At 74.2% G+C, this 55,999-nt stretch carries 56 protein-coding genes and 1 pseudogene (2 of these 57 only partly in view); 35 read left to right on the top strand and 22 right to left on the bottom strand.

The window, feature by feature from the left end:
- From ACGF7U_RS19640 to ACGF7U_RS19630, 3 genes are all read left to right on the top strand, one after another.
- A protein-coding gene (locus ACGF7U_RS19640) for a SigE family RNA polymerase sigma factor (RefSeq protein WP_393108487.1) crosses the window boundary here: on the top strand, positions 1-297 show its 3' portion. The gene continues 258 nt to the left of window position 1, outside the view; the window shows 297 of its 555 coding nt (coding positions 259-555); its start codon lies off the left edge, out of view; the stop codon is at positions 295-297.
- On the top strand, positions 290-1,525 hold the full coding sequence (locus tag ACGF7U_RS19635; protein WP_393108485.1) for a hypothetical protein: 1,236 nt from the start codon (positions 290-292) through the stop codon (positions 1,523-1,525). The genes ACGF7U_RS19640 and ACGF7U_RS19635 overlap by 8 nt, the downstream gene beginning before the upstream one ends.
- 67 nt (positions 1,526-1,592) lie before the next feature.
- A complete protein-coding gene (locus tag ACGF7U_RS19630) occupies positions 1,593-2,090 on the top strand; it encodes an SRPBCC family protein (protein ID WP_393108483.1) in 498 nt (165 codons plus the stop codon).
- Between the two features lie 25 nt (positions 2,091-2,115).
- Here ACGF7U_RS19630 and ACGF7U_RS19625 read toward each other — a convergent pair whose 3' ends face one another.
- Complete coding sequence (locus tag ACGF7U_RS19625) at positions 2,116-2,313, bottom strand: DUF397 domain-containing protein (RefSeq protein WP_393108481.1); 198 nt, start codon at positions 2,311-2,313, stop codon at positions 2,116-2,118.
- Positions 2,310-3,095, bottom strand: coding sequence for a Scr1 family TA system antitoxin-like transcriptional regulator (locus ACGF7U_RS19620; protein WP_393108479.1), 786 nt, complete (start codon positions 3,093-3,095; stop codon positions 2,310-2,312). Before ACGF7U_RS19620 ends, ACGF7U_RS19625 begins: the two co-directional genes overlap by 4 nt.
- A 445-nt stretch (positions 3,096-3,540) precedes the next feature.
- Here ACGF7U_RS19620 and ACGF7U_RS19615 point away from each other — a divergent pair, with 445 nt between their 5' ends.
- From ACGF7U_RS19615 to ACGF7U_RS19560, 12 genes are all read left to right on the top strand, one after another.
- Positions 3,541-4,365: a flavin reductase family protein gene (locus ACGF7U_RS19615; protein WP_393108658.1), complete on the top strand. Its 825-nt coding sequence runs from the start codon at positions 3,541-3,543 to the stop codon at positions 4,363-4,365.
- A 197-nt stretch (positions 4,366-4,562) separates the two neighbouring features.
- Positions 4,563-4,934 carry a DUF485 domain-containing protein gene (locus ACGF7U_RS19610; protein ID WP_393108477.1) on the top strand — a complete coding sequence of 124 codons (372 nt, stop codon included), beginning with the start codon at positions 4,563-4,565 and terminating at the stop codon, positions 4,932-4,934.
- Positions 4,912-6,585, top strand: coding sequence for a cation acetate symporter (locus ACGF7U_RS19605; RefSeq protein ID WP_393108475.1), 1,674 nt, complete (start codon positions 4,912-4,914; stop codon positions 6,583-6,585). The genes ACGF7U_RS19610 and ACGF7U_RS19605 overlap by 23 nt, the downstream gene beginning before the upstream one ends.
- 88 nt (positions 6,586-6,673) lie before the next feature.
- On the top strand, positions 6,674-7,651 hold the full coding sequence (locus ACGF7U_RS19600; RefSeq protein ID WP_393108473.1) for a UDP-glucuronic acid decarboxylase family protein: 978 nt from the start codon (positions 6,674-6,676) through the stop codon (positions 7,649-7,651).
- A 78-nt stretch (positions 7,652-7,729) separates the two neighbouring features.
- The gene (locus ACGF7U_RS19595) at positions 7,730-8,968 is read left to right on the top strand and encodes an LCP family protein (RefSeq protein ID WP_393108471.1); all 1,239 of its coding nucleotides are present in this window, start codon (positions 7,730-7,732) and stop codon (positions 8,966-8,968) included.
- A gap of 234 nt (positions 8,969-9,202) precedes the next feature.
- Positions 9,203-10,417: an LCP family protein gene (locus ACGF7U_RS19590; protein WP_393108469.1), complete on the top strand. Its 1,215-nt coding sequence runs from the start codon at positions 9,203-9,205 to the stop codon at positions 10,415-10,417.
- 222 nt (positions 10,418-10,639) lie between these two features.
- Complete coding sequence (locus tag ACGF7U_RS19585; protein WP_393108656.1) at positions 10,640-11,578, top strand: LCP family protein; 939 nt, start codon at positions 10,640-10,642, stop codon at positions 11,576-11,578.
- 52 nt (positions 11,579-11,630) lie between these two features.
- Positions 11,631-11,966: a rhodanese-like domain-containing protein gene (locus ACGF7U_RS19580; RefSeq protein WP_393108467.1), complete on the top strand. Its 336-nt coding sequence runs from the start codon at positions 11,631-11,633 to the stop codon at positions 11,964-11,966.
- Positions 11,967-11,976: 10 nt separating this feature from the next.
- Entirely contained in the window at positions 11,977-12,768 is a 792-nt protein-coding gene (locus ACGF7U_RS19575; protein WP_393108465.1) for a glycerophosphodiester phosphodiesterase, read from the top strand.
- A gap of 49 nt (positions 12,769-12,817) precedes the next feature.
- On the top strand, positions 12,818-14,275 hold the full coding sequence (locus tag ACGF7U_RS19570; protein ID WP_393108463.1) for an ATP-binding protein: 1,458 nt from the start codon (positions 12,818-12,820) through the stop codon (positions 14,273-14,275).
- Positions 14,276-14,309: 34 nt separating this feature from the next.
- A complete protein-coding gene (locus ACGF7U_RS19565) occupies positions 14,310-14,759 on the top strand; it encodes an ATP-binding protein (protein ID WP_393108461.1) in 450 nt (149 codons plus the stop codon).
- A 61-nt stretch (positions 14,760-14,820) separates the two neighbouring features.
- Positions 14,821-15,705, top strand: a complete 885-nt coding sequence (locus ACGF7U_RS19560; protein WP_393108459.1) for a DUF5926 family protein — start codon at positions 14,821-14,823, stop codon at positions 15,703-15,705.
- Positions 15,706-15,821: 116 nt separating this feature from the next.
- On the opposite strand, the gene ACGF7U_RS19555 is transcribed toward ACGF7U_RS19560, so the two are convergent.
- Positions 15,822-17,054, bottom strand: coding sequence for an arginine deiminase (locus tag ACGF7U_RS19555; protein ID WP_393108457.1), 1,233 nt, complete (start codon positions 17,052-17,054; stop codon positions 15,822-15,824).
- Positions 17,055-17,214: 160 nt separating this feature from the next.
- On the opposite strand from ACGF7U_RS19555, the gene ACGF7U_RS19550 reads away from it, so the two are divergent.
- From ACGF7U_RS19550 to pheA, 5 genes are all read left to right on the top strand, one after another.
- Positions 17,215-17,955, top strand: coding sequence for a hypothetical protein (locus tag ACGF7U_RS19550; protein ID WP_393108455.1), 741 nt, complete (start codon positions 17,215-17,217; stop codon positions 17,953-17,955).
- 177 nt (positions 17,956-18,132) lie between these two features.
- Positions 18,133-18,591 carry a hypothetical protein gene (locus tag ACGF7U_RS19545; RefSeq protein ID WP_393108453.1) on the top strand — a complete coding sequence of 153 codons (459 nt, stop codon included), beginning with the start codon at positions 18,133-18,135 and terminating at the stop codon, positions 18,589-18,591.
- Between the two features lie 75 nt (positions 18,592-18,666).
- Entirely contained in the window at positions 18,667-19,056 is a 390-nt protein-coding gene (locus tag ACGF7U_RS19540; protein WP_393108451.1) for an ACT domain-containing protein, read from the top strand.
- Between the two features lie 165 nt (positions 19,057-19,221).
- Positions 19,222-19,722 carry a hypothetical protein gene (locus ACGF7U_RS19535; protein ID WP_393108654.1) on the top strand — a complete coding sequence of 167 codons (501 nt, stop codon included), beginning with the start codon at positions 19,222-19,224 and terminating at the stop codon, positions 19,720-19,722.
- A gap of 9 nt (positions 19,723-19,731) precedes the next feature.
- Complete coding sequence (pheA, locus tag ACGF7U_RS19530) at positions 19,732-20,688, top strand: prephenate dehydratase (protein ID WP_393108449.1); 957 nt, start codon at positions 19,732-19,734, stop codon at positions 20,686-20,688.
- A 73-nt stretch (positions 20,689-20,761) separates the two neighbouring features.
- Here the strand turns inward: pheA and ACGF7U_RS19525 are convergent, their stop codons facing one another.
- From ACGF7U_RS19525 to ACGF7U_RS19515, 3 genes are all read right to left on the bottom strand, one after another.
- Positions 20,762-21,484, bottom strand: coding sequence for an AIM24 family protein (locus tag ACGF7U_RS19525; protein WP_393108447.1), 723 nt, complete (start codon positions 21,482-21,484; stop codon positions 20,762-20,764).
- Between the two features lie 143 nt (positions 21,485-21,627).
- Entirely contained in the window at positions 21,628-21,972 is a 345-nt protein-coding gene (locus tag ACGF7U_RS19520) for a metallopeptidase family protein (RefSeq protein ID WP_393108652.1), read from the bottom strand.
- A 105-nt stretch (positions 21,973-22,077) separates the two neighbouring features.
- Positions 22,078-22,509 carry an OsmC family protein gene (locus ACGF7U_RS19515; protein WP_393108445.1) on the bottom strand — a complete coding sequence of 144 codons (432 nt, stop codon included), beginning with the start codon at positions 22,507-22,509 and terminating at the stop codon, positions 22,078-22,080.
- A gap of 111 nt (positions 22,510-22,620) precedes the next feature.
- On the opposite strand from ACGF7U_RS19515, the gene ACGF7U_RS19510 reads away from it, so the two are divergent.
- A complete protein-coding gene (locus ACGF7U_RS19510) occupies positions 22,621-23,382 on the top strand; it encodes a hypothetical protein (protein WP_393108443.1) in 762 nt (253 codons plus the stop codon).
- Between the two features lie 966 nt (positions 23,383-24,348).
- Here ACGF7U_RS19510 and ACGF7U_RS19505 read toward each other — a convergent pair.
- Positions 24,349-24,870, bottom strand: coding sequence for a GNAT family N-acetyltransferase (locus ACGF7U_RS19505; protein WP_393108441.1), 522 nt, complete (start codon positions 24,868-24,870; stop codon positions 24,349-24,351).
- Positions 24,871-25,064: 194 nt separating this feature from the next.
- Between ACGF7U_RS19505 and ACGF7U_RS19500 the strand changes: the two genes are divergently transcribed.
- Complete coding sequence (locus ACGF7U_RS19500) at positions 25,065-25,886, top strand: HAD family hydrolase (protein WP_393108439.1); 822 nt, start codon at positions 25,065-25,067, stop codon at positions 25,884-25,886.
- Positions 25,886-26,698, top strand: coding sequence for an HAD family hydrolase (locus tag ACGF7U_RS19495; RefSeq protein ID WP_393108437.1), 813 nt, complete (start codon positions 25,886-25,888; stop codon positions 26,696-26,698). Before ACGF7U_RS19500 ends, ACGF7U_RS19495 begins: the two co-directional genes overlap by 1 nt.
- A 31-nt stretch (positions 26,699-26,729) precedes the next feature.
- Here the strand turns inward: ACGF7U_RS19495 and ACGF7U_RS19490 are convergent, their stop codons facing one another.
- Positions 26,730-27,332 carry a bacterial proteasome activator family protein gene (locus tag ACGF7U_RS19490; protein WP_393108435.1) on the bottom strand — a complete coding sequence of 201 codons (603 nt, stop codon included), beginning with the start codon at positions 27,330-27,332 and terminating at the stop codon, positions 26,730-26,732.
- An 82-nt stretch (positions 27,333-27,414) separates the two neighbouring features.
- On the opposite strand from ACGF7U_RS19490, the gene ACGF7U_RS19485 reads away from it, so the two are divergent.
- Complete coding sequence (locus ACGF7U_RS19485) at positions 27,415-28,209, top strand: alpha/beta hydrolase family protein (protein ID WP_393108433.1); 795 nt, start codon at positions 27,415-27,417, stop codon at positions 28,207-28,209.
- 79 nt (positions 28,210-28,288) lie between these two features.
- Positions 28,289-29,485, top strand: coding sequence for an ABC transporter substrate-binding protein (locus ACGF7U_RS19480; RefSeq protein WP_393108431.1), 1,197 nt, complete (start codon positions 28,289-28,291; stop codon positions 29,483-29,485).
- A gap of 113 nt (positions 29,486-29,598) precedes the next feature.
- Here the strand turns inward: ACGF7U_RS19480 and ddaH are convergent, their stop codons facing one another.
- The gene (gene ddaH, locus ACGF7U_RS19475; RefSeq protein ID WP_393108429.1) at positions 29,599-30,432 is read right to left on the bottom strand and encodes a dimethylargininase; all 834 of its coding nucleotides are present in this window, start codon (positions 30,430-30,432) and stop codon (positions 29,599-29,601) included.
- A gap of 59 nt (positions 30,433-30,491) precedes the next feature.
- Here ddaH and ACGF7U_RS19470 point away from each other — a divergent pair, with 59 nt between their 5' ends.
- Positions 30,492-30,950 carry an Lrp/AsnC family transcriptional regulator gene (locus tag ACGF7U_RS19470; protein WP_393108427.1) on the top strand — a complete coding sequence of 153 codons (459 nt, stop codon included), beginning with the start codon at positions 30,492-30,494 and terminating at the stop codon, positions 30,948-30,950.
- Between the two features lie 120 nt (positions 30,951-31,070).
- A complete protein-coding gene (locus tag ACGF7U_RS19465) occupies positions 31,071-32,942 on the top strand; it encodes a beta-propeller domain-containing protein (RefSeq protein ID WP_393108425.1) in 1,872 nt (623 codons plus the stop codon).
- Between the two features lie 79 nt (positions 32,943-33,021).
- Here the strand turns inward: ACGF7U_RS19465 and ACGF7U_RS19460 are convergent, their stop codons facing one another.
- The 3 genes from ACGF7U_RS19460 to ACGF7U_RS19450 form a co-directional block, all read right to left on the bottom strand.
- The gene (locus ACGF7U_RS19460; RefSeq protein ID WP_393108423.1) at positions 33,022-34,128 is read right to left on the bottom strand and encodes a hypothetical protein; all 1,107 of its coding nucleotides are present in this window, start codon (positions 34,126-34,128) and stop codon (positions 33,022-33,024) included.
- An 80-nt stretch (positions 34,129-34,208) separates the two neighbouring features.
- Positions 34,209-34,475: a DUF6457 domain-containing protein gene (locus ACGF7U_RS19455; RefSeq protein WP_393108421.1), complete on the bottom strand. Its 267-nt coding sequence runs from the start codon at positions 34,473-34,475 to the stop codon at positions 34,209-34,211.
- Entirely contained in the window at positions 34,472-35,095 is a 624-nt protein-coding gene (locus ACGF7U_RS19450) for an NTP transferase domain-containing protein (protein WP_393108650.1), read from the bottom strand. The genes ACGF7U_RS19455 and ACGF7U_RS19450 overlap by 4 nt, the downstream gene beginning before the upstream one ends.
- Before the next feature lie 99 nt (positions 35,096-35,194).
- On the opposite strand from ACGF7U_RS19450, the gene fdhD reads away from it, so the two are divergent.
- Complete coding sequence (fdhD, locus tag ACGF7U_RS19445) at positions 35,195-36,046, top strand: formate dehydrogenase accessory sulfurtransferase FdhD (RefSeq protein WP_393108419.1); 852 nt, start codon at positions 35,195-35,197, stop codon at positions 36,044-36,046.
- Positions 36,047-36,206: 160 nt separating this feature from the next.
- Here fdhD and ACGF7U_RS19440 read toward each other — a convergent pair whose 3' ends face one another.
- The 4 genes and pseudogenes from ACGF7U_RS19440 to ACGF7U_RS19425 form a co-directional block, all read right to left on the bottom strand.
- Positions 36,207-37,073, bottom strand: coding sequence for an aldo/keto reductase (locus ACGF7U_RS19440; protein ID WP_393108417.1), 867 nt, complete (start codon positions 37,071-37,073; stop codon positions 36,207-36,209).
- A gap of 161 nt (positions 37,074-37,234) precedes the next feature.
- Complete coding sequence (locus tag ACGF7U_RS19435; RefSeq protein ID WP_393108415.1) at positions 37,235-37,930, bottom strand: GAP family protein; 696 nt, start codon at positions 37,928-37,930, stop codon at positions 37,235-37,237.
- Positions 37,931-38,171: 241 nt separating this feature from the next.
- Complete coding sequence (locus tag ACGF7U_RS19430; RefSeq protein WP_393108413.1) at positions 38,172-39,680, bottom strand: carboxylesterase/lipase family protein; 1,509 nt, start codon at positions 39,678-39,680, stop codon at positions 38,172-38,174.
- A gap of 145 nt (positions 39,681-39,825) precedes the next feature.
- A pseudogene (locus ACGF7U_RS19425) lies at positions 39,826-40,308 on the bottom strand (DUF4192 family protein); the annotation flags it as partial.
- A gap of 168 nt (positions 40,309-40,476) precedes the next feature.
- Between ACGF7U_RS19425 and ACGF7U_RS19420 the strand changes: the two are divergent.
- Entirely contained in the window at positions 40,477-41,421 is a 945-nt protein-coding gene (locus tag ACGF7U_RS19420; protein WP_393108411.1) for an alpha/beta hydrolase family protein, read from the top strand.
- On the opposite strand, the gene ACGF7U_RS19415 is transcribed toward ACGF7U_RS19420, so the two are convergent.
- The 5 genes from ACGF7U_RS19415 to ACGF7U_RS19395 all read right to left on the bottom strand — a co-directional run bounded on the left by ACGF7U_RS19415 (position 41,348) and on the right by ACGF7U_RS19395 (position 47,459).
- Positions 41,348-42,304, bottom strand: coding sequence for an acyltransferase domain-containing protein (locus ACGF7U_RS19415; RefSeq protein WP_393108409.1), 957 nt, complete (start codon positions 42,302-42,304; stop codon positions 41,348-41,350). The two genes, ACGF7U_RS19420 and ACGF7U_RS19415, sit on opposite strands and share 74 nt — an antisense overlap.
- Before the next feature lie 109 nt (positions 42,305-42,413).
- On the bottom strand, positions 42,414-43,454 hold the full coding sequence (locus ACGF7U_RS19410) for a DUF4192 domain-containing protein (RefSeq protein ID WP_393108407.1): 1,041 nt from the start codon (positions 43,452-43,454) through the stop codon (positions 42,414-42,416).
- Between the two features lie 98 nt (positions 43,455-43,552).
- The gene (locus ACGF7U_RS19405) at positions 43,553-46,243 is read right to left on the bottom strand and encodes an AAA family ATPase (protein WP_393108405.1); all 2,691 of its coding nucleotides are present in this window, start codon (positions 46,241-46,243) and stop codon (positions 43,553-43,555) included.
- Between the two features lie 9 nt (positions 46,244-46,252).
- Positions 46,253-46,849: a DsbA family protein gene (locus ACGF7U_RS19400; RefSeq protein ID WP_393108403.1), complete on the bottom strand. Its 597-nt coding sequence runs from the start codon at positions 46,847-46,849 to the stop codon at positions 46,253-46,255.
- Between the two features lie 28 nt (positions 46,850-46,877).
- Positions 46,878-47,459, bottom strand: coding sequence for an NADPH-dependent FMN reductase (locus tag ACGF7U_RS19395; protein ID WP_393108401.1), 582 nt, complete (start codon positions 47,457-47,459; stop codon positions 46,878-46,880).
- A gap of 165 nt (positions 47,460-47,624) precedes the next feature.
- On the opposite strand from ACGF7U_RS19395, the gene ACGF7U_RS19390 reads away from it, so the two are divergent.
- From ACGF7U_RS19390 to ACGF7U_RS19365, 6 genes are all read left to right on the top strand, one after another.
- The gene (locus ACGF7U_RS19390) at positions 47,625-49,016 is read left to right on the top strand and encodes an MFS transporter (protein ID WP_393108399.1); all 1,392 of its coding nucleotides are present in this window, start codon (positions 47,625-47,627) and stop codon (positions 49,014-49,016) included.
- 17 nt (positions 49,017-49,033) lie between these two features.
- Complete coding sequence (locus tag ACGF7U_RS19385) at positions 49,034-49,948, top strand: fructosamine kinase family protein (RefSeq protein ID WP_393108397.1); 915 nt, start codon at positions 49,034-49,036, stop codon at positions 49,946-49,948.
- Positions 49,945-50,958 (top strand): GTP 3',8-cyclase MoaA, encoded by a 1,014-nt coding sequence (moaA, locus tag ACGF7U_RS19380; RefSeq protein ID WP_393108395.1) that lies wholly within the window; start codon positions 49,945-49,947, stop codon positions 50,956-50,958. Before ACGF7U_RS19385 ends, moaA begins: the two co-directional genes overlap by 4 nt.
- 110 nt (positions 50,959-51,068) lie before the next feature.
- Complete coding sequence (locus ACGF7U_RS19375) at positions 51,069-51,302, top strand: MoaD/ThiS family protein (protein ID WP_393108648.1); 234 nt, start codon at positions 51,069-51,071, stop codon at positions 51,300-51,302.
- A 13-nt stretch (positions 51,303-51,315) separates the two neighbouring features.
- Positions 51,316-52,560, top strand: a complete 1,245-nt coding sequence (locus ACGF7U_RS19370; protein ID WP_393108393.1) for a metallophosphoesterase — start codon at positions 51,316-51,318, stop codon at positions 52,558-52,560.
- A gap of 138 nt (positions 52,561-52,698) precedes the next feature.
- Positions 52,699-55,893, top strand: a complete 3,195-nt coding sequence (locus tag ACGF7U_RS19365) for a UvrD-helicase domain-containing protein (RefSeq protein WP_393108391.1) — start codon at positions 52,699-52,701, stop codon at positions 55,891-55,893.
- Between the two features lie 9 nt (positions 55,894-55,902).
- On the opposite strand, the gene ACGF7U_RS19360 is transcribed toward ACGF7U_RS19365, so the two are convergent.
- A protein-coding gene (locus ACGF7U_RS19360) for a prepilin peptidase (protein WP_393108389.1) crosses the window boundary here: on the bottom strand, positions 55,903-55,999 show its 3' portion. It continues 551 nt past the right edge of the window; 97 of the gene's 648 nt are visible here — the last part of the coding sequence; its start codon lies beyond the right edge, outside the window — the gene reads right to left on this strand; the stop codon is at positions 55,903-55,905.

Here is a 55,999-nt window from a genome sequence, read left to right as displayed (position 1 = left end):
GTGGTGCGCAACCGCTGGCGTCGGCTCCGGGCCGCCCGCACCCATGCGCGGTACCACCAGGACCAGACGGTCGAGGGGCCCGGGCCGGACCGCGTCGCGCTGGCCCGCGCCCTGGCCAGCCTGCCCGAGACCCAGCGCCGGGCGGTCGTGCTGTTCCACGTGGCGGACCTCAGCATCGCTGACATCGCCGAACAGGAGGGCGTCGCTCCGGGGACCGTGAAGTCCTGGCTGCACCGGGGCCGAGCCGCGCTCGCCGCCGAACTCTCCGAGCCGAGGACGGAGGATCCCCATGTCTGACCACGAGAGCACGCCCGAACTGGACGACGTCTTCACCGCCTTCCGGGCCGGCGGGCCGCTGGTGGCGCCGCCCGGCGCCGGAGCCGCCCGCGCGGTCGCTCGACGCCGCCGTATGCACCGGGTGGTGGCGACCGGCGTGATCGCCGCCGTGCTGGCGGCCACGCCGGTGCTGGCCAACACGTGGGCCGCCCCGGACACGCCGACGCCGCCGGCGCAGACCGGCTCCCCGGAGCCCACCCCGCCCCCGACGACCACCCCCTCCTCGCCGGCACCGTCGACGGCGTCGGCCTCCGCCGCGCCGCCGGACGGCCGGATCGGCGCGAAGGAACTCGGGAACGCCACCCTCGACCTGCCGGCCTGGCCCGCGTACCTGGCGGACAAGTGCCCGTCGGGTCGCGTCAGGTTCACCGACGGCCGCGCCCGGCGGTCGCCGGACGCGACACTCGACGTCCGCATCCTCCAGGTCGTCCACGCCGACCTCGACCGCGACGGCGCGCGCGAGACGGCGGCGCTGTTCAACTGCAGCGGCCAGGAGATGAGTGAGGCACGGGTGCTGGCCTTCGACCGGGACAGGTCGGGGGCGATCGACACGATGGGCCTGGTCGTCGCGCAGACCGGCGACCCCTGGCCGCCCGCGCCGGACACCATCGCCGGCATCCGCCGGATCCGCGCGGCCGGCTCGGCGGTCGAGGCGGAGGTGGCCGACCTGGGGCAGGAGGGCGTTCCCGCGAGCCTCGCCCAGCACCAGTGGCGGGCGTACTCCTGGTCGGGTCGCGGCTTCGTCCAGTCGGGAGGGCCCACCGCCTTCCCCGCCAACCCCCGGATCACCGATCTGTGGGTGCGCGGCGGAGACCTGCTGCTCACGCCGGCGGACGCGGACCGGGCGACGGGCACCCTGCGCCTGACGGTCGGCAACCGGGGACCGCAGCGGGCGGCCGACCCGCAGGTCAGGGTGATCCTGCCGGCGGGATTCACCGTCACCTCGCTGCCCTCGGGCTGCACGAGCTCGGGCACCATGCACACCTGCCGACTCAAGGCGCTGGCGGTACGTGAATCCGTGACCGTCGAGCTGTCCGTCTCGGTCCGACGGTCCGAGATCGGCGTGGGCAGGGTCGGCGAGTACTCGGCGACGGTGGCCTGGACCGACGGCGACGGGGCGGCCTATCCGGAGCCGCCAGGTGGGCACAAGGACAGCTCGATCAGGCACGGGGTGGTGGTGCGCGAGTAGCCCCGGCGCGACCGACCGCCCGGCGACCCGTGCCGTACGGGTTGCCGGGCGGCGGCACAATGGCGTGATGCCCGTCGTCGAGGCGGTGGTGACCGTCCCCGTGCCACCCGAGCTGGCCTTCGCGGTCTCCCAGACCACCGCGCCGGTGCGCTACCGCTGGGATCCGTTCGTCCGGGAGCAGCACTTCACCGACGGGGCGACCCGGCCCGGCAAGGGGGTGCGCACCTTCACCCGGTCGCGGCACGGGCTGGTCATGGTGAGCGAGTACGTCTCGTGGGCGCCGCCGAGCCACGTCGGCATGAAGATGGTGCGCGGGCCGTGGTTCTTCGAGATGTTCGCGGGCGGCTGGCGGTTCGCGCCCGCCCCGGAACCCGGCTCCACAGTCGCCACCTGGCGATACAGCTTCCGCTGCCGGCCGGCGTTCCTCCGCCCGGTGGCGGAGCGGATCGGCGGGTGGCTGCTGGGCCGCGACATCCGCCGCCGCATCGCCGGCTACGCCGCCGGCTGCGCGGACCCGGAGGTGCTGGCCGCCGCCCGCCGGTCACTGGCCGCGGACGACGACTGAGTGCGGACGAAACGCCCCGAGGCGTTCAGCCGGCTCGGGTCGACCGGAACGCCCCCACGAACGACCGCCAGGCGTCGGGGCGGAACGCGAGGGTCGGGCCGGAGCGGTCCTTGCTGTCGCGCACCAGCACGGCACCGGGAAGGTTGTCGGCCACCTCGACGCAGTTGCCGCCGGTGTCGCCGGAGCGGGTCGACGTGCGCCAGTGGGGCTCGGCAGCGGTCATGGCGTCACCTTCAGCTTTCGGATCAGATCCAGCGAGGCGGTCGTGGACAGCGCCTCGCCGAGCACGCTATCCCACTTCCGGTCGATGAGGCCGAGCGTCTCGGGGTCGTTCACGACGTGTCCCCGGGCGGCGTTCTCCAGGTAGACCGCCCGCTCGCCGTCCGCCAACTCGGCCAGCACGAAGCCGCCGGTGAGGCCGACGTGCTCGCCGACGCCGAGCGGCACGACGTGCAGCCGGACGTGCGGCAGCTCGGCGGCCGCCAGGAGCCGCCCGAGCTGCGCGTCGAGCACGGCCGGGCCGCCGACCGGGCGGCGCACCGCCGTCTCGTCCAGCAGGAAGACGGTCTGCGGTGGAGTCGCCTGGCGCAGCAGTTCCTGGCGTTCCAGCCGGATCGCGACCAGCTCGTCCACGGTCGCGGGGGGATGCAGGCCGCCGGCCGAGATGACCGCCCGCGCGTACTCCTCGGTCTGGAGCAGCCCCGGCACCAGGCATGGCTCGAAGGCCCGCAGCCGGGTCGCCTCCTGCTCGTAGCCCCGCCAGGGCGCGAACCAGGAGGGGCCGCGTTCGCGGTCGGCCTCCTTGAGCAGCTCGGCGAGGAGGCCGCCGGTGTGCAGCGCCTCGTCGGCGGCGACGGCGAACTCCATCGAGGGCCGGCGGCGGCCGGTCTCGATGGCGGCGATCAGCGACGGGCTCCACTTGACCAGCGCGGCCAGGCCCTCCTGGGAGACGTCGGCACCGGCCCGGGCCGCCTTGAGCGCCTTGATCCACATGTCGAAGTTCATCGCCCACCCACTCGGTAAGTACGCGAACGCGGTCCGTAGTAACCGCTGGCATCCTCCCGTGTCCGGGCCGGCGAGTCCACGGTGGAGGGCACGCGGCCCGGCTGGTGGAGGCGACGTCCCGGCGGCCGGTCCTGCGTCGGGCCGCCCCGGTCAATCCCGCGGCCGGGGCGGCCCCCGCCTCGGCCGGACACCCGGGCCGGGCGGCCCCCGCCTCGGCCGGACACCCGGGCGGGGCGGCCCCCGACATGGAGGAGGGCAGCATGCTCGACGTGTTCCGGAAGCGGACGGCAGCGCACGTTTCCGCCCGCGCCGCCACCCGCGCTCACGGCCGAGACCTTGGGAGGAAAGGACCCCTGGCGGGGCCGGGAACGCCCAAGATCTCAAGCGGCGGTCCCGCCCGGCGCGGAGGGAGGCGTCGGTGAGCCGGTTCGTTCCGCACGTACCCATGCGACCGCTCTGGCGGTGCCGAGCCTGCGGCGCGCTCTGGCCGTGCCAGCCGGCCCGGCTCGCGCTGCTGGCGCAGTACCGGTCGGACCGCCCGGCGCTGATGATCTACCTCGGCACGCTACTGACCGAGGCGGCCGACCAGCTCGCCCAGCTCAACGGGCACACCCGACCGGCCGACCTGCACGACCGCTTCCTCGGCTGGGCGCGTGCCCGGGTGCCCGGGGACGGTCGGGCCGGGAAGGCCACCCGCCACGACGCGGTCCAGGCCCGCCCGAACGGGGTGGGCGGCACAATGTTTCACGTGAATCATGAGCCGGGCGCCGAGATCCACCACACCGATCCGTTCGCCGTGCCAGCCGGGCAGCGCTCCCCCATACGCCGGCTGCGGGGCCGGCTGGCGTCGCCGGTGACGCTCTGGACGGCGCCCGGGCCGGCGGGCCTGACGGTGTCGTCGACGCTGGTCGCGGAGGGGGAGCCGGACCGGCTGCTCGGCCTGGTCGACCCGGAGTCGGACCTGTGGGCGGCGGTGGAGTCCGCCGGCCGCTTCGCGGTGGCCCCGCTGAACCCGTCGCACCGGCAGCTCGCCGACCGGTTCGCCGGCCTCTTCCCGTCGCCCGGCGGCCTCTTCGCCACCGGCGCGTGGACCGACACGCCCTACGGTCCGGTGCCGGCCGACGCGGGCGGCTGGGCGGGGTGCCGGCTCGACGCCGCCCGCGAGTACGGCTGGGGCCTGCTGGTGGAGGCCACCATCGAGGCCGTCGAGCTGGCGGAGGAGACGGACCCGCTGCTGCACTACCGGGGCCGCTACCGCGAGCTGACCTGACTGTGAGGCTGGCCGGGCCAGCCGACCAGCCACCGCGCCCGGCGGACCGTTAAACGGAGTGAGCTGCGTCACTCGGCGCAGCCACCGTGCCGTTCGGCGCAGCCGCCGACCGCCGCCGATCTCGCCCTTCCGTGGCGGGGAGCGCGCTTTCTACCGTGCGCGAAACTCCCCACGCCTGTGAAGGTGGTGATCCACAAATGTCCACGGACACACCCGCGTCCGCGCCCTCCGCCTCGGCGGCGGACCGGTACCTGGCCGTACAGCGGTCGGACGAGTTCGCCGGGTTGCGTCGCGCGCTGCGCGGCTTCGTCTTCCCGATGACCGTCGCGTTCTTCCTGTGGTACGCGCTCTACGTGATCCTGTCCGCGTACGCGCGGGACTTCATGGGCACGAAGCTCTTCGGCAGCAACATCAACGTCGCCCTCGTCTTCGGCCTGCTCCAGTTCGTCTCCACCTTCGTCATCGCCTGGCTCTACTCCCGGTACGCCGACCGGAAGATCGACCCGATCGCCGACCGGATCCGCGCCGAGATCGGGGAGGTGACGCATGAACACGGTCCTCGCGGCTGAGGCGGGCGGCAGCACCGCCCGCAACCTCACCATCACGCTGTTCCTGGTCTTCGTGGCGGTGACCCTGGCCATCACCATCTGGGCCAGCCGGCAGACCAAGACCGCCACCGACTTCTACGCCGGCGGCCGGTCCTTCTCCGGCTTCCAGAACGGCATGGCGATCGGCGGCGACTACATGTCGGCCGCCTCGTTCCTCGGCATCGCCGGCATCATCGCCCTCTACGGCTACGACGGCTTCCTCTACTCGATCGGCTTCCTGGTCGCCTGGCTGGTGGCCCTGCTGCTGGTCGCGGAGCTGCTGCGGAACTCCGGCCGCTACACGATGGCCGATGTGCTGGCCTTCCGGATGCGCCAGCGCCCGGTCCGCACCGCCGCGGCGGTCTCCACCATCACCGTGTCGATCTTCTACCTGCTGGCCCAGATGGTGGGCGCCGGCGCGCTGGTCGCGCTGCTGCTCGGCATCAAGCCGGGCACCACCTTCCTCGGCATGGACGCGGACACCGCCAAGGTCGCCACCATCATCATGGTCGGCGCCCTGATGATCGTCTACGTCACGGTGGGCGGCATGAAGGGCACCACGTACGTGCAGATCGTCAAGGCGTTCCTGCTGATGGGCGGCGCGCTGGTGATGACCCTGCTGGTGCTGGCGAAGTACAAGTTCAACCTGTCGTCGCTGCTCGGCGACGCCGCCTCCGCGTCCGGCAAGGGCAGCGCGTTCCTGGAACCCGGGCTGCGGTACGGCGTCGACACACCCGGCGACGCGCTGAAGACCTTCTACAGCAAGATGGACCTGCTCTCGCTCGGCATCGCCCTGGTGCTCGGCACGGCCGGCCTGCCGCACATCCTGATCCGGTTCTACACCGTCCCGACCGCGAAGGCGGCCCGCAAGAGCGTGCTCTGGGCGATCGGCATCATCGGCACGTTCTACCTGCTCACCCTGGCCCTCGGCTTCGGCGCCGCGGCGCTGGTGGGCGGCGAGGCCATCACCGCGCAGGACAAGGCCGGCAACACGGCCGCACCGCAGCTCGCCGAGGCGCTCGGCATCGACTTCCTCGGCGGCGACCTGGGCGGGGCCACCCTCCTGGCGATCATCGCGGCGGTCGCCTTCGCCACCATCCTCGCCGTGGTGGCCGGCCTGACCCTGGCCTCCTCGTCCAGCCTGGCGCACGACTTCTATGCCAACGTGATCAAGAACGGGACGGCGTCGGAACGGCAGGAGGTCCGGGTCGCCCGGGTCTCCGCCCTGGTGATCGGCGCGATCTCGATCGTGCTGTCCATCTTCGCGCAGAACCTGAACGTCGCCTTCCTGGTGGCGCTCGCCTTCGCGGTGGCCGCCTCGGGCAACCTGCCGGCGATCCTCTACAGCCTGTTCTGGAGGCGGTTCAACACCTCGGGCGCGGTCTGGGCCATCTACGGCGGCCTGCTCTCCGCCGTCCTGCTGGTGTTCTTCTCGCCGGTGGTCTCGGGTGCGCCCACCTCGATGTTCCCGGAGCAGGACTGGCAGTGGTTCCCGCTGTCCAACCCCGGCATCCTCTCCATCCCGTTCGGCTTCCTCTGCGGCTGGCTCGGGACCGTGCTCTCGAAGGAGCACGACGAGGAGAAGTACGCCGAGTTGGAGGTGCGCGCGCTCACCGGCGCCGGCGCCCACTGAGCCCGGCGCACCGGAGGGGTCCCCGCGGAGCCGGGGGCCCCTCCGGCCACGCCGGTGCGCGACCGTGGCGATGGGTAGGCTGACCGGCATGAACGTTGCTGCGCGCTTCGGCCCCGGTCACCGCATCCTCGTCACGGGCGGTGCCGGTTTCGTACCGTCACACCTGGTGGATGCGCTGATCGCCCGCGGCTGCACGGTGATCGCCCTGGACAACTTCGTCACCGGGTCCAAGGAGAACGTCGCCCACCTGGCGGACGAGCCGAGGTTCACGCTGGTCGAGGCCGACATCTCCGACGGGCTGCCGACCCACCACCCGGCCCTGGCCGAGCGGTTCGACGCCATCCTGCACATGGCCTCCCCGGCGAGCCCGACGGACTTCGAGAAGCTGCCGGTCGAGATCCTCCGGGTCGGTTCGGTGGGCACCCTGCACCTGCTGGACCGCGCGGTCGCCGACGGCGCCCGGTTCCTGATGGCCTCCACCTCGGAGGCGTACGGGGATCCGAAGGAGCACCCGCAGCGCGAGACGTACTGGGGCAACGTCAACCCGATCGGCGTCCGCAGCGTCTACGACGAGGCGAAGCGCTTCTCCGAGGCGGCGACGATGGCCTACCACCGCAGCCGGGGGCTGGACGCCGCGATCGTCCGGATCTTCAACACGTACGGCCCGCGGATGCGGCCCGACGACGGCCGCGCCATCCCGACGTTCATCTCCCAGGCGCTGCGCGGCGAGCCGATCACCGTGCACGGCACCGGCAACCAGACCCGCTCGATCTGCTACGTGGCCGACCTCGTTCGCGGCATCCTGCTGCTGCTCGACTCGCGGGAGACGGGGCCGATCAACTGCGGCACCGAGCACGAGATGAGCATGCGGCAACTGGCCGAGACGATCGTGTCGCTCTGCGGAAGCAGCTCCGAGGTGACCTACATCACCCGCAGCGCCGACGACCCGGAGATGCGCCGCCCCGATCTGACCCGCGCCCGCGAGCTGCTCGGCTACGAGCCGACCGTCGCGCCCGAAGACGGCCTCCGGCGCACGATCGAGTACTTCCGCGAGCGGCTAGGGTAACCGCTCGCCCGGGCGGCGCCGGCAAACGCCGGCTTCGCCTGAAGGCGACAGTGGCCAGACGTACGTACCCTGAGTTACATGTCAGCGACCACGCCCGCCGGTGTTCCGCTCCCGTACCTGCACCGCAGCGCCGGGCGCGCGTCGGTGCCCGGCTCCGGCCGGGACGCCGCCGGCCGTGCCCGGTCGACCGAGGCCCGCTGGTACCCGTCCGCCGACGAACCACGGGCCGGCGGCCCGGGCGGTCCGTCGGGTCCGGGTGGTCCCGGCGGCCCGGGTGGTCCCGGCGGCCCCGAGCGCCCGGGGCGGCGCGGCGCGCGACCCCGCTGGGGCCGGATCGGCCTGGTGGCCGGCGTGGCCGTGCTGGTGCTCGCGCTGCTCGGCGGGGCCGGCGCCTGGTTCTACGCCCGGAGCCTCAACGACGACCTGGCCCGCACCGACCCGTTCTCGGAGATCACCGGGGGGCGGCCCGCCAAGGCGGTGGACGGCGCGCTGAACATCCTGCTGGTCGGCAGCGACTCGCGGGACCCGGACGCCCCGGTGGACCAGTCCAGCAAGTGGCGGGCCGACACGATCATCGTGATGCACATCCCGTCCGACCACCAGCAGGCATACCTGGTCTCCATCCCCCGCGACCTCTACGTGCCGATCCCCGAGAGCGCCAACGCGGAGTGCGGCTCCGGCCAGCGGGGGAAGATCAACGCGGCGTTCGCCTTCGGCGGGCTGCCGCTGGCCGTCCGGACGGTGGAGTGCTTCACCGACGTGCGGCTCGACCACGTGATGGCGATCGACTTCGCCGGCTTCAAGCAGGTCACCGACGCCCTCGGCGGCGTCGACCTGAAGGTCGAGCGGACCATCACCTCGATCCACAAGCCGTACCGGACGTTCACCAAGGGCACCAACCACATGGACGGCGCCGAGGCCCTGGACTGGATCCGGCAGCGCAAGCAGTTCCCGGACGGCGACTTCGCCCGGATGCGCCACCAGCAGGAGTTCCTGCGCGCCCTGATGGACAAGGCGGCGAGCACGGGCACGCTGACCAATCCGAAGAAGCTGAACGACTTCCTCAAGTCGGTCACCGCCGCCGTCACCGTCGACCAGGGTTTCTCGCTGGTCGACATGGCGGTGCAGTTCCGCAACCTGCGGGGCGAGAACCTCACCTTCGTCACCAGCCCGCACGTCGGCAGCCAGACCATCAACGGGGAGTCGGTGGTGGTCTCCGACAAGGAGAAGGCGCTCGCCATGTACAAGGCGATGTCCGCGGACACCATGACCGCGTGGGTGAAGGCCAACCAGAAGACCGACGGCACCGGGAACTGACGCGCGACACCGGAAGCCGGCCCCCACCCGATCGACGGACGCCGTCGCGGGTCAAGGGCCGGCTTTCGGCTTTCCTGTGAGCCAACCGCCGACCGGTCGTATCGATTTGTACGTTCGGTCAGTTTCCCTGGATGACGGCCGCGACAACGGCAATTGACGGCCCGACGAACTACCCAGGACGAAAAAGCGTCCGTAAAGTGATCCCGCCCCCTCACCACGCGAGCTGGAGCACGCATGCCGGTTCAGACCAGCCGTCGCCCTCCGGCGCTGGAGTCCTCCCGCGGCCCCGCACGGGTCGCACCGACCATCCCGACCCAGCCGGGGAAGGGTGGAAAGACGGGCGGCGGGCCCGCGAAGAAGCGGCCGCGCCGCAAGGACCCGCTCTGGGCCCGACTCACCCTGGTCTTCGGCGCCGTGCTGATGATGCTCAGCGGCGTCGCCATCGTCGGCAGCAAGGCGCTGATCAGCGAGGCCACCGGCAACATCGCCCAGCGCAACCTGCTCGGCGACGCGGGCAAGTCGGACGCCGAGGGCGGTGCCAATCTGGACGGCCCGATCGACATGCTGCTGCTCGGCGTGGACGCCCGGGAGCGGTGGGCGGCCGACGACGTCCGGGCGGACAGCATCATCGTGCTGCACATCCCGGCCACGCACGACCAGGCCTACCTGATCTCGATCCCCCGGGACACCGAGGCGCAGATCCCGGCGTTCAAGAAGAGCGGCTACCCGGGCGGCGTCGACAAGATCAACGCAGCCTTCCAGGCCGGCGCCCGCAACGGCGGCGGCTGGGAGGGCGGCGCCCAGCTGATGGCGCAGACGATCAAGAAGATGACCGGGGTCAGCTTCGACGGCGCGGCGATCATCAACTTCGGCGGCTTCAAGAACGTGATCGACGCCCTCGGCTCGGTACGCATCTGCGTCAGCCAGGAGGTCACGTCCAAGCACATGTCGTACGTCGACGGCAAGCCCATGTGGAACGCGGACGCCAAGAAGACCGGCAAGCGGATGACGCCCGTCGTGCACAAGAAGGGCTGCCGCGAGATGGAGGGCTGGGCGGCGCTCGACTACTCCCGGCAGCGCTACGGCCTGAAGAACAGCGACTACGACCGCCAGCAGAACCAGCAGCAGCTCATCAAGGCGATGGCGAAGAAGGCCACCCAGGACGGCACGCTGACCAACCCGCTCAAGCTCAACGAGCTGATCAAGGCGGCCGGCAAGGCGTTCATCCTCGACACCGGCGGCGTGCCGGTCGCCGACTTCGTCTTCACGATGCGCGGGGTCACCGGCAACGACCTGGTGATGCTGAAGACGAACGGCGGCACCTTCCACGGCGACGGCAGCCGGGAGACGCTGAGCCAGCAGACGATGGACATGTTCCAGGCGGTCAAGCAGGACAAACTCGGCGAATTCGTCTTCGCCAACCCCGAAGTGGTCTCCAGCCGGAAATAGCCCCCGCGCCGAACGGCGGCGCCGGGCAAAGGCGGCGAAGCGGCCCGGCGGCCGGGGCCGGCCCGTAGCCTGACGTGAGAGGTGTTCACGTACGGGCCACGGGGAGGAGCCACGTCCAGATCGGCAGGCGACGGTCGGGCACGGACCGGGGCCGACGCCCGGGCCGCCCGGCCCCGCCGCGCCCGCTGGCCCCGCGTCCTGCTCGGCCTCGGCCTGGCCGTGGTGCTGCTGACCGGGCTCGCCGTGGTCGGCCTGCGGGCCCTGACCGACCGGTACGAGCGCTCCGTGGTCCGGGAGCAACTGCTCGACCCCACCGCCCGCCGGGCGCGGACCGATCCGGACGGGCCGCTGAACTACCTGCTCGTGGGGACCGACCGGTGGCAGAGCGGCAGCGCGGCGAACCGGCGGTCGGACACCATCCTCATCGTGCACGTGCCGGCCGGCGGACGCGAGGCGTACCTCGTCTCCGTCCCCCGCGACCTGCTGGTCGCCATCCCGGCGGGCAACGGCTTCGGCGGCGGCCAGGACAAGATCAACGCGGCGTACGAGCACGGCGGGGGCGGCGAGCCGGGCACCCGGCTGCTCTCGGCCACCCTGGCCCGGCTGACCGGGATCCGCTTCGACGGCGCGGCCCTGATCGACTTCTCCGGCTTCCGCAAGGTCATCGACCTGCTCGGCGGGGTACGCATGTGCGTGGACACCGAGGTCCGCTCGATCCACACCAACCGGGTCTTCCAGCCGGGCTGCCAGCAGATGGACGGCGGTGAGGCGCTGGACTACGTCCGCCAGCGCTACGACCTGCCGGGCGGCGACTACGACCGGCAGCGGCACCAGCAGCAGCTGCTCCGGGCCCTGTTGGAGCGCACGAGCGAGACGTCGCTGCGCACCAACCCCGTAAAGCTCGACCAGGTGATCCGGGCGGTGGGCGGCTCGCTGACCGTGGACACCAACGGCGTACCGCTGGAGGACCTCGTCCTCGCGCTGCGCGACCTGCCGGCCGACGCGCTGCGCGGCGTGCAGGTGCCGTCCCACCCGCAGACCATCGACCAGGTCTCGTACGTGGTCCTCGACAACGGGGGGAACGGGCTGTTCGAGGCGGTACGCGGCACCCGCGTGCCCGAGTGGGCGCAGGCCAACCCCCGGTGGGTCACCCGACTGTGACGTGCGGGACGGCCCCCCGACGGTGGGCCGGGCGAGGATCTAGGCTTGGCGCGTGTTCGGACCCCAGGTTCCCACCGTGACCGTGACCGAGATCGCCGACGACACCTACGTGCTCGACGTCCGGGAGGACGACGAGTGGGCCGCCGGCCACGCTCCCGGCGCACACCACCTGCCGATGATGGAGCTGCCGGCCCGGATCGCCGAGGTGCCCACCGACCGTGACGTCGCCGTCATCTGCCGCTCCGGCGGGCGCTCCGCCCAGGTCGTCGCCTACCTGATGCGCAACGGCTGGGACCAGGTGCGCAACGTCGAGGGCGGGATGGGCGAGTGGGCCGCCGCCGGGCGCCCGGTGGTCGCCGAGAACGGGCAGCCGGGCCGGGTCCTCTAGGGCGGACGGGATGGGCGCACCCCTGGTCTTCGCGCACCGCGGCTCGTCGTACGACCTGCCCGAGCACACCCTCGCCGCGTACCTGCGCGCCCTGGACGAGGGCGCGGACGGGCTGGAGTGCGACGTCCGGCTGACCCGGGACGGGCACCTGGTCTGCGTGCACGACCGTCGGCTCGACCGCACCAGCAACGGCACCGGGCTGGTCAGCGCGCGTACGCTCGCCGAGCTGGAGGCGTTGGACTTCGGCTCCTGGCACCCCGGCGGCGTACCGGCCGACGGCGACGAGGTGCTGGACGATTCGCACACCCGGCTGCTCACCCTGGAACGGCTGCTCGACGCGGTGCTCGCCGCCGGGCGGCCCGTCCGGCTGCTGGTGGAGACCAAGCACCCCTCCCGCTACGGCGGGGACGTCGAGCGCCGGCTCGTCGCGCTGCTGCGCCGGTACGGCCTGACCGAGCCGAAACCGGACGATCCGGTACGGGTCACCGTCATGTCGTTCTCCCCGCTGGCCCTACGCCGGACGCGCGAACTGGCCCCCGGGCTGCCCACGGTGCTGCTGCTGGAGGTGCTGCCGCGCTGGCTGCGGCTGGGGCGGCTGCCGTTCGGCGCCCGCACCGCCGGGCCCGGCATCGCCCTGGTGCGGGCCCGCCCGCAACTCGTGCCCGCGTTGCGGGCGGCGGGCAACCAGGTCTACGTGTGGACGGTGAACGAGCCGGCCGACCTGGACCTCGTCCTGTCCGTCGGGGTGGACGGCATCATCACCGACCGGCCGGCGCACACGCTGGCGCACCTGGGCCGCTGAGCACGGGACAGGGGTGTCCGGAAGCCGACCGCCGGGGCACACTCGGGGCATGCCGGAGCGCACCGACCTCTCCGCTCTCATCGCCGGCCACACCGCGGTGATCGAGTCCATCAACTCCGGCGACGCCGGCGTCCCCGTCCTCACCCGACTGCTCCTGGTGGTCCAGTCGGCGCTCGGCGCGGCGGGCATGGCATTCGTCGAGTTCGCGCCGACCGGCGGCCGGGTGATCGCCGCCACCGGCGCCGCCGAGTGGGCCATCGGCCGCCCCGTTCCGCCCGACGACCCGACGATCGCCTGCCTGCTCTCCGGCCCGCGGGTACGCCAGGCCCGGACGGACCACCTCACCGGCAAGCTCGCCGGTGAGCTGGCCGGGCGCGGCCTGCTCCGGATGGTGGTCTCCCGTGCGGAGATCGGCGGGCTGACCGTCGGCAGCCTGCACGCCTTCCATCCGGGCGGGGAGGATCCGCCGGACACCGCGCCGCACGACGTGATGAGCTACACCGCCTCCTGCATCGCGCACATGTACGGCGACCAGAGCGGGTTGCCCGTGCACGGCGACGGCCCGGTGGTGGCCGCCCTGTCGGACGGGCTGGCGGTGGTCGACCGGGACGGCAACGTGCGGCTCTGGAACCCCGCCGCCGCCCAGGTCACCGGCCGTTCCGCCGCCCAGGCGCTCAACCGGCCGCTGCCCTTCCCGCTGCCGCCCTCCGGGCAGGTGCTCGACCACCGGCTGCCGGACGGCCGCTGGCTCAAGATCACCTCCGGGGAGCTGCCCGGTCCCGGCACCCAGCACGTGGTGACCTTCCGGGACATCACCGACCAGCAGCGGCGCGACCACGACCGGGACCTCTTCGTCGCGGTGACCAGCCACGAGCTGCGTACGCCGGTGACCGTGATCAAGGGTTACGCCGACACGCTCACCGACCACTGGGAGTCGCTGACCGACACCGACCGGCGGCAGGCCGCGCGGGTGATCGGACAGCGCGCGAACGAGCTGGCCCGGCTCGTCGACCGGCTGCTCTCCTCGGCCGCCGAGGCGGGGCCGGGCGACGAGCCACCCGCCCCGTACGACCTCGGCGACGCGCTGCGCGCGACGGTGACCGACCTGCCGGCGGAGCTGCGGCACCGGCTCGTCCTCGACGTCCCGGCCAACCTGCCCCGGGCGCTCGGCCACCGGCCCAGCCTGGCCACCGTGCTGACGGAGCTGTGCACGAACGCCGGCAAGTACTCCGCGCCCGACTCCCCCGTCGAGATCAGCGCCGAGGCCGACGGGGCGACCGTCGCCTTCCGGGTCAGCGACCGGGGCATCGGCATCCGGCCCGAGCACGTGGAGCGGGCGTTCGACCGGTTCTGGCAGGGGGAGTCGGGCGACCGCCGTCGCTACCCCGGAGCCGGTCTCGGCCTCTATCTCGTCCGCCGGATCGTTGAACAGCAGAATGGCTGGGTATTCCTCCGACCGAGGGCCGGCGGCGGTACGGTCGCAGAGGTGCGGCTGCCCCGCGGGTGACCGGCGACGGGTAGCGGGGCGTGAAGGGGCGAAGGTGTCGACGGGAGCTGCCGAACGGGCATGGTGCGTGGTGGTCCCCCACCACGCCACGGGGGCGCGGCTGGCGCGGCACCGACTCGCCGACGAGCTGACCGGCGTCGTACCCGCGCCGCTGTTGGCCGACCTGGTCGCGGTCCTGGCGGAGCTGGTCGGCAACGCGGTCCGGCACGCCGACCCGCTGCCCGGCGGGGTGGTCCGGGTGGCCTGGCGGCTGCGCACCTCGGCCGAGGGCCAGCGGGTGCAGCTCCGGGTGACCGACGGCGGCGCCGCCGCGGGGCCGCGGATGCGGACGGCCGGCACGGACGCCGTCGACGGCCGCGGCCTGCACATCGTCTCGGGGCTGGCCGACCGTTGGGGTGTCGAGCGCGACGGCCTGGGCCAGAGCGTGTGGGCCGAGTTCGACCCGGCCGGCGTCACCCGGTCGGACCTGGCCGTGGCCGGGTGACCGGCCGGGACAGGCGGGTCCCGCCCCCGCCGGGCGGCCCGGGCCTCTAGGCTGTGTCGCCGTGAGCAAGCGTCGAAAGAGCCAGCGGGCCGCCGAAGCCACCCCCAAGCGGGAGAAGGTGCGCGACATCTTCGTGCCCCGACCGTTCGAGGGGCTGACCGACGAGCCGGAGTGGATCGCCCTGCGCGAGCTGGTGCCGGCCGCCTCCGCGCCGCTGCGGCTCGCCCCCGCCCTGGTCGAGGAGTTCGGCGACCGCGAGGTAGTCCTGGCCACCGTGCTGCCGATGGCGGCACCGGCGATGACGAAGCCGGACGGGCGGGTCCTGATCGGGCTCCAGCGTCACCAGCAGTCCGGCGACGTCTCCCGGGACCTGGCCGAGGCGCTGCTCTGCGCGCTGCGGGCCGAGCCGGGCGGCCCGGTGTCCGTGCCGCCGCTGCCCGGGCCGGGCCCCCGCCTGCAGGACGTCCTGGTCGACGGCCCGCTGGAGGTCACGATGCACGACGGGTTCGAGTTCTGGCTCGACCCGGGTGCCGGCGACGACCCGAACGTGCAGGCGTCCCTGGAGCGGGCGAACGCCGCGATCTACCCGACCGTCCGGCTCGCCGCCGCCCCGGCCGCGTACTGGTGCCAGGTGCCGGAGAAGGCGCACGTGCGCTGGGTGCTGCCCGACGACGAGGACGCCGCGCTGGACGCGCTGGCCCGGCTGAGCGTGGCCGGCACGCTGACCCTCGGCGAGAACACCCGGTTCGCCGGCATGTTCCGGGCACACGGCCGGCTGGTGCCGGTCTGGGACCTGCCGGAGGACGTCCCGGCCGCCGACTGGGAGCAGCCGGTCGCGGAGTTCGCGAAGCGGTACGCCGAGGCGCTCGCCGACCCCGCCCCGCTGGACGGCGCCGGCCGGCGCGCCCGCCACGGCCTGCTCGGCCGCCAGCTCACCCTGCGCTGATCCGCCCCGCGCCCCCGCCCGCCGTCGGCGGGGGCGCGGGGCGCGCGGCGGCCGGAAGGCGGCTCGCCCAACCCCGGCGGACCGGCTGACGCCGGTTCCCCGGCGGCCCCGAGGCGTCAGGCAGGCGCCCTTACCTCCCCGCCGAGCGGTTCGCGGACCAGGGGGCAGGACATGCAGCGCGGTCCGCCCCGGCCGGAGCCCAGCTCGGAGCCGGCGATCGGGATGACCTCGATGCCGGCCCGCTCCAGCTGCGCGTTCGTCTCCGTGTTGCGCTCGTAGCCCACGCAGAGCCGGGGCGCGAGGGCGAGGGTGTTGTTGCCGTCGTCCCACTGCTCGCGTTCGGCGGTGACCGGGTCCAGGCCGGTGTCGATCACCCGGAGCTGGTCCAGGTCCATCGCGTCGGCGGCGGCCCGCAGGAACGGCGCCGGGCCGTCGACCCGCGGGTCCTCGCCGTCCGCCCCGGCGATGACCGTGTACGCCGACAGGGTGTGGGCGATGTTCGGATACATCAGCACGGCGTCGACGTCCACCATCGTGCAGACGGTGTCCAGGTGCATGGTCGCCCGCTCCTGGGCGATCGGCACGACGAGGATGGTGTGCGCCAGCCCAACGGCGAAGACCTGGCGGGCGAGGCGTTCCGCACCGGCCGGGGTGGTCCGCTCGCCCACCCCGACGGCCAGCACCCCCGGCGCGAGCAGCAGCACGTCGCCGCCCTCCAGGTGCTCCAGCGCCGGGTGGTAGACGAACTCGGTGCCGGCGAAGCGCGGGTGGTGCCGGTAGATCGCGTCGGTCAGCGTGGTCTCCCGTCGCCGGGCCGGCATCGCCAGGCTGGTCACCCCGACCCGGTCGCCGATCCACACCGAGGAGTCGCGGGTGAAGAGCAGGTTCGGCAGCGGGTCGATGACGAAGTCGTGCCGGTCCATCAGCGTGTAGACCAGGCCGCCCGGCCGTTCCCGGCTCACCCGCAGCTCCTCGTGGGCCAGCCCTGCGATCAGCACGTCGGCGAGCGCCACCGGGTCGAGGTACGCGAGGTGGTCGGCGACCCGGGCGCGCAGCGAGTCGCCGAGCCGGGGGGAGCGCAGCACCTCCTCGGTCAGCTCTGCCCGCGCGTCTGCCACGGCGAGCGTCTCGGCCAGCATGGTGGCGAGGTAGAGCACCTCGACCCCGCGCTCGCGCAGGGCGGCGGCGAAGGCGTCGTGCTCCTCCTGTGCGCGCCCGACCCAGGGGATGGCGTCGAAGAGCAGCGAGTCGTTGTTGCGCGGGGTGAGCCGGGCGAGTTCCGGGCCCGGCCGGTGCAGCAGCACCGTCCCGAGTCGACCGACCTCGCTGTCCACGTAGTGGGTCACCATCGCAGCGTAGGGCAGGGTTTGGCGGCATCCGATAAAACAGGGGTGGATGAATATGGCATTCATCCGCACTCACTCCGGCGTTCCAACTTGCCGACACGGGGGACTGGCAACGTAGGGTAGTGAGGACATAACTTCGAGGGACCTTTTGCCGGAGGTCGCGATGACTGTCTTTCCCGCTCGTCGAGCCGTACCGTCCGCCCGGGCACTGCCGCCCGCGGCGGTGCCACACCCCCGGGTGGAGTCGCCGGGGGTGCTCACGCCCGTCCGTCCGTCCCCGTTGGAGTGGGCCCGCCGCCGGCGGGCGGAGCGGGGCGCCCGACGGTTGGAGGCGGCCGGCGCGCGGGCCCTCGGCCAGCTCGACCACCTCGGGCCCGCCTGGCACGTCATCGAGTGGCCCCGCACGGACGCCTCCGACCTGCTGCTCGAGCACGAGCGCGACGAACGCGCCGGCTTCCTCGCCATCGGGCCGAGCGGGCTCTTCGCGGTCACCATCGCCGACCACGGCCGGGCCCGGGTGCTGGTGGCCGGCGACGTGGTCCAGATCAACGGCAAGCGGCCGCCCTACGTGGCGGAGGCCCGCCGCGACGCCAAGCGCGCCAGCAAGGCGCTCTCCGACGCGGTGGGGCTGCCGATCCCGGTGACGCCGGTGCTGACGTTCGTCGGTTCCGGCGTCATCAGCGTCTACGGCCTGCCGAAGGACTGCCTCATGGCCACCCACCGCGAGCTGGACCGTCTGCTCGTCGCCGGGGGCAGCCGGATCAGCCCGGCCACGGCCGAGAAGCTGTCCCGGGTCGCACAGCACCCGGGCACCTGGATGAACGGCACCTACCGGCCGGCCGCCGACTACCGGTGGTACGAGGACGGCCGAACGGCCGCTGACAAGCCGGCCGGCCGGCGGTAACGTCACCGGCGACGCCACGCGGCCCGGGCGCCGGTCGGCACCCGTCGGTCGCGCCGTCGCCGGCCGCCCGGCCAGGGCACCCCACCACCACCGGCGGCCCGGTGACCGCAGCGCGGTCGGCGACTTCCGCGACGACCGGCTAGCGTGGACAGACCGTCGGTGTACATAGGAGGCGCGGTGGCCCACGTCGAACTCTCGCTCTCTGAAGTGTTCGTGCCGACGACGGGGACATCAACAGAGCAGGGGTCCGACAACTTCGAGCGGTGGTCGTCGACCGTCTCCCACGCCGATGAGCCCTGCCTGCTGATCGACGCCGAGACGAGGGTGGTCGCCGTCTCCGCCTCCGGTTGCGAACTGCTCTGCCTCGGCACGCCCGAGGACGTGATCGGCCTGCCGCTGCTCGGTGGCGGGCTCCGGCTGCTCGACTTCACCGCCAACCCACGCGAGCTGACCGAGCAGGAGCGCGACAAGATCCCGCCGCTGCTCGCCCTCTCCTCCGAGCGCCTGGCCCGAGGGCTGCTCCGGGTCCAGGGCGCGTCGGCCGACGCGCCGGACGCGACCGTGGACGCCATCTCCACCCCGGTGCTCACCGACGGGTCGGTAGCCGGTTCCCTCACGTTCTTCTCCGAGGTCTGACCTGCGGCGGGATGTGGTGTTCGCCGCACGCGGCGAATCTGGGGCGGGCCCTCGCCGAGGCCGTAAGGTGCCCTCATGCTCGATATCGCTCTGCTGCCGGGGGAGTACGCCGTGTGCCGGATGGCCGCCGGCTCCGCCCTGCCGCCCACGCTGCCGGGCGGGCTGAGCGACGGCGACGTCGTCACGGTGAGCTGGACCGCCGACGGGATCTCCGTGATCTGCCCCGCCGACCGGGTGCCCGAGCAGGCCGCCGTCGAGACGGCCTGGCGCTGCCTGCGGGTCGCCGGGCCACTCGACACGGCGGTGAGCGGCACCCTCGCCGCGCTGGTGGACCCGCTCGCCGCGGCCCGGGTCAGCGTGGTGGCCTTCTCGACCTACGACACCGACTATCTGCTGGTCCCCGCGGTACGCCTCGGCGAGGCGACCACCGCGCTGGAGCGGGCCGGCCACCGGGTCCTCGCCTGACCTTCACCCGGCCGCCGGTTCCTCCTAGGATGGGCTCGGCCTCCCGGCCGCAGTGACGCTCCCCGATGTCCCGAGGATCGGCCCGTGCCGCCCACCCCCTCGCGCCACGCCGCCCCCGACCGCCCGTCCGGCATCCCCGCCCGGCGCGGTCGGCTCGCGGCCGCCGTGCTGCTGGCGACGTTGCCGGTGACCGGCTGCGGCACCCCGCCCGAGCTGCGGCAGGCCGCCCCGACGGTCGCCCCGACCCGCGCCGCCGTCCCGCCCCCGGTCGGCACGCCCTCCCCCGCACCCACCCTGCCGCCGGCCACCGGCCCGACCGGGGCGGGCACCCCGACGGCCGACCCCGGCCTGGTCGCGGTGCCCTGCCCCGGCGGCCCGTCCGGGAAGCGGGTGATCGACCTCGTGCGCGGCCGGGGCGGGGTGCTCCCCGACGGCGCCCGGGTCCGGGTGCGGACCGGCCCGCTCTGCGCCGGCGGATGGCACTACACGATGCTCGACGTGACCGGCCACGAGGCACTCCAGGTGGTCACCGAGGGCCGGCCGGGCGCGCCACGACTGGTCACCGCCGGCACCGACGTCTGCACAGCCGAGGTCCGCGCCGCCGGGCCGCCCGGCATCCGGACCCTCGTCTGCGACGGCGGGTCGGTCGGCGTACCGGGTGCGTAGGCTGTCGCCATGCCGGGAACACCACCGACGCGTTTCGTCTACCTCGGGCCCGAGGGCACCTTCGCCGAGCAGGCGCTGAACACCATCCCCGCCGCCGAGCGGGGCAGCCGCACGCCGGCCCGCAGCGTGCCGGAGGCGCTGGACGGCGTACGGGCCGGGGAGGCGGACGCCGCACTGGTGCCGCTGGAGAACTCCATCGGCGGCGCGGTCGGGGTGACCCTCGACGAGCTGGCCGAGGGGGAGCCCCTGGTCATCACCCGCGAGGTGATCCTGCCGGTCGAGTTCGTGCTCGCCGCCCGGCCGGGCACGACGCTCGCGGGCGTCCGCAGCGTCGCCGCCCACCCCCAGGCGTCCACCCAGTGCCGGGGCTGGCTGCGCGCCCACCTGCCGGACGCGGTCGTGGTCGACGTGCTCTCCAACGGCGCGGCAGCGGCGGGAGCCGCCACCGGCGAGTACGACGCGGCGATCTGCGCCCCGATCGGGGCGGACCGGCACCGGCTCGACGTGCTCGCGGACAAGATCGCCGATCACCCGGACGCGGTGACCCGCTTCGCGCTGGTGTCCCGCCCCGGCCCGCCCCCGCCGCCCACCGGCGACGACGTGACGTCGCTGGCGGTCTACATCGCTCACGACCGGGTGGGCGCGCTGCTGGCGGTGCTGATGGAGCTGGCCGTCCGGGGGGTCAACATGAGCCGGATCGAGTCCCGGCCCACCGGGGAGGCGCTCGGCCGGTACGTCTTCTTCCTCGACTGCACAGGGCACGTGGCGGACGTACGGCTCGGGGAGGCGTTGCAGGGGCTGCGCCGGGTCTGCGCCGACGTGCGCTTCCTGGGCTCGTACCCCCGGCACCGCTGGACCCCGGCGGCGGGCGACCGACCGGTCCCCGCCCCGCCCGGCCTCTCGGATGCCGACTACGCCGACGCCGCCGCCTGGCTGGCCCGCCTCCGGGCCGGCGACCTCAGCTGACGACACCGCCCCCGCGCGGAGCCGGCTGGGCCGGGTCGGCGCGGGCGGGGGCGGTGTGCGCGCGTGACGCGGGTCAGCTGAGCAGGCCGCCGAGGAGGCCGCCCTGCTGCTCCTGGGTGCCGCTGCCCATGATCGGCGGCTCCTCGGAGGGCTGGACGACGACGAAGCCCTGACCGGCGAAGCTCATCGTGAACGCCTCGCCGGTGCGCCGGCCGAGCAGCGTGCCGAGGCCGAGCTGCTCCGCCCGGTGGTAGCCGGTCTGGAGGTTGGCCGACCAGCAGACGGCCGCCTGCGGGTCGACGTAGGTGGGAGCGTCGACGTTGAGCACCACGGGCGTGCCCTTGGTGGTGATTGCGATCCGGCCGTGACCGGTGAAGACGCAGTTGAACAGGCCCGACGAGGATGCCATGCCCGCGCCGCCGACCATCCGGATGTCGTACTGGAGGGTGGAGTCGAAGGCCAGCACGCTGGAGCCGTTGATGGAGAGCGCGTCGCCGGGCTCCAGGTCGATGACGTGCACGTCCTTGGCGAAGTCGGCGAGGAAGACGTCACCCCGGCCGGTGACCTTCATCAGCGGCACGCCCTCGCCGGTCAGCTTCTGCTTGAGGAACTTGCCGAGCCCGCCGGAACCGAGCGCCTGGAACTGCACCTGCCCCTGGTAGGCAACCATCGACCCGACGCGGGCCATCGCCTCGCCGTTGAGTTCGATCTTCAACATCTTGGAGTTCTGCAGCCGCATGCCGGGCTGCGCGGACTCCTTCTCCAGGTTTTCGGCGGAGAAGAGCTCGCTGCGCATGGAAGTGCCTCCTGAAATCGCGATGCCTGGACCGACCGTAGGCGACCGTCGCAACCGCCGACCACCAGCCGACCGGCCCGGCCCGGACGCCGGTCGTCGCGCCCCGGGCCTCCCGCCGGCCCGACGTCGGCTCTGGCGTCCCGTCAGCCCCAGCCCAACTCGTGCAGCCGCTCGTCGTCGATGCCGAAGTGGTGGGCGATCTCGTGTACCACCGTCACCGCGACCTCGTCCACCACGTCCTCGTCGTCGTCACAGAGGCGCAGGATCGGGTTGCGGTAGATGAGGATGCGGTCCGGCAGCACGCCGGAGTAGTCCCAGCCCCGGTCGGTCAGGGCGTGCCCCTCGTAGAGGCCGAGCAGGTCCTCGCCGGGGGGCGGGTCGTCCTCGACCAGGATCACCACGTTGCTCATCAGGGCGAGCAGTTCCTCGGGCACCTCGTCGAGCGCTTCGCCGACCAGCTCCTCGAAGCGCTCGCGGCTCATCTCCACCGGCACCCGCCCATTCTGCCCCGACGACGCGGCCGGTGCGGCCCGGTCAAGATCGGCGCGCCTCCACCGGGAGCGTGGCTCCCGGTGGAGGCGGACGCGGGTGGGTCAGGAGGCGAGGCGGGCGGTCAGGGTGATCTGCGCGCCCGGAGAGAGCAGCCGCGAGATCGGGCAGTTCTCCTTGGCGGTCTCGGCGAGCTTGGTGAACTGCGCCTCGTCGATGCCCGGAACGTCGCCGACCGTGTCGAGCTCGATCCGGGTGACGGTCATTCCGGCGTCGGTCTTGTCCAGGTGGACCTTGGCGGTGGTCTCCACCGACGCGGGCGGCGAGCCGGCCTCGGCGAGTGCCTTGGAGAACGCCATGGAGAAGCAGCCGGCGTGCGCGGCACCGATCAGCTCCTCCGGGTTGGTGCCCTCGCCCTCCTCGAAGCGCGACTTGAAGGAGTAGTTCCCCGCCAGCCCGCCCTTGCCGGTGCGGACCGTGCCGGACCCCTCGGTGAGATTGCCCTGCCAACGTGCGGAAGCGGTACGGATAGGCATGCCACGACGCTATCCGAAAGGGCACCGACCGGCGACCGTTCACGCTCCGCGTCCTCGGGTGCGTGCTGTGTCATGATTTCGCTCAGGCCCGCGAACGCGGAAGGGTGGCCGATGTCCCAGGATCTCCCGATTCCCCGCCAGGACCACCGGTCCGACGGCACCGCCGTCGTGGAGTGGGGCGGGGCGGAGTCGGCCCCTCCGGGCCGGTTCGGGCGTACGCTCTCCGGCCTGGGCCGGGACCGCCGGCTGCCGTCGGTGCTCGCGGCGTTGGGCGCGGTGGCCGCCATCGCCTCGATGCTCGGCGAGTGGCAGGTGATGACCATTCCCAACGCCGGCCCGCAGGGGAACACCCCGGTACGGGTGCCCGGCGGCGTCTCCGACATCGGCGGCTTCGGGGTCGGCTACCTGGTCGGGCTGTTGGCGTTGGCCTGCGCGGTGGCGCTCGCGCTGCGCGGCACCGCGACCGTGCGGCGCAACGTCCGGATCGCCGGCCTGACCCTGGCCGGGGCGCTACTGGCGCTGTTGACCGCGACCGCCGCCTCGCTCGACGAGGCGGGTCAGCGCGTCTTCTTCTACTCCACCGACGACGGGTTCCGGGTCGAGCACGGCCGGGGGTTGGTGGCGGCCTTCGTCGCCTGCGCGCTCTTCGCGGTGGCGCTGAAGCTGGCCCCGGCCGGCCCGGTCCCGCCGTCCGAAGAGGCGGCAGACGAGGCGGCGGACGAGGCGACGGACGACGGGGACGAGGCGGAGCCGGTCGGCCTGCGCCGCCGCAGCCGCAGGGGCTGGGAACTGGAGGACGACCGTCCGCCCGCGCCGGCGGACCTCACCGTCGGGCCGGCCATCCCCTTCGCCCGCCCCGAGCCCCGGGACTGACCGGCCCCGCGCGACGGTGGCCGCCGGCCCGCACCGGCGGCCGCAAGCCGCGTTTCGCGGAGCCAGGCACGTCCCCACCAGCCGGATGGACCCGCCGTGCGCTGGGCTGCCGGGAACGGGGCGCGCGGATGGGCGGCACACCGGTCCACGCGTTTTCCCGACGGACGTGGCACACCGGTCCACGCGTTCCGCCGACGGACGCGACGCGTCGCCTGCGGGCGCCAATCAGTGTGAAGACGGCTGTCGAGCTGATGTCGTAAACGATTCATCCACCAACCCGCCGCCGATGCCCGTCCTGCTACCGCCGCCGCACCGCCCCGCACCACCCACACAGCCGGCGCCCCCGACCAACCGCCCGACGCCCATCGCACAACCGCCACCGCACCACCCCGCACCACCCACACAGCCGGCGCCCCCGACCCACCGCCCGACGCCCATCGCACAACCGCCACCGCACCGCCCCGCACCACCCACACAGCCGGCGCCCCCGACCAACCGCCCGTCGCCCATCGCGCTACCGCCGCCGCACCGCCCCGCACCACCCGCACAGTCGGCGCCCCCGACCAACCGCCACCGCACCAACCGCACGGTCGGCGCGGTCCGTTGCTGTTCGCGTCGCCCGCGTTGTGCTCGTTGTCGGCGCTATCGCACCGCGGGCGTCACCGCTGTCCACACCGCGTGCGTCACCCGGACCGCCTTGCCTCCAAGGTGGGTCGCCGATGATGTCGTAAACGATTCAGCTCGACAGCGTCGTGACAGGCATCCCTGCTGAGGTCTAGAGACTCTGCCCACAGATCCGGAACGCCGGTGACGGTGACGCCGGTCCCCCTCGGCACCGGCCGATCGCCCGCTCGGCACGGGTTGGCCAACCGCTCGGCACGGGTAGCCACCCGCTCGGCACGGGTAGCCAACCGCCGGGCACGGGCCGGTGGCCCGCTCGGGCACGGGCCGGTCGTTCCGCACTCTTCAGGGGGCCGCCCAGCGGACCTCGCCGTCCACCATGTCGTCGGTGGCCCGCAGACCGAGCCGCTCGGCCACCCGGGCGGAGGCCCGATGGTCGGGGTGCACGTGCGCGACCAGCGCTCCGATGCCCTGCTCCGCCAGCCAGCCGACCATGCCGGCGGCGGCCTCGCCGGCGTAGCCCCGGCCCTGGTGCGGCGCCACGACGACCCAGGCCAGCTCGGCGACCGGCCGGTCGCCGTCGAACCGCACGGTGGCCTGCACGGTGCCGATCGCGTCGCCGGTGTCCCGGTGCCGGACGACCCAGTTGAGCCAGCCCTCCCGGCCGTCCGGGGACCGCCCGGCCGTCTGCCGGCGGTAGCGCTCCCGCAGCTCGTTGGGGGTCGCCGGGCTGCCGCCGATGTACTCGTGCAGGGCCTCGTCGTCCAGGAGGGGGGCGAGTTCCTCGGCGTGGTCGACCCGGAGGGGTTCGAGCACCAGCCGCTCGGTCCCGATGACCTCCGCCACCGGCCAGTCCCGCTTTTCCATCCGCCCACCGTACGGCCCGCCGGAGAGCCTCGGACGGGGACACCGTCGGGCCGTCGTCCGTTGGCACCGCATTCGCCGAAACGCCATGGTTGCGACGTGCCGCGCGAGGTACGGTTGCTGCCCGCCGTCACTCAGGGTCGAGGCACCGACGACCGAAACGGCTGGTTGCGGCGGCGGCGGGCGAAGGAGGAACGATGACCCGCCCGGGCCTGCCCAAGCTGATCGCCACCGATCTGGACGGGACGCTCGTCCGCAGCGACGAGACCGTCTCCGCGTACACCCACGAGGTGCTCGACCGGGTGCGGGCCGCCGGGATCCCGGTGGTCGGCGCGACCGGCCGCGGACCCCGGCTGGCCGAGCTGACCCGCAACGACATCCGCGCCGCCGATTTCCTGGTGATGGCCGGCGGCGGCCGAGTGGTCGACCAGAGCGACCCGGCCGGGCCGGTGGTGCTGCGCGACGAGCGCCTCCCCGCCGAGGTGCTGGCCACGCTGCTGGCCGACCTGGAGGTGGCGGTCGGGCCGCTGACGGTGATGGTCGAGGCGTCGGACGAGCACGGCGCGCCGCTCTGGGGCGACTACCACCCGAGCTGGCCCTACCAGGACGCGTTCGAGGCGCGCAGCCGCGCCGAGTGCCTCTCCTGCGACGTGATCAAGGCATTCGTCCGGACCGCCGACCACCACGTCGACGAACTGCTCGCCGTCGCCCGGCAGGTCGTCCCGCCGGAGGTCGCCACGCTCACCCAGGCCGGGCTGGGCTTCGTCGAGATCTGCCCGCCGGGGGTCGACAAGTCCACCGGGCTGACCGTCGTGGCGCAGCGGCTCGGCGTCGACCCGGCCGAGGTGCTGGTCTTCGGCGACATGCCCAACGACCTGCCGATGTTCGCCTGGGCCGGCTGGGCGCGGGTCGCCGTCTCCAACGCCCACCCGACGGTCCGCGCCGCCGCGGACGAGGTGACGCTGCGGAACGACGACGACGGAGTGGCGGTGTACCTCGATCGGCTACTGTCCCGCTGATGGGAGAGGCACCTCGGCTGATCGCCACCGACATCGACGGCACCCTGCTACGGGACGACCGCTCGCTCAGCCCGCACACCGCCGACGTGCTGGCGCGGATCTCCGCGCGGGGTACGCCGGTCGTGCTGGTCACCGGCCGTCCGATCCGCTGGTTGAAACTCGTGTACGACCAGCTCGCCGAGCCCCTGCCGGCGATCTGCGCCAACGGGGCGGTGGTCTACGACCCGGTTGCCGACGAGGTGCTGCGGGCCGACCCGCTCGCCCCGGAACTGCTGGCGGAGGTGGCCCGGCGGCTGCGCGCCGAGGTGCCCGACGTCAGCTTCGCGGTGGAGATCGTCGACAGCCGGCAGATGCGGCACGAGGCGCACTACCCGCTGCGCTGGGACGCCGACCACGGGGCGATCCGGGCGGTCGAGACGCCCGAGGAACTGCTGGCGGCGCCGGCGGTGAAGCTGCTGGTCCGGGCCGCCGACCAGGACCCGGACGCGTTCGTCGCCCTGGTCGCCGGGGCGTTGGGCGGGCTGGCTGAGGCCACCCACTCGTCGTACTCGGGGCTGGTGGAGATCTCCGCCGCGGGCGTGACCAAGGCGGCCGGGCTGGCCTGGTACTGCGCCCGGCTCGGGATCGAGGCACGGGACGTGCTGGCGTTCGGCGACATGCCCAACGACGTGCCGATGCTGACCTGGGCCGGGCGGGGGGTGGCGGTCGCGAACGCGCACCCCGCCGTCCTGGAGATCGCCGACGAGGTGACCTCGGCGAACTCGACGGACGGCGTGGCGACGTACCTGGAGAAGGTCTTCGGGGCGGGGTGACGGCCGGCCGGGGCCCGGCCGGCCGACACGGTCAGAGGTACTGGCCGGTGCTGTGCCCCTCGCCGCCCTGCGGCTGGCCCATGCCCGGCATGCCCGGCATCACGCCGCCGGGGCCGCTGGGCAGCGCCGGCCGGCCGGAGCGCATCTGCTCCAGCTGGACCCGGGCGGCCATCTGCTGGGCGACGAGGGCCGCCTGGATGCCGTGGAAGAGGCCCTCCAGCCAGCCCACGAGCTGGGCGTGCGCGATGCGCAGCTCGCCCTCGCTGGGCGCCTTCTCCTCGGTGAAGGGCAGCGAGATCCGCTCCAGTTCCTCCCGCAGCTCGGGGGCGAGCCCCTCCTTGAGCTCGACGATCGACCGCTCGTGGATCTCGCGCATCCGGTGCCGGCTGGCATCGTCGAGCGGGGCGGCCTTGACCTCCTCCAGGAGCTGCTTGATCATGCTGCCGATCCGCATCACCTTGGCCGGCTGCTCGACCAGTCGGGTGGGGTCCTCGCCAGCGGCCTCGTCGGTCTGCACGGTGCCGACCGGCCGGCCGTCCGGGCCGACCACCACCACCGTTCCGGAGCGACCGGTGCCGTCCTGGCCCGGCTCGTCGTTCTGTCCAGCGGAGTGCGCTTCGGTCATGGGATCCATCTTTACCCAGCCGCCGGTGGCCATGCGCCCCGGGACCGATCCCGACGCCGGATCGACGGGTGATCCGCGCTACGGTCGCGCCATGCCCGACCCGCGCGCCGTGCTCAGCCGCCCCGCTCCGGCCCCGGACGTCACCGTCTCCTACGGCGACCACCCGGACCAGATCGCCGATCTCCGCCGGCCCGCCGGGTCGGGCCCGGCCCGACCGCTGGTCGTGGTGGTGCACGGCGGCTTCTGGCGGGCCGAGTACGACCGGCGGCACACCGGCCCGCTGGCCGCCGCGCTGGCCGCGCTCGGCCACCCGGTGGCCCAGGTGGAGTACCGCAGGACGGGGCAGCCGGGTGGCGGCTGGCCCAGAACCCTGACCGACGTGCTGACCGGCGTGCACGAGTTGCCCCGGCTGGCGGCCGAGGCGCTGCCCGGGCGCGTCGCCGCGGGGCCCCCGGTCCTGGTGGGCCACTCGGCCGGCGGACACCTGGCGTTGTACGCGGCGGCGACCGCGCCGGCGACCGTCGGGGGCGTGCTGGCCCTGGCCCCGGTGTCGGACCTCGCCGAGGCGTACCGGCTGGATCTGGACTCCGGCGCGGTGGCCGCGCTGCTCGGCGGCGGCCCGGCGGACTTCCCCGACCGGTACGCCGCCGCCGATCCGCGGCCGATGGTACCCATTCCGACACGGACAGTAGTCGTTCATGGCGCGTTGGACGAGCAGGTGCCGGTGGCGATGAGCCGGGAGTTCGTCGCGGCCGATCGGGCGGCCGGAGGCGAGATCCGCCTCGTTGAGCTGCCGGAATGCGAGCATTTCGGGCTCATCGATCCGGAGTCGGCGGCCTGGCCCGAGGTCACGGCTGCTTTTCGATCTCTGCTCGAAGATCGCTAAGCATTGACGCAGCGTCGCTGACCGGGTAGAACGCCGAGGGGGCGTGATCCGCCCTGCAACGCTCCCCGGAAGGAACTCCGTGTCGCAGATGAACCGCAGGCGGGCACTCCAACTGCTGGCCGCGCTCGGGACGGCAGGGTTCGCCGCCGGCTGCGGCACCGACGCCGCCGAGGGGGAACCGGCGGGCCGGCGGAGCCCGATCAAGATCGGCCTCATCGCGCCCACCAGCGGCGGCCTCAAGGCGATCGGCGACGAGATCACCAACGGCTTCCAGCTCTTCCTCGACCTCAACGAGAACAGCCTGGGCGGGCACCCGGTCACCCTGCTCACCGCCGACGAGGGCGAGAGCGTGAAGACCGGCAAGGCCGCCGTCGAGGGGCTGCTGAAGCAGGGCGTGCTCGCCCTCACCGGCGTGGTCGACTCGAACATCATGTTCGGCATCCGCGACACCGTCGAGAAGGCCCGGGTGCCGCTGATCGGCTCCAACGCCTCGCCGACCAGCCTGCAGAGCGTCGTCTACATCTGGCGGACGTCGTACGTGCTGGACGAGGCGGGCCGGGCGCTGGGCCGCTACCTGCGGGAGCAGCTCGGCGCGTCGGAGCGACTGGCGATCATCGCACCGGAGAACGTCGGCAGCCAGGACGTGGTGCGGGGCTTCAAGCAGGAGTTCGGCGAGACCGACCAGCGCATCAAGGACCCGGTCACCTGGACGGGCGTCTTCACCAACCCGTCCAAGTCGGCGTACCGGGCCGACATCCGCACCGCGCTGAACCGGAACCCCGACGCCGTGTTCTGCTACTACGCCGGGCCGGCGGCCGTCGAGTTCATCAAGCAGCTGCGCATGGAGGGGTTCAAGGGCAAGGTCTACGCGCCGGGCTTCCTCACCGAGGGCACCGTCCTGGAGAGCGTCAAGGCCGAGGAGGCGATGGGCATCCAGACCGCCCTCAACTACTCGGCCGACCTGAACAACACGGCCAACCGGCGGTTCGCCTCCGCGTACCGCAAGAAGCACGGCGCCTCGCCCACCACCTACGCGATGGCCTCCTACGACGCCGCGCAGGTGCTCGACCAGGCCATCCGGGTCGCCGGGGACACGCCAAACCCGCAGCAGGTCAACCTGGCACTCGGCAAGATCGGCCAGATCGACAGCCCGCGCGGGGTGTGGCAGTTCAACCAGCCGCGCACGCCGCAGCAGAAGTGGTACCTGCGCGAGGTCCAGCTCGACGGCCAGGTGCTGTCGAACGTGCTGGTCACCGAGCTGGCCACGCTCGGCTGAGCGCACCGACACGACGAGCGGAAGGGCCGGCCTCCCTCCCGGAAGGCCGACCCTTTCGTCGTACCCGGCCCGGCTCAGCGGTCCGGCTCAGCGGCCCGGTGGCGCGGCCCGGCTCAGTGGCGCAGCTCGGCAATGCAGCACTTCACGCTGCCGCCGCCCTTCTTCAGCTCGGCCAGCTCGACCGGGACCGGGTGGTAGCCGGCCGCCTTGAGCTTCCCGGCCAACCGGGTCGCCTCGCTGTTGAGCACCACGTTGAGCCCGTCGCTGACCAGGTTCAGGCCGAAGGCCAGCGCGTCCTCGTCATCCGCGACCACCGCGTCGGGGAAGAGGTGGGCGAGCACCTTCTGGCTGGCCGCCGAGAAGGCGCCCGGGTAGTAGACGACGTTCTCGTCGTCGATCGAGGCGAGCGCGACGTCCAGGTGGTAGAAGCGCGGGTCGACCAGGCGCAGCGACACCACCGGACGGCCGATCGCCTCCTGCGCCTCGGCGTGCGCCGGCAGCTCGGTGCGGAAGCCGTGCCCGGCGAGGACCAGCCCGCCGTGCGCCTCCGGCAGGTACGCGAAGTCGCCCTCGCCCTCGTTGGTCTCGCTCGGCGCGATGAACCGCCAGCCCTGCGACTCGTAGAACGCCCGGTGCGCGGCGGCCTCGGCGGTCCGCTGCTCGTGCTTGAACCGCGCGCCGTAGACGGTGCCGTCGACCACGAACGCGCCGTTGGCCGCGAAGACCATGTCGGGCAGGCCCGGCTCGGGCGTGAGCAGGTGCACCTCGTGGCCGAGACCGACGAGGGTCTCCCGCAGTCGGTCCCACTGCTTGACCGCCAGCTCCGGGTCGACGGGGGTGGTCACGTCCATCCACGGGTTGATCGCGTACTCGACCGCGAAGTGCTCGGGCGAGCACATGAGATATGTCCGCTTTCGCGGGACTCGCTGCTGGTTCACGGTGACCAAGGGTAGGTACCGTGGAACTTTGGTAACAGCCACAACCGTTGCTTCCCAGAGGCGGAACGTTGCAGATAGATGCCGTAGACCAGCGGATCATTGCGTTGCTCGTCGCGGATGCCCGCGCCTCGTACGCGGACATCGGACAACGGGTCTCACTCTCCGCCCCGGCGGTCAAGAGGCGGGTGGACCGGCTGCGCTCCGCCGGGGTGATCCGGGGCTTCACGGCGGTCGTCGACCCGGCCGCCGTCGGCTGGACCACCGAGGCGTTCGTCGAGCTGTTCTGCGCCGGCCGGACCACCCCGGCCCAGATCGGGGTGGCCACCCGCCGGCACCCGGAGGTGGTCGGCGCGTACACCGTCTCGGGCGAGGCCGACGCCCTCGTACACCTGCGGGCCGCCGACATCGCGCACCTGGAGGCCGCGCTGGAGCGGCTGCGGGCCGAGCCCTTCGTGACCTCCACCCGCAGCACCATCGTGCTCTCCCGCCTGGTCGAGTCCCCCGGCGTCGGGCCCTCCGCCGGCTGACCCACCGGCCCCGCACCCGGCAAGGGGTGGCGCGGTACCGCCGAGGGGCGCCGCCGGGGAACAGCGCGGAAAGCCCGGCCGGGTCGGAACCACGCGCCGGGCGGGCGCGTCGAACCGGCCATGACACGGGGAGCGCACGTCCTCGCGGCCGGCACGCTGGCCGCGCTCACCCTGCTCGGCGGGAGCGCCGTCCCGCCGCCGCTGCCCGGCGATCCGCCGCCGAGCCACCGGCCGTTCGCGCCGCGGCTGGTCTCCTTCGACTCCTGCGCCGAGGCGCTGTCCGGGCTGCGGGCCGCCGCCCGCGCGTCCGTCGGCCCGTGGGGCTTCGCCGACGGCTGGCGTACCGCGTTCGGCGGTCTGCCCAAGGCCGAGTCCGGCGTGCGGGCGTCCGCCGCGTCCGCCCCGGAGCACTCCAGCACCAACAACCACGAGGCCGGCGCGGACGAGCCCGACCTGGTCAAGACCGACGGCCGGCGGATCGTCACGGTCAGCCGGGGCCTGCTGCGGGTGGTGGACCCGGCCGCCCGGCGGGAGACCGGGCGCGTCGACCTCACCCGGGCGCTGCCGGATCAGGGGTGGGGGGAGCAGACCCTGCTGCTGCACGGCGACCGGGCGCTGGTGCTGACCCGGTCGGGCGCGGTCCGGGAGCCGGTGATGCCGGGGACGCGGATGCCGGGCGGCCTCGCCGCGTCCCGGCTGATCCTGGTCGACCTGGCGGGCGCGCCACGCGTCCTCGGCACCTACCGCATGGAGGGGAGCCTGGTCGACGCCCGGCAGACCGGGTCCACCGCGCGGGTCGTGGTCCGCACCCGGCCCCGGCTGGAGTTCCCGTACGCCGAGCGCGGCACCGACGCGACGCGGATGGCGGCCAACCACGCGGTGATCGACCGGGCCGGGGTGGAGGCGTGGCTGCCGGCGTACGAGTGGACGGCCGGCACCCAGCGGCACACCGGCCGGGTCGGCTGCGACCGGCTGAGCCGCCCGCCCGCGTGGTCCGGCACCTCGATGCTGACCGTGCTGAGCTTCGACCTGGCCACCGACCGGCTCGGCGACGGCGACCCGGTCAGCGTCGCCGCCGACGCCACCACCGTCTACGGCACCGGCCCGAACCTCTACCTCGCGGGCGAGCGACCCGCCACCGGCCGGCCCGGCTCGCCGCGCTGGGACCGGCGCGCCCGCGCGCAGGTCACCGAGATCTACCAGTTCGACACCGGCGCGCCGGGGCGTCCGCGCTACGTCGCCGCCGGCACCGTGCCGGGCACGCTCGTCAACCAGTACGCCCTCTCGGAGTGGCAGGGGCACCTGCGGGTCGCCACCACCACCGGCGATCCCTGGGCCGCCCGCCCGACCTCCGAGTCCGGCGTGCACGTGCTGCGCCGCGACGGCGACACCCTGGCCCGGACGGGCTCGGTCACCGGCCTCGGACCGGGCGAGCGGATCTGGTCGGTGCGCTTCCTCGGCGGGTCCGCGTACGTGGTCACGTTCCGGCGGACCGACCCGCTCTACGCGGTCGACCTGACCGACCCGGCCGCGCCCAGGGTCACCGGCGAGCTGAAGATCACCGGGTACTCGGCGTACCTGCACCCGCTGCCGGAGGGGCGACTGCTCGGCGTGGGCCAGGAGGCCGACCAGCGGGGCCGGACGCAGGGCGTCCAGGTCTCCCTGTTCGACGTCCGCGACCCGGCCCGGCCCACCCGACTCGACCAGTGGCACGTGCCCCGGGTCTACTCCGCACTGGAGTACGACTCGCACGCCTTCCTGCACCACCCGGAGACCGGGCTGGTCGCCCTCCCGGTCGGCGACGACGTACGCCTGCTGCGGGTCTCCGGGACCGAGATCAGCGAGATCGGCACGGTGTCCCATCCGGGCGACCCGGGCGCGGTGACCCGCTCGCTGCTGGTCGGGGACGTGCTCTGGACCGTCTCGGACACGGGTCTGCGGGCCGTCGACCCCACCACCGCGCGGAGCCTCGACTGGCTCCCCGTGACCTGATCCTCCCTCCCCGGCGGGTGGGGCCCGGTTTCTCGGGGTTTCCGGGCTCCACCCGCCTCACCGTCGGGGAGGGGGTCGGTCAGAGGTACATGCCGGTGCGGTGCTCGCCCTGGTCACGCCTGACCGGCTTGTCGCCCTCGCCGAAGAAGCGCTTCCCGCCGAACTCCCCGTGCAGCCGGTCGTCCAGCTCGTCCGCGAGTCCCGTCATCACCTGCACGGCGAGCATCAGGTGGGTGGCCTGGAAGTTGCGGCCGAAGACGGGGATGGACGCCCACACGGTGTCGTCGGCGCAGTAGAGCCGGCCGATCGGCATCCGGTTGGTCAGCTCCGACAGCTTCACGTAGAGCCGCTCGGTGGGCTCGACCTCAGTGAGCACCGGGGAGAAGACGTCCACCAGCGGCGGATTGTCGCGGACCCGGACGAAGACCATCGCCGAGCCGGCACGGATGGTGATGTCGCCGTCGGAGTCGACCTGCAACCGGTCCGAGTCCGACTTGAGCATCGTCGAGACGACCGTACGCACCCGCTCGGCGAGCGCGGCCACGTCGCCCTCCGGGGCCTGGGCGGCGGCCGCGGCGGCGAGCGCCTCGTCCAGGTCGCCCTCGACGTCCCGGTCCGGGCCGAACTCGCTGCGCGCGGTGCCCAGCGGCTCCACCGGCAGCGGCTCACCCTCGGCGTCGTGGATCAGGTAGACGAGGAAGGCCGGGTGTGGGGCGCCGTAGACGTCCCGCAGCGTCCGGGTGAGCAGGGCGGCGAGCTGGCTGGCCTCGGCGGTGCTGCCGTCCAGCCCGAAGTGCTCGCCGGAGCCCTCCACCACGCCGGGCGGCGACCAGCCGAGGGCGATCATGTCCGCCACCGCGGCCCGGTCCAGCCGGTAGCCCTGCGGGAGGGTGGCGTTGCCGACCGCGCGGGCGGCCAGCTTGCCGTCCGCGCCGACGTCGACGCTGAGGGAGTAGACGGCGTCGCCGGTGCCTGAGGCGGTGGGGTCGAGGGTCAGCTCGACGTGCGTGCCCGTCGGCAGTGCCCCCAACCGTTCGGCCAGCGCCCGCGCGAACTCCCGCCACGCCTGGGTGACCTTCGCCCGCAGGTCCGCCGTGGTGGGCTCGTCGAGCAGGATCGGCTCGTGGTGCGCCGGCAGGGTGCCGGGCGGGTCACCGTTCGGCGCCGAGGGGTGGTCTGCCGTCATGATCGCCTCCGTCCGTCCAGGTCACCCTACCCACGGACGCGGGGGGACGAATCAGCCCGACACCGATCGGACAACGACGGTCAGGCCGGGGCCTCGCCGGGCCGTTCGCCGCCGAGTTCGACCGGCCAGGTGGCGGCCAGCGCGCTGAGCCGGGCCGCCGCGCCGGCCGGGTCCGCGCCCCGCCCGACCGCCAGCCCGAGCAGGTACGCGGTGACGGGCGCGCCCGGGCGCAGCACCTGGTGCGCCACCTCCTTCGCCAGGTCGAGCACGGCCGGCACCGGCACCCGGGCGGGGTCGAGGCCCAACTCGGCGCAGGCCGCCGTCACCCAGTCGTCCATCACCGTCATCGCGCCCACTCCTCCGCCCGGCGTACGTCCTCGTCAGTGTCGCAGTCGAACCAGGGCGGCGGGCCGGCACCGGTCCACGGCACCTGGCGGACCCGCAGCCCGACGAGCAGCGCCCGGATCGGCGCCCCCGTCAGCGGCGCGGCGCCGCCGGGTCCGGCGGTGTGCGGCGGCCCGCCGGGCGGGGTCGGCTCGACAGCGGCCGGCTCGGCGGTGGCGGCGCGCTCGGCGGTGAGGCGGTCCAGGGCGGCGCGCAGCGGGGCGACCCGCCACACCCCGCAGAGCGTCTGCCGCCGCCCGTCGTCGTCGACGTAGCAGGCCCCGTCGTGACCGGCGTCGAGCCGGTCGAGCAGCGCGCCGACGGCGGCGCGGGTGAGCAGGGGCAGGTCGGCGGCGAGCAGGGCGACGACGGGCGTACCGGGATCGAGCAGGGCCAGCCCGGCCGCCGCGGCGGCGACCGGCCCACCGCCCGGCGGGTCCTCCCGGGTCACCCGCACCCCGGCGGGCACCGGCCCGGGCGGGCCGACCACGACGCGCGGGGCGGCGTCGGCGACGGCGGCCAGCACCCGGTCCCGCATCGGCCGGCCGCCCACCGTCCGGGCGGGCTTGTCGACGCCCCCCATCCGGCGCGCGGCCCCGCCCGCCAGCACCACCGCCGCGTACGTGTCCACCCGGCCACGGTAGCCGTGCGGCCACCCGGGCACGGGGTGCAGGATGGCGGGATGGGACGGGCGACTGACCGACGCGGCGTGCTCCGCATCGACCTCGACGCGGCGACCGGCCGGGCCTCGGTACGCCGGCAGGACACGCTCGCCGTCGAGGAGCCGCTGGAGATCCGGGTCGGCCCGCCCGGTCCCGGCCGGCGGCGGCCGCTCGCGGTCACCATGCGTACGCCCGGCGACGACCTCGACCTGGCGATCGGCTTCCTGCTGACCGAGGGGCTCATCCGCTCCGCCGACGACGTGCACACCGCGCAGCTCTGTGCCGGCGCGGAGACGCCCAACACGTACAACGTGGTGGACGTGGTGCTGGCGCCCGGTGTGCCCGAGCCGACCGCCGACCCGACCCGGAACTTCCACACCACCAGCGCCTGCGGGGTGTGCGGCAAGGCGAGCATCGACGCGGTGCGTACCCGATCGCTCTTCGCGGTGGGCGACGACCCGCTGACGGTGCCGGCGGCGGTCCTGACGGGGCTGCCGCAGCGGCTGCGCGCGGCGCAGCGCGGCTTCGACCGCACCGGCGGGCTGCACGCGGCGGGCCTGTTCACCGCGACCGGCGAGCTGGTCGTGCTGCGCGAGGACGTCGGCCGCCACAACGCCGTGGACAAGGTGATCGGCTGGGCCGTCCGCGAGCGGCGGTTGCCGCTGACCGGGCACGTGCTGCTCGTCTCCGGGCGGGCGAGCTTCGAGCTGACCCAGAAGGCGTGGATGGCGGGGGTGCCGCTGCTCGCGGCGGTCTCCGCGCCGAGCACCCTGGCGGCGGAGCTGGCCGAGGAGGCCGGGCTGACCCTGGTCGGCTTCCTGCGCGACCAGACCATGAACGTCTACGCCCGCCCCGACCGGGTCGCGACCTGATCCGTCACGGTCGGCACGGGCCGTGGTCGGGGCTGAGTCCTCGGGCAACGAGCCATGAGGTGTACGGCGGGGGGAGGGCGATGGACGTCATCGCTGCCCGCGAAGGGACGGGCCTCCGTCAGAGGTCGTGGACTCGTGGCAGGGGCGCTGCCCGCCGACGCTAGTCGAGGCTGGCCAGCTCCTCGGGGGACAGGCGCAGCGCCCCGGCGGCCAGGTTCTCGACCAGATGGTCGGGGTTGCCGGTGCCGGGGATGGCCAGTAGGTGCGGGCCGCGGCTGAGGGTCCACGCGATCCGCACCTGCGCCGGCGTCACGCCGTGGGCGCGGGCGATGGCGTGCACCGCCTCGTTGGTGGCCACGCCGCCGGCCGCACGTCCGTCGCCGGCGATCGCGAAGAACGGTACGAAGGCGACACCCTGCTCCCCGCAGGTGCGCACGAAATCGTCGTGCGTACGTCGGGTGTCCACGCCGTACGGGTTCTGCACGCAGACCACCGGGGCGATCGCCTGCGCCTGCGCGAGGTGATGGGGGCGAATGTTCGACAGGCCGAGATGCCGGATGAGGCCGGCGTCGCGCAGGTCGGCCAGCGCGCCGAAGTGCTCCGCGACCGAGTCCAGCCCGTGCTGGCGCAGGTTCACGACGTCCAGGTGGTCGCGGCCGAGCTGGCGCAGGTTCTCCTCGACCTGCCCGCGCAGTTGGTCTGGCCGGGCCAGCGGCAGCCACTCCCCGGACGGGTCGCGGCCCGGCCCGACCTTCGTGGTGATGACCAGTTCGTCGGCGTACGGCGAGAGCGCCGTGTTGATTAACTCGTTGGCCGACCGCAGCGGCGAGAAGTAGAACGCCGCCGTGTCGATGTGGTTGACCCCGAGCTCGACCGCCAGGCGCAGCACACCGACCGCCCGGTCGCGGTCGCTCGCCGCGCTGCCGTTGCCGGTCAGGCGCATCGCGCCGAACCCGATCCGGTTGACGGTCAGGTCGCCGAGCGTCCAGGTGCCCGCGGAGTCCGCAGTGATCATGTTGATGGGCATTGGGCGAACCTAGCCATCCCCGCTGACCTGCGCAGCCGGTCATCTGCCCGATATCGCTCCGGCGAGATCGTTGCTAAGTTATCTACAGTGAGGCGCTCTGTCGGACCGACTCCGCCACCCCGTAGTCGAACAGACACCGCCCTGGTCGAACAGACACCGCCCTAGTCGAACAGCCCCAACCGGACGACGGCGTCCCGGGCCAGCAGGAAACCGGCGATGCCGAGGATCCAGCCCAGCATGCTGCCGGAGCTGCGCATGATCCAGGCGTTCAGCCGGGCCAGCACCGGCTCGACCAGCCTCGGCCAGGCCACCCGGGCGGCCAGCAGCAGCACCGCCGGCAGCACCATCACCAGGCAGTAGCCGGCGAGCAACCCCACCACGCTCCCCGCGCCGAGCCCGGAGGTGGTCAGCAGGCCGACCGCGCCGAGGTACGGCAGCATCGTCGCCACCTCGGCGAGCGCGGCGAGCAGCGCCAGCCCGACCAGCCAACGCACCGACGAGTCCCCGCCGGCGACCCGGTCCCGCCACCGCAGCACCCCGCCGCCGCGCGGACGGCGCTTGCCGTCGTAGCGGAAACTCAGCGCGAACAGCCCGACCCCGAGGGCGAGCTGCGCCCAGAGCACCGGCCGGTTGTCCATCGCCCCGCCGAGCACGTCGGCCAGCCGGCTGCCGCCGAGTGTCAGCACCAGCCCGACGGCGAAGTAGAAGGCGGCAATCGTGCCGAGATAGACGAGGATCCGCCGGACGCTGACCCTGCCGGGAGCCAGCAGCAGCCAGACCGGGATGAAGAGCGTGCCGATGCTCGTGCTGTCGACCAGGGCGAGGCCTGCTAGTGACAGCAGCAGGCCGGCGCTCATGCGGGGCGTCCGGGAAGTAGGGGCACGCCATGATTCTGTTCCGACGCCGTGCCGGTGGACTCGGCCCACGGAACGAACGTCCGCTACATCCTTCGACGGACAGCCCCGGTGAGCCCGGGTCACCCCCTGCCCGGCTCACCGGGCCGTCGCCGGGTCGCGGCCGGCGGCCCGGGGAAACGCGAGGTCGAGGTGGAGCCGGCCGAGGCCGTCGTCGCCGTGTGTCCGCGCCGCTCTTCGGGGCTCAGATGCCGTCCCAGAAGGTCAGCCGGTGCGCGGCGCTCCGGTCGAAGTGGCCCACCCTGTCGAGGTCCAGGCCCTGGACGTACGGGTACTGCCGCCACGCCGGTAGGCCGCGACCGTTGGGGTCACCCGTGGCGGCGAACCGCGCCCAGTAGCCGATCATCAGGTCGCCGAGTCGACGCTGCTTGTCGGTGAGCGGGGCGGACTCCCACGACGGGTCGAAGAGGAACGGCAGTTCCGAGCCGTGCGATGCCAGGGGCTCCACCTGCTCGTCGGGGAACGGGAAAAGCTGCGGTGCCGTCCGGTCGAGGAACTCGTAGGAATAGACCGGGACGTGCCTGGCCAGCAACCGATCGGTGTCCCGCGCCGACCGCGCCCAGTCGAGGTCGCTCAGCACGGCGGCAGCCGTCTGGGTCGGCACGTCGCCGGGCGGATAGGCCGCCAGGACAGCCGGTGCCCGCTCTCCGAAGATCTGGGTGAGGCCGTCGACGTACTGTGCGGCGGTGAGCTTGGGAAACACCATCGATGCGAACATGGTGCCCTCGTCCCGGGTGATGCCGGACAGGATCGGCACCCGGTGGAAGCGTCCCTCGGCGAACACCACTGCCGGGTCTTCCGGCAGCACGGTGTTGCCGTATCCGGGGAGAGGCAGTGCGGGCTGCGCGAGGAGTTCCTGAGTCGACTTACCCCTCAGACAGGCGACGTCGGAGCAGGAGACCCGCTCGGCGACGAGCTGCCCGTGTCCCTCGTGAGCCGAGGCAGGAACCCAGAGTGGCACGTCCAGGACCGCCGGCAGGTCGCCCTGCCTCCAACACGGGGAACTCTGGGTGATCGCGCGGTGGAACAGGCCGGCCGAGGCCGGAGCGGCGAGTTGGGCGCATACCGAGTGCGAGCCCGCTGACTCACCGGCGAGCGTGACATTTCCTGGATCACCGCCGAACGCGGTCGCGTTGCGCCGTACCCACCTCAGCGCCGCCTGCTGGTCCTGCACGCCGAACGCACCGCTGTCGGGCAGCCCGGGGTGGCCGAAGAAGCCGAAGATTCCCAGCCGGTAGTTGAGGGTCACCACAACGATGTCGCCGCGCGTGGCGAGGCGGACGGCGTCGTAGTCGCTGCCGGCGCCTTTCGTCAGGCTGCCGCCGTGCAGCCAGACCAGCACCGGTTTGCGATTGCGGGGTGAGGCGCCACGCGGTGCGGTCACGTTGAGGTAGAGGCAGTCCTCGCTGTCGCTGGCTGGCAGGCCCCAGTTGTCAGCTGTCTGCGCGCACCGGTTGCCGGGTCGTGTCGCGTCGCGGACGCCTGCCCACGGCTCGACAGGTTGCGGGGAGCGCCAGCGCAGCTCCCCGACGGGCGCGGCGGCGTAGGGAATGCCCTGGAAGAGCCGGTGGTCACCGCGCACGGTGCCGGCCATCCAGCCGGCGTCGGTGCGCACCTTGCCCGGATCGGCGGCCGCAGGCACAGGCAGCGCCAGCAACGCGGCGACGATCATGACGGTCGTCAGGATTCGCATGCGACCAACGCTGTCATCCGACAGCCGTGGTCGGGATGATGTTTCCCGCCCGACAGGGGTGTAGCTACCTACACCTGGCGGGCGGCCGCGACGGCGGCGAAGAGCGGTGCCGCGGCGTCGTGGTCAGCGAGGGTCACACCGGCGGCGCCCCCTGGCCGGCCCGCCACGCCGCGAACGCCAGGAGCGCGGCCGCCGCGGCAATCAGCTCCGGCTCGGCCCGGCGCAGCACGTCGGTCCAGAGCGCGATGTCCGCGTACCGTCCGTCGGTGCGCACCCAGGAATGGTCGCGTACCGGCTCCCGGGTCAGCAGCACGCTCGGCCAGGCCACCTCGTCGTCGGTGAGCACCTGCGCCCGCTGGTGCCGGCGCAGGGCGGCGCGGAGCGCGGCGGCCCCCGCCGAGGATCGGCCGCTCGGCGCGGGCGGTGGCCTCGCGTACGGCCGATCGGGCCGGACCCGTCACCGGGGCGACAGCGCGGCCCGGTCGGGCAGGGCGACCTGGCCGGCGATGTCGGCCGCCGCGCTGACCTCGCTGGCGCCGGCGTCGAAGGGCCTGTCCTCGGGCGGGCAGCACTCCGGCTCGGTGCAGACGTACGACCAGTAGCGACCCCCGGTGACGCGGAGCCGGTCAGGTCGGCCCACGGGACGGACGTCGGCTACGTCCTTCGACGGACCACACCACGTCGTCGCCCAGCGGCCTGCGCGGGCGGCACGAGTTCCTGCCCGCTGTGCCGCCCCCGGGCCGCGAGAGCGGATCGGGTACGACGGATCCGGCCGGCCCGTGGTCGACTGCCCGATGTGGAGCTGACCGTCGGAGAGCAGCACCTTCCGGCCATCCTGGACCTGCCGGTCGGGCCTGCCCGGGGCGCACTCGCCGTGCTGCACGGCTCCCACGCCGGCGCCCGGTCGTACTTCCTCTACGAGCACCTGGCCCGGCTGCTGCCGCCGGCTGGCGTCGCGGTCCTCCGTCACGACCGGCGCCCCCGGATCGACGGCCGCGACGTTCCGCTGAGCGCCCAGTCCGACGACGCGGCGGCGGCCCTCGACGTGCTGCGCCGACGGGTCGGCGACGTGCCCGTCGGGCTGTGGGGGTTCAGCCAAGGGGCGTGGGCGGCGGCGCTCACCGCCAGCCGGCACCCGGTCGACTTTCTCGTGCTCGTCGGGTGCAGCGGGGTCAGCCCCGCACGGCAGATGCGCTACGGCACCGCCGAGCAGCTTCGCCGCCACGGGTACGGCGACGCGGACCTCGCCGAGCTGGACCGGCTGCGCGGGGTCGCGGAGACCTGTCTGCGCGGCGGGCTGCCCCGGGCGGTCGCCCAGGCCGAGCTGGACGCCGCCGTCGGGCGGCCCTGGTTTCCGCTGGCGTTCCTGCCGCGCAAGGTGCCGGAGCCGGGCACCTGGGCCGACATGGACTTCGATCCGGAGCCGGTCTTCGCGGCGCTGTCCTGCCCGGTGCTGCTCTGCTACGGCGAGACCGACGCCTGGACGCCGATCGAGGAGAGTCTGGCGGTGTGGCACCGGGCCGCCCGCGCCGCCGAGCTGACCGTCGCCAGGCTGGCCGGCTGCGACCACGCGCCCACCCTGCACGAGGCCGACGACCTGACCGCGATCAGCCCGCAGTACGAGGAGGCCCTGCTCCACTGGTTGGAGGGACGTCTATCCCGACCGGTCAGGGACGTGGCTGGATCGGGAAGCGGCCCCGGCGGATCCGCCAGTGACGCCCGGCCTTCAGGTGGTCGATGATCGCCCGCTGGAGCACGGTGCGGCGCGGCAGCCGGTCGAGCGGCGTGGTCAGGCTGCGGAACACGAACCGCAGCACCTCGACGTCGGCGTCCAGCCCTTCCGGCTCCTCGTAGGGCTCCAGCTCGAACATCCGCTGGAACCGGACGATGTTGGAACCCTCGGGCAGGTATTCCCGCAACTGCGGATCGAGCAGCCACGACCCGCAGGCGAACGCCGTGTAGTGCTCGTCGGGGAAGTGGCGCGGAAAGAACGCGCGGGCCTCGTCGAGCGACGCGGCGACCGCCTCCGGGGTCATCGGCCCCGACTCGGGAATGTGCAGGTCGAGGGCGGTGCCGCCACGCTGGTATTGCAGGCGGCCCAACTCGTAGAGGCCGCCGCGCGCGTGCAGCGTGAGCCAGCTCTGCATGACCGGCCAGCCCTCGCGGTGCATCCGCCGGTCGATGGCGAGGTTGCGGCCCAGGTCGGCGAGGGTCGCCCAGGACACGGCGTCGGAGATGCCGTGGTCGCGGTGGTAGCCCCTGACGATGTCGACCAGGGCCAGGTACGCGTACACGTAGAGATGCCGCCAGGCGGGGCCCCGGTCGCGCGGCAGCGCGGGGCCGGGCGGCAGCCAGGCGTGGCCCCCGAGGTCGGCGCGGACCAGGGCGGTCGAGCGGTCGAGCAGCCAGCGCAGCTCCGGCGTCCACAGCGGAGAGCCGGGGTCGGGCCAGCCCGCCATGATCTCGACGGCGTCGTCCGGTCGCACCGCGAGCCGGTCGAGGAGCGCGGGCGCGTCGGCCTTGGCGGGCAGCGGCGCCGACGGCCGGTCGCCGGCGAGCCGGTGCACGCGCTCGACGTCCTCGACGGGCACCCCGAGCCGCGCTGCGGTGTCGTCCAGGTCCACGCGGTCGACCCTACCGGCCGGTCGGTGTCTTCCACGGCCCGTGCCGCTCGGGCAGATCCCGCTGCGGCGACCCGAGCGCCGCTGCACCCGACAGCTCGCGTCGGCCGGCTCACCGGAGGCCGCCCCGGGTGCGCCTGCGGCGCACGACGCCCGGCCTGCCGACGGCCGGCCAACCGTCCAATTCGGACGGCGGCACGCCCCGGCGCAGCAGGTCGTCGAGGAGCAGCGCCAGCGGGTAGTCGGGGTGCTCGGCCAGGCCCCGCTCCAGGGCCACCGCCGCCAGCGCGCCCTGCCCCGCCCGCCAGGCCGCGAACGCCAGCAGCGCGGCCGGCGCGGCGGTCAGCCCCGGCTCGGCCCGGCGCAGCACGTCGGCCCAGAGCGCGATGTCCTCGTCGCGCCCGTCGGTGCGCTCCCAGGCGTGGTCGCGCACCGGCAGGTGGGTCAGCAGCAGGCTCAGCCAGGCCACCTCGTCGTCGCTGAGCCGTTGTCCCCGCCGGTGCCGGCGCAGCGCGCCGCGTACGGCCGTCGTGCCGGCGGCCCGGACCGCCCGCCCGCTGCGCAGGTCCGCCGCCGGGGCCCTGTGCAGCAGGGCCGCCAGGCGCCGCTCGGCGCGGGCGGTGGCCCGGCGTACGGCCGAGCGGGCCGGACCGGTCACCGGGGCGACCTGCGCGACGAGGGCGGCCCGGTCGGGCAGGGCGACCTGACCGGCGAAGACGGCCGCCGCGCTGACCTCGCTGGCCCCGGCGTCGAAGGGCCTGCCCTCGGGTGGGCAGCACTCCGGCTCGGTGCAGACGTACGACCAGTAGCGACCCCCGGTGACGCGGAGGGCGTCGAGCACGGGCAGCCCGGCCCCGGTCAGCGCGGCGCGCACGGCGTCGACCGCCGGGGTGACCCGGGCGGCCGGGCCGTAGCCCAGGACCGTGGCGGTCTCGGCGTGCTGCCGGGCGACGACGCCGGCGAGGTGCCGGGCGGCGTCGCCCGGATCGGCGAGGTCGGGCAGGGCGGCGCGGGCGGCGAAGGTGATCCGGCGGGCCCGCATCGCGACCACGACGACGCTGTCGGCCGGGTGGAAGCCGAGCAGGTACGGCACGGCGGCGATGAGGTCGGCCGGGGAACGGACGGTGAGCCGGGGGCGGTCGGTCGGGGTCATGGCTGGCAGCCTGCGGCGCGGGCGAGACCGCCGGCAGCCCCTGTGGACGACACGCGGGTTGTCCACAGACACGGAGCGTGTCGCCCCAGCTCAGGCGTTCACGCCTCCACGGGCGCGGAGCGTTTCGGCTGGTCCGCCACCAGCGACGCCAGCTCACTGCGGGAGCCGACGCCCAGCTTCGGGTACGCCTTGTAGAGGTGGTAGCCGACCGTGCGGGGACTCAGGAAGAGCTGCGCGCCGATCTCGCGGTTGCTCAGCCCCCGGGCCGCCAGCTGCACCACCTGGTGTTCCTGCGGGGTCAACCGCCGCACCGCGTCCGTGTCGGCGGCCCGGACGCTCTCCCCGGCGGCGCGCAGTTCGGCCCGCGCCCGCGCGCTCCAGGGCCGGGCCTGGAGCCGGTCGAAGATCTCCAGCGCCGAGTGCAGCACGATCCGCGCCTCGCTGACCCGGCGCGCCCGGCGCAACCACTCGCCGTGGAGCAGTTCGGTGCGGGCCCGTTCGAACGGCGGGCCGCCCTGCCGGTGCAGCGCGACAGCCCGGGCGAACCGGTCGTCGGCGTTGCCGTCCAGCAGCGCCTGGCACCGCAGTGCGACCGCCCGCGCCCACGGCTGGCGGACGTGCGCGGCCCAGTCGGCGTACTGCCGGGCGGCGGGCAGCCCGTCCGCCGGCCGGTCCACCCGTACCGCGGCCTCCACCAGGTCGGGAAGGCTGGCCATCGCGCCGCCGCGGTGCCGCGCGGCCAGCATCCCGGAGAGCCGGCCGAAGGCCGCCTCGTACCGGCCGAGGCCCAGGTCCAGCAGGCTCAGCGCGCCCGCCGCGTGGACGTTGCCCGGCGTCACGCCCCGCGCGATCGGTTCCGCGGTCAGCTCGACGCACCGCCCTTCGTCACCCCGGACGGCGGCCAGGGCGGCCAGCACGGTGTTCAGGTAGACCGCGTGCGGGCGCTGCCCGGTGTCGGCGGCGACCCGCAGACCCTCCGTGGCGCTGGCCTCCGCGTCGTCGTGCCAGCCCGACATGAGCTGGGTGCGGGCGAGCAGCGGGAGCACCGAGGCCAGCAGGCCGGCGGCGCCCTGCCGACGGGCCGTGTCGGCAAGTCGCGCCGCGATGTCGTGGGCGCTGTCGACGTCGGCGAGCATCAGGTGCCACCACCCGATGTCGAGCAGCTCCAGGTGCTGCGCGCAGCCCGTCGTCTCCTCGACCAGCAACCGCAGCGGTTCGACCGAGGCGTCGGAGAGGGCGTGCTGCGCGGCGAACACCTGGGACAGCGCGGTCACGAGGTGGGCGCTGGGCACGCCCAGTTCCTCGGCCCGCGCGGCGGTGCGCTCCAGCGCGCCGAGGTCGTCCGCGTGGGCCGCCGCCCGGCCGGCGCGGAAGAGCAGGTGACCGGCCCGACGCGGGTCGAGGGAGGCCACCGCCACGGCGGCGTCGGAGAGCAGGCGGTGGGCCTCCTTCGGGCGGTCCCGCGAGTCCAGCACGACGGCGCGGACCAGGGCGATGTCGGCCAGTTGCACGGGATCGGTGACGTAGTCGGCGGCCTCGTCGGCCAGCGCCGCGGCCCGATCCAGCTGGCCGGCGTCGGCGGCCGCCTCCGCCGCCGTGGTCAGCCGCTGCCCGCGCCGGGCCCGGTCCGCGGTGAGCGCGGCGGCCCGCTCGCACATCGCCGAGACCGCCGCGCTCACCCGGGGCGACCCGCTGCGGGCAGCGGTCTCCAGTGCCTGCGCCGCTTCCTCGTCCGGCCCGATGGCCATCGCCGACCGGTGCCAGGCGTACGAGCAGACGTCGCCCCGGGCCGCGTAGACCGCCGCGAGCGCCCCGTGCGCCGCCATCCGGCTGTCGACCTCCGCGCTCTCCCGCACCGCCGTACGCACCAGCGGGTGGCGGAACACCAGCCGGCCCTCCACCAGCCGCACCAGCTGCGCCTGCTCGGCGGGAACCAGGTCGTCCCGGGTGCAGCCGAGGCGTTCGGCGGTCGGGAGCACCACGGCGGCGTCGGCGGTGGACGCCTCGGCGGCGACGACGAGCAGCCGCCGGGTCGCCTCGGGCAGCCGCCGCACCCGCTCGGCGAAGACCTGGTGCAGCCGCTGGTAGCGCGAGGACGGCACGCGGCGCGGCTCGCCGTCGAGCGGCAGTTCCAGCAGGGCGAGCGGGTTGCCCTGCGCCTCGGTGAGCAGATCGGACCGGAGGTAGCCGGGCACCGGCTCCGGCCGTTGCGCGACCAGGGCGGCGGCCGCCGCCTCGTCCAGCGGCCCGATCGGCAGCTCCGGCAGGCCGGCCGGGTCGAACGGGGACGGCTCGTCGGCACGGACCGCGACGACCACCGCGATCGCCTCGGCGTCGAGCCTACGCACGGCGAAGAGCAGCGCCTCCGCCGAGGCCGCGTCGAGCCAGTGCGCGTCGTCGACGAGGCAGAGCAGTGGGCGCTCCTCGGCCAGCTCGGCCAGCAGGCTCAGCACCGCCAGCCCGACGAGGAACCGGTTCGCGTCGCCGCCGGCCTCCTGCCCGAGCGCCGCCCGCAGCGCCCGGGCCTGGGGAGCGGGCAGGGCGTCCAGCCGGTCGGTCTCCCGGCCGAGCAGCAGGTGCAGCCCCGCGTAGGGGAAGCCCGTCTCCGACTCGATCCCGTCCGTGCGCAGCACCCGCATGTCGCCGGCCAGGTGCGCGGCGTGGTCGAGCAGGGCCGACTTGCCGATCCCGGCCTCGCCCCGCAGGACGAGCACCCCGCTGCGGCCGGACCGCGCCTGCCGGAGCAGGGTGTCGATCCGGGAGATCTCCTCGGTCCGGCCGTGCAGCACGGGACAAGGCTACGCGGCCACCGTCGCGCTCATCGCCTGGTACAGGGACTCCTCCGACAGCGCGCCGTTCAGCGTACGGCCGGCGATCCGGAACACCGGCACCCCGCGTACGCCCTCGGCCCGCACCCGGGCGAGTTCGGCGCGCACGTCGTCGTCGCCGCCGTCCTGCCAGGCGACGCCCGCCTCGTCGGCGAGCCGGCGCAGCGTGGCCGGGTCGGCGATGTTGAGCTCGTCGGTGTGGTGGGCGCGGAACAGCCGCTCCACCATCGCCTCGCCCCGCCCCTGCCGGGCGGCCACCGCGATCAGGCGGTGCGCGGGCAGCGTGTCGGACCACACCGCGTGGCGGTGGCGGAACGTCAGCCCCTCGCTCGCCGCCTTGGACTCGATGCCGGCGACCGCGTCGTCCGCCCCCGCCCCGAAGGCCCGGCGCAGCACGTCGATCTTCGGTTCGCCGTCGACCGTGGCGCGGGGGTCCAGTTGGAACGGCCGGAACCGCACCCTCACCTCCCCGCCCTCGGCGCGGATCCGGGCCGCCGCGCGCTGGAACCGGGCGAAGGCGAAGTACGACCACACGCACGGCACGTCGAATACGAATTCCACATCCATCGTCCGCTCCATTCTCTGTTCCTCCGGGTCAGGCCGCGTACGGGACACGCTCGCGGGCCTCGCGCAGCGCCCGGCCCCACCACCCGAGCTGTTCCAGGACGGCCTTGGCAGCGCTGTCGCAGCCCTGCGGATCCACCGGCGAACCGGACTCGTCGAACTTGTCCCAGCAGCCGTGGAAGCTGACCGTGTCCCGCACGGTCGTCGCGTGCACCTCGGCGAAGACCGTGCGCAGGTGCTCCACGGCGCGCAGGCCACCGGCGAGCCCGCCGTAGGAGACGAAGCCGACCGGCTTGGCGCGCCACTCGTCCCGGTACCAGTCGATCGCGATCTTGATCGAGGCCGGGTAGCTGTGGTTGTACTCCGGCGTGACCACCACGAAGGCGTCAGCGGCGGCCAGCCGCGGCGCGAGCGCGTCGACCGCCGCCGGCTGCGGCGCGCCGAAGGCGGTCAGCGTCGCCGGCAGGTCGATCTCGGCCAGGTCGATCACATCCACGTCGAAGCCGCCGTGCCGGCGCGCCTGGTCGACGAACCAGGCGGCCACCACCGGGCCGAAGCGCCCCTCCCGGGTGCTGGCCACGATGACGGCGAGACGCAACTTCTGCGTAGTCACGGATGTTCTCCCAGGTCGGTCGGGGTGTGTGTCACCACGCTAGGCAGCCGGCGGCCCCCCGCCATCTGTCAACCGACCGGTCACGGACCCGGACCCCGCCCCGGTGGCCGGTACGGTCGTTCGACAGATGCCCGGCGGGCGTCCGCGTTCCTACCGTCGGCGTCCATGACCACCACACACGCGTCGCAGCAGCCACCGCCCGTCGTCCGCACCCGCTGGGCCCCGGTCGCCGCGGTGGCCCTCGCCATGCTCGTAGTGACCTCCGAGATGAGCATCGCCGGCGTGGTGCTGCCCTCGATCGGCTCCGACCTGGCGGCCGACCCGGCGGCCACCACCTGGGTGTTGCTGGCGTACGCGCTCCCGATGGCCGCGATCTCCATTCCGGCCGGCCGCTGGGCCGACCAGGCCGATCCCCGGCTGATCTTCGTCGTGTCCATGGTCGGCATCGGCGTCACCAGCGTGCTCGCGGCCCTCGCGCCGACGATGTGGGTGCTGCTTGCCGTACGGCTGCTCCAGGGCGTCACCGGCGGGCTCACCCTGGCGGTCTACCTGCCGGTGATCGCCGCGACCGTGCGGGCGGACCAGCGGGCCCGCGCGATCGGCACGGTGGTGACCATCATGACCATCGGCGGGATGGCCGGCACCTCGCTCGGCGGGCTGGTCGCGGGCGCGTTCGGCTGGCGGGCGGTGTTCCTGCTCAAGCTGCCCCTCGTCGCGGCCGCGCTCTGGCTGGGCCTGCGGGCGCTGCCCCGCGACGGCCGGGGACTGCCCAACCCCGGCCTGCCGCTGCTGAGCGAGGTGGCGCTGCTGGGCGGCACGGTCGCCGCGGTGCTCGTCGCGGTCGACGAGGTCGCGGCGCGGCCGGCGGTGGCCGCCGGGCTGGGCGCGCTCGCCGTGGGACTCGGCCTGGCCTGGGCCCGGCTGCCCGCCGCGCGACCGATCATCGCGCTGGTACGCGACCGTCGCTTCGGGTTCACCGTCCTCGGGCTCTTCCTGGTGTGCTTCAACATCGCGCTGACGGCCTTCCTCCTGCCGTACTTCCTCGCCGATGTGCTGCACGAGGGCCCGGAGGTGACCGGAATGCTGCTGCTGGTCAACATCGGCGCCATGACGGTCGCCTCGCCGGTCGCCGGCTGGCTCGCCGACCGGATCGGCGCGCTGCCGGCGGCGGCGACGGGTGCCGCGCTGGTAGCCGGGGCCACGCTGCTGCCGGTCACGCTCCCCGCCGACGCCGGGCTGACGCACGTCGGGTGGCAGATCGCGGTGATCGGCGTCGGGTTCGGCCTGTTCAACACCCCGATCATCGCGGCGGTCATGGCGGCGGCGCCCGCCGGCGCCACCGGCGCCGCCGGCGGGGTCAGCGGCACCGTACGGATGATCGCGACGACGCTCGCGCCTGCCGTCGCCGCGCTGTGCTGGACCGCCGGCGGCGGCGGGCTGGCCGGCTTCCGTACCGCCCTGGTGGTGCTCACGGCGATCCAGGTCGCCGGGGTGCTGGCGCTGTTGGCCGCCCGCCGGCGGCACACCACCGCGACGCCCGCCCGCGTCGCCGCGTGACGGGTTACCGTGCGCGGATGGATCTGGCGTACCTGCGGGCGCACCCGGAGCACCTGCCGACCTTCCTGACCCATCAGCGGATCCGGGAGACGCCGGTCGCCGGCGGCGACATCTGCGCCGCGTCCCGGCTGACCCTCGACGACGGCCACTCGATCTTCGCCAAGAACTGGCCGGAGAGCGCCGGCCGGCCGGTGCCGGAGGGCTTCTTCACCGCCGAGGCGGCCGGCCTGCGCTGGCTGCGGGAGGCGGGCGCCGTCGCGGTGCCGGAGGTGGTCGTGGCGCTGCCCGAGCTGCTGGCGCTCGACTGGGTGGAGCCTGGCGAGCCGACGCCCGAGGCGGCCGAACGGTTCGGCCGGGAACTGGCGGGGCTGCACCGGGCCGGCGCGCCGGCGTTCGGGGCCGGATGGACCGGGTTCGTCGGGGCGCTCCCGCAGGACAACACGCCGGACGAGGGGCCGTGGTCGCGCTGGTTCGCCGAGCGCCGGCTGGTCCCGTACCTGCGCCGGTCCGTGGACGGCGGCGCGCTGACCGGCGCGGAGACCGCACTGGTCGAGGAGGTCGTCGACCGGATCGGGGAGTTCGGCGGGGACGAGCCGCCGGCCCGCATCCACGGCGACCTCTGGCCCGGCAACGTGCTCTGGGGGGCCGACGACCGGGTGTGGCTGGTGGACCCGGCCGCGCACGGCGGGCACCGGGAGACCGACCTGGCGCAGCTGGCGCTCTTCGGCGGCGTGCCCCACCTCGACCGGGTCCTCGCCGCGTACGCGGAGGCGTGGCCGCCCGCCGACGGGTGGCGGGCGCGGGTGCCGCTGCACCAGCTCCACCTGATGCTGGTGCACACCGCCCTCTTCGGCACGGCGTACCGCGATGCGGTCGCCCGCACCGCCCGAGCGGCCCTGACCGGGCTGGTGCGCGCTACCGTCGACGGGTGAACGCCGCCCCGCCGACCGACGGCGCCCTCGTCGACCGGTACGGCCGCGTCGCCCGGGACCTGCGCGTGTCCCTGACCGACAAGTGCAACCTGCGCTGCACCTACTGCATGCCGGCCGAGGGGCTGCCCTGGCTGGCCGGCCCGGAACTGCTCGGCGACGAGGAGATCGTCCGGCTGGTCCGGGTCGCGGTGCGGCGACTGGGCGTGACCGAGGTGCGGTTCACCGGCGGGGAGCCGCTGATCCGGCCCGGCCTGGTCGGCATCGTGGCCGCCGTGGCGGCGCTGGAGCCGCGCCCCCGGATCTCGCTCACCACCAACGGCATCGGGCTGGACCGGCTCGCCCCCGCGCTGCGCGCCGCCGGACTGGACCGGGTGAACGTCTCGCTGGACACCCTGGACCCGGAGCGGTTCGCCCGGCTCACCCGGCGCCCGCGCCTGCCGGACGTGCTGGCCGGGCTGGCCGGGGCGACCGCCGCCGGGCTCACCCCGGTCAAGGTCAACACCGTGCTGATGCGCGGCGTCAACGACGACGAGGCCCCGGCGCTGCTCCGCTTCGCGCTGGCGCAGGGCTACGAGCTGCGGTTCATCGAGCAGATGCCGCTGGACGCCCAGCACGGCTGGGACCGGGCCAGCATGGTCACCGCCGACGAGATCCTGGCTCACCTGCACGGCGAGTTCGCCCTGACTTCCGACCCGGCGGAACGCGGCGCCGCCCCGGCCGAGACCTGGCTGGTCGACGGCGGCCCGGCACGGGTCGGCGTGATCGCCAGCGTCACCCGGCCGTTCTGCGGCGACTGCGACCGCACCCGGCTCACCGCCGACGGGCAGGTCCGCGCCTGCCTCTTCGCGACCGAGGAGTCCGACCTGCGCGGCGCGCTGCGGGCCGGGGCGGACGACGACGAGCTGGCCCGGCGCTGGCGGGCCGCGATGTGGGGCAAGCGGGCCGGGCACGGCATCGACGACCCCGCCTTCCTGCAACCCGCCCGGCCCATGTCGGCCATCGGAGGATGACCGTGACCGAACCGACGCGGCCGGCCGACGCCGGACCGCCGGCCCACGCCGCGCAGGCAGCCGACACCGGACAGGCGGCTCCGCCGGCTGACGCCGGACCGCCGCTCACCGTGCGCTACTTCGCCGGGGCGCGGGCCGCCGCCGGCCGGGCCGAGGAGACCGCGTCCGCCGGCGGCGGTCTCGACGAACTCCTGGTGGAGCTGGCCGCGCGGCACGGGGAGCGGCTCGCCGCCGTGCTGCGGGTGGCGAGTTTCCTGGTCGACGGCGTGACCTGTCATGATCGTCGGGCACCGCTACCGGCCGGGGCCACGATCGACGTCCTGCCCCCCTTCGCGGGCGGCTGAGGAGGCGCACAGCATGTTCGCGGCACTGGCGTTCGTGGCCACCATGGCGCTGATCACCGGCCTGATCCACCTCTACCTGTGGAAGCGGCTGGTGCGGGACACCACCGCGCCGGGGCGCTGGCGGCGGATCGGCGGGATCACCGCCCTGGTGTTGGCGCTGCTCGTACCGGCGACCATGGCCGGCACCCAGGCGGGCCTCTACTGGCTCGCGTGGCCGGGCTACCTCTGGCTCGCCGTCATGTTCTACCTGCTGGTCCTGCTGGTGGCGCTGGAAGTGCCGATGCTGGTGACCCGGCTCGTGCTGCGCCGCCGGGTCGCCGCCGCGGAGCCCACCGCCGCCGCGCCCGAGCCCGCCCTGGTCGGCGCGTCGGGCCCGGCCGACCCGCCGGCCGCCGGCGCGGTCGCGCAGCCGGACCACGACCCGGCCCGCCGGTTGCTGCTCGCCCGTGGGGCGGCGATCTTCGCCGGGCTCACCGCCACCGGCCTCACCGGGTACGGCATCCGCACCGCCCTCGGCCCGCCGCGGCTCGACCGGGTGCAGATCCCGCTGGCCAAGCTCCCCCGGAGCATGGACGGCCTGCGGATCGCCACGGTCTCCGACATCCACCTCGGCCCGCTGCGCGGCCGGGCGCACACCGAGCGGATCGTCGCCGCGATCAACCGCCTCGACGCCGACATCGTCGCCGTCGTCGGTGACCTCGTCGACGGTTCGGTGGCCGAGCTGGGCGAGGCGGCCGAGCCGCTGCGCGGCCTGCGCTCCCGGCACGGCAGCTACTTCGTCACCGGCAACCACGAGTACTACTCGGGCGTCGAGGAGTGGGTCCAGGAGCTGGACCGGCTCGGCCTGCGGGTCATGCAGAACGAGCGGACCGAGATCCAGGCCCGGGGCGGGGTGCTGGACCTGGCCGGGGTCAACGACGTCACCGCCGCCGGCACCGGCCTGGCCGCCCCCGCGGACTACGCGGCGGCGCTGGGCGACCGCGACCCGAGCCGACCGGTGGTGCTGCTCGCCCACCAGCCGGTGGCCGCGGTGGAGGCGGCGAAGTTCGGCGTCGACCTGCAACTCTCGGGCCACACCCACGGCGGCCAGATGGTGCCGTTCAACCTGTTGGTGAAGCTCCAGCAGCCGGTGGTCTCCGGCCTCGGCGAGGTCGACGGCACCAAGGTCTACGTCACCAACGGCGCCGGCTTCTGGGGCCCGCCGGTCCGCGTCGGCGCCGAACCGCAGATCACCCTGGTCGAGCTGCGCACCCGCTGACCCCTCGGCGCGGGCGGCTGACCCATGGTCCCGCCCGGCCCATAGCGCGGGACCGTCGGCTTGTCCAGCACCGGCCGCTCAGGTCACGGGTGCGCGTGGCGACCGGCGGGTAATGGATCGGGCGTGACAGGATGCGGCGTGCCTCCGTTCAGCGCCGCACCCTCCGGTGGCCTCCCGCCGTTCGTCGCGGATCTGCACATCCACTCGAAGTACTCGCGCGCGTGCAGCCGCGACCTCACCCTGCCCAACCTGGGCTGGTGGGCGCGGCGCAAGGGCATCGGCGTGCTCGGCACCGGCGACTTCACCCACCCCGCCTGGTACGACCACCTGCGCGAGACGCTGCACCCCGCCGAGCCCGGCCTGCACCGGCTCAGCCCCGAGGCGGAACGGGACATCGCCCGCCGGCTGCCGCCCCGGCTGGCCAGCGAGGCGGAGACGGACCCGGTCCGGTTCATGCTCAGCGTGGAGATCTCCACGATCTACAAGCGGGACGACCGCACCCGCAAGGTGCACCACCTCATCTACCTGCCCGACCTGGACGCGGTGGCCCGGTTCAACACCGCGCTCGGGCGGATCGGCAACCTCGGCTCGGACGGCCGGCCGATCCTCGGCCTGGACTCCCGGGACCTGCTGGAGATCACCCTGGAGGCCAGCGCCGACGGCTACCTGGTGCCGGCGCACATCTGGACGCCGTGGTTCTCCGCGCTGGGCTCGAAGTCCGGCTTCGACGCGATCGCCGACTGCTACGCCGACCTGGCCGACCACGTCTTCGCCGTGGAGACCGGCCTCTCCTCCGACCCGGAGATGAACTGGCGGGTCGGCAGCCTGGACCGCTACCAGCTCGTGTCCAACTCGGACGCGCACTCGCCGCCGGCCCTGGCCCGGGAGGCCACCGTCTTCGCCACCGGGCGGGACTACTTCGCCATCCGGGACGCGCTGCGCACCGGCGACGGGCTGGCGGGGACCATCGAGTTCTTCCCGGAGGAGGGCAAGTACCACGCGGACGGGCACCGGCTCTGCGGGGTCAACTGGTCCCCGGAGCGGACCCGGGCCGCCGGTGGCCGCTGCCCGGAGTGCGGCAAGCCGCTGACCGTCGGCGTGCTGAGCCGGGTCGAGGAGCTGGCCGACCGCCCGGCGGGACACCGGCCCCCGCACGCCCGGGACGTCACCCACCTCGTGCCGCTGGCCGAGATCCTCGGCGAGCTCAACAGGGTGGGCGCCCGCTCGAAGAAGGTCGAGGGAAAGCTCAACGAGCTGCTCGCCGCGCTCGGCCCGGAGCTGGAGATCCTCACCACCACCCCGCTCGCCGAGATTCCGAAGGTCGGCGGGGAGCTGCTCGCCGAGGGCATCGGCCGGCTGCGCCGCGGCGACGTCCGCCGGGTTCCCGGCTACGACGGCGAGTACGGCGTCATCACCCTCTTCGACCCGGCCGAACTGGGCGGCAACGCCGGTACGGCCCAGGAGACCCTCTTCGACGTACCCGTGCCGGCGCAGCGCACCCCCGCGGAGCCGGCGCCGAAGCCCCGCGCCAAGCGCCCGGCGGCGGCCAAGGCCGAGCCGAAGCGCAAGGCCGCGCCGCCCACGCCGCCGCCCCCGATCGCGCCGGCGCCCTCGCCGCACGAGCCGTTCGAGCCCATGCTCGCCGGCATGGAGGAGGTCGGCACCGGCCTGCTGGACCGGCTGGACGCGATGCAGCGGGTGGCCGCGTCCGCGCCCGGCGGCCCGCTGCTCATCGTCGCGGGGCCCGGCACCGGCAAGACCCGGACCCTGACCCACCGGATCGCCTACCTCTGCGCCGAGCTGAACGTCTTCCCGGAGCAGTGCCTGGCGATCACGTTCACCCGGCGCGCCGCCGAGGAGCTGCGGCACCGCCTCGACGGCCTGCTCGGGCCGGTCGCCGAGGACGTCACCGTCGGCACCTTCCACTCGTTGGGGCTGGCCATCCTCCGGGAGAACGCCGACGCCGTCGGCCTGCCGGCGGACTTCCGGATCGCCGACGACACCCAGCGGGCGGAGGCCCGCGCCGAGGCCGGCGCCGACGAGGCCGGCTACACGGCGCTGCTGCGCAAGCAGGACCTGGTCGACCTGGACGAGCTGCTCACCCTGCCGGTCGGGCTGCTGCGCGCGGACAAGAAGCTGGTGCAGCGCTACCGGGAGCGCTGGCGGTGGATCTTCGTCGACGAGTACCAGGACGTCGACGCGGTGCAGTACGAGCTGCTGCGACTGCTCAGCCCCGCCGACGGCAACCTGTGCGCGATCGGCGACCCGGACCAGGCCATCTACTCCTTCCGGGGCGCCGACGTCGGCTACTTCCTGCGCTTCTCGGAGGACTTCACCGACGCCCGGCTGGTGCGGCTGAACCGCAACTACCGCTCGTCGGCCCCCATCCTGGCCGCCGCCGTGCAGGCCATCGCGCCGTCGTCCCTGGTCCGCGGCCGCCGGCTCGACCCGGCCCGGCTCGACCCGGAGGCCCCGCTGGTCGGCCGCTACCCCGCCAGCTCCGTCGCCGACGAGGCCGACTTCGTCGTACGCACCATCGACGAGCTGGTCGGCGGGCTGTCCCACCGGTCGCTGGACTCGGGGCGGATCGACGGGCGGACCACCTCGCTCTCGTTCTCCGACATCGCGGTGCTCTACCGCACCGACGCGCAGGCCGCGCCGATCGTGGACGCGCTGGCCCGGGCGAACATCCCCGTGCAGAAGCGCTCGCACGACCGGCTGCGGGACCGGCCCGGGGTGGCGGCCATCGCCCGCGAGCTGCGGCACGCCGACGGGCTCGACGGATCGCTGGCCGCCCGGGTCCGGCTGGCCGGGCAGGTGCTCGCGGAGCGGTTCGCCGTGCCGACGCTGGACGGCGCCGGCACGGTCCGCCCGGAGGACGTCCGCTCGGCCGTCGACCTGCTCACCCCGCTGGCCCGGCGGTGCGGCGACGACCTGCCGATGTTCCTCTCCCAGCTCGCCACGGGCGCGGAGGTGGACGCCCTCGACCCGCGCGCCGAGGCGGTCACCCTGCTCACCCTGCACGCCGCGAAGGGGCTGGAGTTCCCGGTCGTCTTCCTGGTCGGCGCCGAGGACGGGCTGCTCCCGCTGCGCTGGCCCGGCAGCACGCCCGACGACGACGCAATCGCCGAGGAGCGGCGGCTCTTCTTCGTCGGGCTGACCCGGGCCCAGGACCGCCTGTACGTCAGCCACGCCGCCCGCCGCAGCCGGCACGGCAGTGAACGCGAGTGCGCCCCGTCGCCGTTCCTCGACGCCATCGACCCGGGCCTGTTCGAACGCTTCGGCGACGCCGAGCCCCGCCGTCCCCGGGACCGCCAGCTCCGCCTCATCTGACGGGTCGGGTCAGGCGGTGAGGACGGTCAGCCAGGCGCCCGCCAGGAGGGCCGGGCCGAGCGGGAGAGGGGTGTCCCGACGCACCCTGCCGGCGGCCAGCAGGGCG

Origin of the sequence: Micromonospora sp. NPDC047670 (assembly GCF_043204915.1) — a bacterium.
Classification (GTDB): domain Bacteria; phylum Actinomycetota; class Actinomycetes; order Mycobacteriales; family Micromonosporaceae; genus Micromonospora.
The sequence above is the reverse complement of the archived record's forward strand: the minus strand, read 5'-3'. Positions and strand labels throughout refer to the sequence as shown.

Coding starts and splice junctions, on each gene's coding strand:
- ACGF7U_RS19410 (WP_393108407.1), bottom strand. CDS start 43,454: ATGACCCCGACCGACCGCCCCCGGCTCACCGTCCGTTCCCCGGCCGAC.
- ACGF7U_RS19525 (WP_393108447.1), bottom strand. CDS start 21,484: ATGCGCAGCGAGCTCTTCTCCGCCGAAAACCTGGAGAAGGAGTCCGCG.
- ACGF7U_RS19450 (WP_393108650.1), bottom strand. CDS start 35,095: ATGGGGGGCGTCGACAAGCCCGCCCGGACGGTGGGCGGCCGGCCGATG.
- ACGF7U_RS19505 (WP_393108441.1), bottom strand. CDS start 24,870: ATGGAAAAGCGGGACTGGCCGGTGGCGGAGGTCATCGGGACCGAGCGG.
- ACGF7U_RS19540 (WP_393108451.1), top strand. CDS start 18,667: ATGCTCGATATCGCTCTGCTGCCGGGGGAGTACGCCGTGTGCCGGATG.
- ACGF7U_RS19635 (WP_393108485.1), top strand. CDS start 290: ATGTCTGACCACGAGAGCACGCCCGAACTGGACGACGTCTTCACCGCC.
- ACGF7U_RS19575 (WP_393108465.1), top strand. CDS start 11,977: ATGGGCGCACCCCTGGTCTTCGCGCACCGCGGCTCGTCGTACGACCTG.
- ACGF7U_RS19495 (WP_393108437.1), top strand. CDS start 25,886: ATGGGAGAGGCACCTCGGCTGATCGCCACCGACATCGACGGCACCCTG.
- ACGF7U_RS19615 (WP_393108658.1), top strand. CDS start 3,541: ATGCGACCGCTCTGGCGGTGCCGAGCCTGCGGCGCGCTCTGGCCGTGC.
- pheA (WP_393108449.1), top strand. CDS start 19,732: ATGCCGGGAACACCACCGACGCGTTTCGTCTACCTCGGGCCCGAGGGC.
- fdhD (WP_393108419.1), top strand. CDS start 35,195: ATGGGACGGGCGACTGACCGACGCGGCGTGCTCCGCATCGACCTCGAC.
- ACGF7U_RS19600 (WP_393108473.1), top strand. CDS start 6,674: ATGAACGTTGCTGCGCGCTTCGGCCCCGGTCACCGCATCCTCGTCACG.
- ACGF7U_RS19605 (WP_393108475.1), top strand. CDS start 4,912: ATGAACACGGTCCTCGCGGCTGAGGCGGGCGGCAGCACCGCCCGCAAC.
- ACGF7U_RS19590 (WP_393108469.1), top strand. CDS start 9,203: ATGCCGGTTCAGACCAGCCGTCGCCCTCCGGCGCTGGAGTCCTCCCGC.
- ACGF7U_RS19465 (WP_393108425.1), top strand. CDS start 31,071: ATGACACGGGGAGCGCACGTCCTCGCGGCCGGCACGCTGGCCGCGCTC.
- ACGF7U_RS19400 (WP_393108403.1), bottom strand. CDS start 46,849: ATGGATGTGGAATTCGTATTCGACGTGCCGTGCGTGTGGTCGTACTTC.
- ACGF7U_RS19625 (WP_393108481.1), bottom strand. CDS start 2,313: ATGACCGCTGCCGAGCCCCACTGGCGCACGTCGACCCGCTCCGGCGAC.
- ACGF7U_RS19500 (WP_393108439.1), top strand. CDS start 25,065: ATGACCCGCCCGGGCCTGCCCAAGCTGATCGCCACCGATCTGGACGGG.
- ACGF7U_RS19620 (WP_393108479.1), bottom strand. CDS start 3,095: ATGAACTTCGACATGTGGATCAAGGCGCTCAAGGCGGCCCGGGCCGGT.
- ACGF7U_RS19385 (WP_393108397.1), top strand. CDS start 49,034: ATGGATCTGGCGTACCTGCGGGCGCACCCGGAGCACCTGCCGACCTTC.
- ACGF7U_RS19515 (WP_393108445.1), bottom strand. CDS start 22,509: ATGCCTATCCGTACCGCTTCCGCACGTTGGCAGGGCAATCTCACCGAG.
- ACGF7U_RS19430 (WP_393108413.1), bottom strand. CDS start 39,680: ATGCGAATCCTGACGACCGTCATGATCGTCGCCGCGTTGCTGGCGCTG.
- ACGF7U_RS19510 (WP_393108443.1), top strand. CDS start 22,621: ATGTCCCAGGATCTCCCGATTCCCCGCCAGGACCACCGGTCCGACGGC.
- ACGF7U_RS19490 (WP_393108435.1), bottom strand. CDS start 27,332: ATGGATCCCATGACCGAAGCGCACTCCGCTGGACAGAACGACGAGCCG.
- ACGF7U_RS19610 (WP_393108477.1), top strand. CDS start 4,563: ATGTCCACGGACACACCCGCGTCCGCGCCCTCCGCCTCGGCGGCGGAC.
- ACGF7U_RS19550 (WP_393108455.1), top strand. CDS start 17,215: ATGACTGTCTTTCCCGCTCGTCGAGCCGTACCGTCCGCCCGGGCACTG.
- ACGF7U_RS19485 (WP_393108433.1), top strand. CDS start 27,415: ATGCCCGACCCGCGCGCCGTGCTCAGCCGCCCCGCTCCGGCCCCGGAC.
- ACGF7U_RS19460 (WP_393108423.1), bottom strand. CDS start 34,128: ATGACGGCAGACCACCCCTCGGCGCCGAACGGTGACCCGCCCGGCACC.
- ACGF7U_RS19570 (WP_393108463.1), top strand. CDS start 12,818: ATGCCGGAGCGCACCGACCTCTCCGCTCTCATCGCCGGCCACACCGCG.
- ACGF7U_RS19440 (WP_393108417.1), bottom strand. CDS start 37,073: ATGCCCATCAACATGATCACTGCGGACTCCGCGGGCACCTGGACGCTC.
- ACGF7U_RS19435 (WP_393108415.1), bottom strand. CDS start 37,930: ATGAGCGCCGGCCTGCTGCTGTCACTAGCAGGCCTCGCCCTGGTCGAC.
- ACGF7U_RS19630 (WP_393108483.1), top strand. CDS start 1,593: ATGCCCGTCGTCGAGGCGGTGGTGACCGTCCCCGTGCCACCCGAGCTG.
- ACGF7U_RS19555 (WP_393108457.1), bottom strand. CDS start 17,054: ATGGTGACCCACTACGTGGACAGCGAGGTCGGTCGACTCGGGACGGTG.
- ACGF7U_RS19595 (WP_393108471.1), top strand. CDS start 7,730: ATGTCAGCGACCACGCCCGCCGGTGTTCCGCTCCCGTACCTGCACCGC.
- ACGF7U_RS19390 (WP_393108399.1), top strand. CDS start 47,625: ATGACCACCACACACGCGTCGCAGCAGCCACCGCCCGTCGTCCGCACC.
- ACGF7U_RS19455 (WP_393108421.1), bottom strand. CDS start 34,475: ATGACGGTGATGGACGACTGGGTGACGGCGGCCTGCGCCGAGTTGGGC.
- ACGF7U_RS19370 (WP_393108393.1), top strand. CDS start 51,316: ATGTTCGCGGCACTGGCGTTCGTGGCCACCATGGCGCTGATCACCGGC.